This is a genomic window from Bradyrhizobium sp. NDS-1 (genome assembly GCF_032918005.1).
Classification (GTDB): domain Bacteria; phylum Pseudomonadota; class Alphaproteobacteria; order Rhizobiales; family Xanthobacteraceae; genus Bradyrhizobium; species Bradyrhizobium tunisiense.
In genome coordinates, this window is the sequence record NZ_CP136628.1 from 1 (window position 1) to 57,671 (window position 57,671).

Annotated in this window: 48 protein-coding genes (1 of these 48 running past the window's edge); 40 read left to right on the forward strand and 8 right to left on the reverse strand. The window is 65.3% G+C overall.

Annotation, left to right across the window (positions count from 1 at the left end):
• The 10 genes from dnaA to RX330_RS00050 all read left to right on the forward strand — a co-directional run bounded on the left by dnaA (window position 1) and on the right by RX330_RS00050 (window position 14,450).
• A complete protein-coding gene (gene dnaA / locus RX330_RS00005; RefSeq protein ID WP_317241633.1) occupies window positions 1-1,410 on the forward strand; it encodes a chromosomal replication initiator protein DnaA in 1,410 nt (469 codons plus the stop codon).
• Window positions 1,411-1,671: 261 nt separating this feature from the next.
• Window positions 1,672-2,790, forward strand: a complete 1,119-nt coding sequence (dnaN, locus tag RX330_RS00010) for a DNA polymerase III subunit beta (protein WP_212083518.1) — start codon at window positions 1,672-1,674, stop codon at window positions 2,788-2,790.
• Between the two features lie 198 nt (window positions 2,791-2,988).
• Complete coding sequence (gene recF / locus RX330_RS00015; RefSeq protein WP_317241634.1) at window positions 2,989-4,125, forward strand: DNA replication/repair protein RecF; 1,137 nt, start codon at window positions 2,989-2,991, stop codon at window positions 4,123-4,125.
• Between the two features lie 108 nt (window positions 4,126-4,233).
• A complete protein-coding gene (locus RX330_RS00020) occupies window positions 4,234-4,968 on the forward strand; it encodes a hypothetical protein (RefSeq protein ID WP_317241635.1) in 735 nt (244 codons plus the stop codon).
• Between the two features lie 158 nt (window positions 4,969-5,126).
• Window positions 5,127-7,292: a hypothetical protein gene (locus tag RX330_RS00025; RefSeq protein WP_317241636.1), complete on the forward strand. Its 2,166-nt coding sequence runs from the start codon at window positions 5,127-5,129 to the stop codon at window positions 7,290-7,292.
• A 318-nt stretch (window positions 7,293-7,610) separates the two neighbouring features.
• A complete protein-coding gene (gene gyrB, locus RX330_RS00030) occupies window positions 7,611-10,046 on the forward strand; it encodes a DNA topoisomerase (ATP-hydrolyzing) subunit B (RefSeq protein ID WP_212083504.1) in 2,436 nt (811 codons plus the stop codon).
• Between the two features lie 295 nt (window positions 10,047-10,341).
• A complete protein-coding gene (locus tag RX330_RS00035; RefSeq protein ID WP_317241637.1) occupies window positions 10,342-10,809 on the forward strand; it encodes a hypothetical protein in 468 nt (155 codons plus the stop codon).
• A 252-nt stretch (window positions 10,810-11,061) separates the two neighbouring features.
• Entirely contained in the window at window positions 11,062-12,357 is a 1,296-nt protein-coding gene (gene murA / locus RX330_RS00040; protein ID WP_317241638.1) for a UDP-N-acetylglucosamine 1-carboxyvinyltransferase, read from the forward strand.
• Between the two features lie 213 nt (window positions 12,358-12,570).
• Entirely contained in the window at window positions 12,571-13,965 is a 1,395-nt protein-coding gene (locus tag RX330_RS00045) for an MATE family efflux transporter (RefSeq protein ID WP_317241639.1), read from the forward strand.
• Complete coding sequence (locus RX330_RS00050; RefSeq protein ID WP_212083496.1) at window positions 13,962-14,450, forward strand: DUF2867 domain-containing protein; 489 nt, start codon at window positions 13,962-13,964, stop codon at window positions 14,448-14,450. The genes RX330_RS00045 and RX330_RS00050 overlap by 4 nt, the downstream gene beginning before the upstream one ends.
• A gap of 1 nt (window position 14,451) precedes the next feature.
• Here RX330_RS00050 and RX330_RS00055 read toward each other — a convergent pair whose 3' ends face one another.
• Window positions 14,452-15,567 carry an FUSC family protein gene (locus tag RX330_RS00055; RefSeq protein ID WP_212083487.1) on the reverse strand — a complete coding sequence of 372 codons (1,116 nt, stop codon included), beginning with the start codon at window positions 15,565-15,567 and terminating at the stop codon, window positions 14,452-14,454.
• A gap of 117 nt (window positions 15,568-15,684) precedes the next feature.
• Here RX330_RS00055 and RX330_RS00060 point away from each other — a divergent pair, with 117 nt between their 5' ends.
• On the forward strand, window positions 15,685-17,052 hold the full coding sequence (locus RX330_RS00060; protein ID WP_317241642.1) for an MmgE/PrpD family protein: 1,368 nt from the start codon (window positions 15,685-15,687) through the stop codon (window positions 17,050-17,052).
• 202 nt (window positions 17,053-17,254) lie between these two features.
• Here the strand turns inward: RX330_RS00060 and RX330_RS00065 are convergent, their stop codons facing one another.
• The 3 genes from RX330_RS00065 to RX330_RS00075 all read right to left on the reverse strand — a co-directional run bounded on the left by RX330_RS00065 (window position 17,255) and on the right by RX330_RS00075 (window position 20,115).
• Window positions 17,255-18,685, reverse strand: a complete 1,431-nt coding sequence (locus tag RX330_RS00065; RefSeq protein ID WP_317241643.1) for a serine hydrolase domain-containing protein — start codon at window positions 18,683-18,685, stop codon at window positions 17,255-17,257.
• A 141-nt stretch (window positions 18,686-18,826) separates the two neighbouring features.
• Complete coding sequence (locus RX330_RS00070; RefSeq protein ID WP_317241644.1) at window positions 18,827-19,888, reverse strand: helix-turn-helix domain-containing protein; 1,062 nt, start codon at window positions 19,886-19,888, stop codon at window positions 18,827-18,829.
• On the reverse strand, window positions 19,885-20,115 hold the full coding sequence (locus tag RX330_RS00075) for a hypothetical protein (protein WP_317241645.1): 231 nt from the start codon (window positions 20,113-20,115) through the stop codon (window positions 19,885-19,887). The genes RX330_RS00070 and RX330_RS00075 overlap by 4 nt, the downstream gene beginning before the upstream one ends.
• Between RX330_RS00075 and RX330_RS00080 the strand changes: the two genes are divergently transcribed.
• From RX330_RS00080 to RX330_RS00090, 3 genes are all read left to right on the forward strand, one after another.
• Window positions 20,114-21,031 (forward strand): pirin family protein, encoded by a 918-nt coding sequence (locus RX330_RS00080; RefSeq protein WP_212083478.1) that lies wholly within the window; start codon window positions 20,114-20,116, stop codon window positions 21,029-21,031. The genes RX330_RS00075 and RX330_RS00080 overlap by 2 nt on opposite strands.
• 63 nt (window positions 21,032-21,094) lie before the next feature.
• Window positions 21,095-22,009: a phosphoribosylaminoimidazolesuccinocarboxamide synthase gene (locus RX330_RS00085; RefSeq protein ID WP_317241646.1), complete on the forward strand. Its 915-nt coding sequence runs from the start codon at window positions 21,095-21,097 to the stop codon at window positions 22,007-22,009.
• Window positions 22,010-22,187: 178 nt separating this feature from the next.
• A complete protein-coding gene (locus RX330_RS00090) occupies window positions 22,188-24,404 on the forward strand; it encodes a SulP family inorganic anion transporter (protein ID WP_317241647.1) in 2,217 nt (738 codons plus the stop codon).
• Between the two features lie 111 nt (window positions 24,405-24,515).
• Here the strand turns inward: RX330_RS00090 and RX330_RS00095 are convergent, their stop codons facing one another.
• Window positions 24,516-26,009 (reverse strand): NAD-dependent succinate-semialdehyde dehydrogenase, encoded by a 1,494-nt coding sequence (locus RX330_RS00095; RefSeq protein WP_317241648.1) that lies wholly within the window; start codon window positions 26,007-26,009, stop codon window positions 24,516-24,518.
• A 106-nt stretch (window positions 26,010-26,115) separates the two neighbouring features.
• Window positions 26,116-26,436, reverse strand: a complete 321-nt coding sequence (locus RX330_RS00100) for a hypothetical protein (protein ID WP_212083469.1) — start codon at window positions 26,434-26,436, stop codon at window positions 26,116-26,118.
• A gap of 346 nt (window positions 26,437-26,782) precedes the next feature.
• Between RX330_RS00100 and RX330_RS00105 the strand changes: the two genes are divergently transcribed.
• Together RX330_RS00105 and RX330_RS00110 are read left to right on the forward strand one after the other, a co-directional pair.
• Entirely contained in the window at window positions 26,783-27,979 is a 1,197-nt protein-coding gene (locus RX330_RS00105; protein ID WP_317241649.1) for a serine hydrolase domain-containing protein, read from the forward strand.
• 115 nt (window positions 27,980-28,094) lie between these two features.
• Window positions 28,095-29,789 (forward strand): AMP-binding protein, encoded by a 1,695-nt coding sequence (locus tag RX330_RS00110; protein ID WP_317241650.1) that lies wholly within the window; start codon window positions 28,095-28,097, stop codon window positions 29,787-29,789.
• Window positions 29,790-29,915: 126 nt separating this feature from the next.
• Here RX330_RS00110 and RX330_RS00115 read toward each other — a convergent pair whose 3' ends face one another.
• On the reverse strand, window positions 29,916-30,917 hold the full coding sequence (locus RX330_RS00115; RefSeq protein WP_212083462.1) for an adenosine kinase: 1,002 nt from the start codon (window positions 30,915-30,917) through the stop codon (window positions 29,916-29,918).
• A gap of 124 nt (window positions 30,918-31,041) precedes the next feature.
• On the opposite strand from RX330_RS00115, the gene murJ reads away from it, so the two are divergent.
• The 16 genes from murJ (at window position 31,042) to trmB (ending at window position 46,072) form a co-directional block, all read left to right on the forward strand.
• Window positions 31,042-32,574: a murein biosynthesis integral membrane protein MurJ gene (murJ, locus tag RX330_RS00120; RefSeq protein WP_317241651.1), complete on the forward strand. Its 1,533-nt coding sequence runs from the start codon at window positions 31,042-31,044 to the stop codon at window positions 32,572-32,574.
• An 82-nt stretch (window positions 32,575-32,656) separates the two neighbouring features.
• Window positions 32,657-33,709 (forward strand): tryptophan--tRNA ligase, encoded by a 1,053-nt coding sequence (gene trpS / locus RX330_RS00125; RefSeq protein ID WP_317241652.1) that lies wholly within the window; start codon window positions 32,657-32,659, stop codon window positions 33,707-33,709.
• A 92-nt stretch (window positions 33,710-33,801) separates the two neighbouring features.
• Window positions 33,802-34,296, forward strand: a complete 495-nt coding sequence (locus RX330_RS00130; protein WP_212083450.1) for a universal stress protein — start codon at window positions 33,802-33,804, stop codon at window positions 34,294-34,296.
• A gap of 163 nt (window positions 34,297-34,459) precedes the next feature.
• Window positions 34,460-35,029: a NifU family protein gene (locus RX330_RS00135; protein WP_212083448.1), complete on the forward strand. Its 570-nt coding sequence runs from the start codon at window positions 34,460-34,462 to the stop codon at window positions 35,027-35,029.
• 156 nt (window positions 35,030-35,185) lie between these two features.
• Window positions 35,186-35,881 carry a tRNA (adenosine(37)-N6)-threonylcarbamoyltransferase complex dimerization subunit type 1 TsaB gene (gene tsaB, locus RX330_RS00140; protein WP_317241653.1) on the forward strand — a complete coding sequence of 232 codons (696 nt, stop codon included), beginning with the start codon at window positions 35,186-35,188 and terminating at the stop codon, window positions 35,879-35,881.
• Window positions 35,878-36,363, forward strand: a complete 486-nt coding sequence (rimI, locus tag RX330_RS00145; RefSeq protein WP_317241654.1) for a ribosomal protein S18-alanine N-acetyltransferase — start codon at window positions 35,878-35,880, stop codon at window positions 36,361-36,363. Before tsaB ends, rimI begins: the two co-directional genes overlap by 4 nt.
• 38 nt (window positions 36,364-36,401) lie before the next feature.
• Window positions 36,402-36,857: a Fur family transcriptional regulator gene (locus RX330_RS00150; RefSeq protein ID WP_008540193.1), complete on the forward strand. Its 456-nt coding sequence runs from the start codon at window positions 36,402-36,404 to the stop codon at window positions 36,855-36,857.
• Between the two features lie 4 nt (window positions 36,858-36,861).
• The gene (locus RX330_RS00155; protein ID WP_212083442.1) at window positions 36,862-37,542 is read left to right on the forward strand and encodes an HAD family hydrolase; all 681 of its coding nucleotides are present in this window, start codon (window positions 36,862-36,864) and stop codon (window positions 37,540-37,542) included.
• 191 nt (window positions 37,543-37,733) lie between these two features.
• On the forward strand, window positions 37,734-39,128 hold the full coding sequence (miaB, locus tag RX330_RS00160) for a tRNA (N6-isopentenyl adenosine(37)-C2)-methylthiotransferase MiaB (RefSeq protein ID WP_212083440.1): 1,395 nt from the start codon (window positions 37,734-37,736) through the stop codon (window positions 39,126-39,128).
• Window positions 39,129-39,192: 64 nt separating this feature from the next.
• Complete coding sequence (locus RX330_RS00165) at window positions 39,193-40,188, forward strand: PhoH family protein (RefSeq protein WP_212083438.1); 996 nt, start codon at window positions 39,193-39,195, stop codon at window positions 40,186-40,188.
• 61 nt (window positions 40,189-40,249) lie between these two features.
• The gene (gene ybeY / locus RX330_RS00170) at window positions 40,250-40,759 is read left to right on the forward strand and encodes an rRNA maturation RNase YbeY (protein ID WP_212083436.1); all 510 of its coding nucleotides are present in this window, start codon (window positions 40,250-40,252) and stop codon (window positions 40,757-40,759) included.
• A gap of 1 nt (window position 40,760) precedes the next feature.
• Window positions 40,761-41,879, forward strand: a complete 1,119-nt coding sequence (locus RX330_RS00175; protein WP_249153196.1) for a hemolysin family protein — start codon at window positions 40,761-40,763, stop codon at window positions 41,877-41,879.
• On the forward strand, window positions 41,876-43,489 hold the full coding sequence (gene lnt, locus RX330_RS00180; RefSeq protein WP_317241656.1) for an apolipoprotein N-acyltransferase: 1,614 nt from the start codon (window positions 41,876-41,878) through the stop codon (window positions 43,487-43,489). The genes RX330_RS00175 and lnt overlap by 4 nt, the downstream gene beginning before the upstream one ends.
• A 220-nt stretch (window positions 43,490-43,709) precedes the next feature.
• A complete protein-coding gene (locus RX330_RS00185; RefSeq protein WP_028139513.1) occupies window positions 43,710-44,123 on the forward strand; it encodes a helix-turn-helix domain-containing protein in 414 nt (137 codons plus the stop codon).
• Window positions 44,124-44,207: 84 nt separating this feature from the next.
• The gene (locus RX330_RS00190; RefSeq protein ID WP_317241658.1) at window positions 44,208-45,365 is read left to right on the forward strand and encodes a M20 family metallopeptidase; all 1,158 of its coding nucleotides are present in this window, start codon (window positions 44,208-44,210) and stop codon (window positions 45,363-45,365) included.
• Entirely contained in the window at window positions 45,362-46,072 is a 711-nt protein-coding gene (gene trmB / locus RX330_RS00195; protein WP_317241659.1) for a tRNA (guanosine(46)-N7)-methyltransferase TrmB, read from the forward strand. Before RX330_RS00190 ends, trmB begins: the two co-directional genes overlap by 4 nt.
• 74 nt (window positions 46,073-46,146) lie before the next feature.
• On the opposite strand, the gene RX330_RS00200 is transcribed toward trmB, so the two are convergent.
• Window positions 46,147-47,229 (reverse strand): DUF2336 domain-containing protein, encoded by a 1,083-nt coding sequence (locus RX330_RS00200; protein ID WP_317241660.1) that lies wholly within the window; start codon window positions 47,227-47,229, stop codon window positions 46,147-46,149.
• Between the two features lie 360 nt (window positions 47,230-47,589).
• On the opposite strand from RX330_RS00200, the gene rimP reads away from it, so the two are divergent.
• The 8 genes from rimP to pnp all read left to right on the forward strand — a co-directional run.
• Window positions 47,590-48,345 (forward strand): ribosome maturation factor RimP, encoded by a 756-nt coding sequence (rimP, locus tag RX330_RS00205; RefSeq protein ID WP_212083420.1) that lies wholly within the window; start codon window positions 47,590-47,592, stop codon window positions 48,343-48,345.
• Window positions 48,346-48,347: 2 nt separating this feature from the next.
• Window positions 48,348-49,958 carry a transcription termination factor NusA gene (nusA, locus tag RX330_RS00210; RefSeq protein ID WP_018319418.1) on the forward strand — a complete coding sequence of 537 codons (1,611 nt, stop codon included), beginning with the start codon at window positions 48,348-48,350 and terminating at the stop codon, window positions 49,956-49,958.
• Window positions 49,959-49,981: 23 nt separating this feature from the next.
• Entirely contained in the window at window positions 49,982-50,665 is a 684-nt protein-coding gene (locus tag RX330_RS00215; protein WP_317241662.1) for an RNA-binding protein, read from the forward strand.
• Window positions 50,666-50,735: 70 nt separating this feature from the next.
• Window positions 50,736-53,441: a translation initiation factor IF-2 gene (infB, locus tag RX330_RS00220; protein WP_317241663.1), complete on the forward strand. Its 2,706-nt coding sequence runs from the start codon at window positions 50,736-50,738 to the stop codon at window positions 53,439-53,441.
• A gap of 156 nt (window positions 53,442-53,597) precedes the next feature.
• A complete protein-coding gene (rbfA, locus tag RX330_RS00225) occupies window positions 53,598-54,032 on the forward strand; it encodes a 30S ribosome-binding factor RbfA (RefSeq protein WP_212083414.1) in 435 nt (144 codons plus the stop codon).
• On the forward strand, window positions 54,029-55,165 hold the full coding sequence (gene truB / locus RX330_RS00230; RefSeq protein WP_212083412.1) for a tRNA pseudouridine(55) synthase TruB: 1,137 nt from the start codon (window positions 54,029-54,031) through the stop codon (window positions 55,163-55,165). The genes rbfA and truB overlap by 4 nt, the downstream gene beginning before the upstream one ends.
• A gap of 2 nt (window positions 55,166-55,167) precedes the next feature.
• Window positions 55,168-55,437 carry a 30S ribosomal protein S15 gene (rpsO, locus tag RX330_RS00235; protein ID WP_008131787.1) on the forward strand — a complete coding sequence of 90 codons (270 nt, stop codon included), beginning with the start codon at window positions 55,168-55,170 and terminating at the stop codon, window positions 55,435-55,437.
• 379 nt (window positions 55,438-55,816) lie between these two features.
• Window positions 55,817-57,671, forward strand: the 5' portion of a protein-coding gene (gene pnp / locus RX330_RS00240; protein ID WP_317241664.1) for a polyribonucleotide nucleotidyltransferase. Its footprint extends 302 nt past the window's final position; only the first 1,855 of its 2,157 coding nucleotides appear in the window; the start codon lies at window positions 55,817-55,819; its stop codon lies off the right edge, out of view.

Below are 57,671 nucleotides of genomic sequence, written 5' to 3' on the forward strand. Positions count from 1 at the left end.
ATGACAATGGAACAGGATCGCTGGTCACGCGTGAAGGGTCGGCTGCGCTCGAGCGTTGGCGAGGACGTTTACACGAGCTGGTTTGCGCGCATGGATCTGGAAGGCGTGCAGGACGAGAGCGTGCGGCTCTCGGTGCCGACCCGCTTCCTGAAGAGCTGGATCCAGGCCCATTATGCCGAGCGCGTGCTGTCGTGCTGGCAGGCCGAGATGCCGGAAGTGCATCGTATCGACCTCACGGTGCGTTCGGCCGTGCGCCCGCTGGCGCAGCCGAAGGAAGCCCCGGTGCCGGCCGAGACGCGCCGGGCACCCACGCCGGAGCTGCGCTCCACCGCGACTGCGCCGGTCTCGGCCAATCACGACGCGCTCGGCGGCTCGCCGCTCGATCCGCGCCTGACCTTCGCGAGCTTCGTCGTCGGCCGCTCCAACACGCTGGCACTCGCCGCCGCTCGCCAAGTTGCCGAGGGGCGTCGCGGCGACCCCGTGATGTTCAACCCGCTCTACATCCATGCCGGTGTCGGGCTCGGCAAGACGCACCTGCTCCAGGCGGTGACCTGGGCCGGCAATTCCGGCAACGAGCGCAAGGTGCTCTATCTCACGGCGGAAAAATTCATGTACGGCTTCGTCGCCGCGCTGAAGACGCAGACGGCGCTTGCCTTCAAGGAAGCGCTGCGCGGCATCGACGTGCTGGTCATCGACGACCTCCAGTTCCTGCAGGGCAAGTCCACCCAGGCCGAGTTTTGTCACACGCTGAACGCGCTGATCGATGCCGGCCGCCAGGTCGTGGTCGCGGCCGACCGGCCGCCCTCCGATCTGGAAAGCCTGGACGACCGCGTGCGCTCGCGGCTCGCCGGCGGCCTCGTGGTCGAGATGGGCTCGCTCGGCGAGGAGCTGCGCCACGGCATTCTCAAGTCGCGCGTCGCGGCGGCCCGTGCCCATCATGCGACGTTCGAGGTGCCCGAGGAGGTGCTGCTCTATCTGGCGCGCACCATCACCCACAATGGCCGCGACCTCGAAGGCGCGATCAACCGTCTGCTCGCGCACTCGAAACTCAACAACCGGCCCGTGACGCTGGAGATGGCCGAGCACGAGGTGCGCGACCTGGTCCGGCCGCAGGAGCCGAAGCGGATCAAGATCGAGGACATCCAGCGCGTGGTGGCGCGGCAGTATAATGTCAGCCGCTCCGACCTCCTGTCCTCGCGGCGCACCGCCAACGTGGTCCGCCCGCGCCAGGTGGCGATGTATCTCGCCAAGACGCTGACCCTGCGCTCGCTGCCGGAGATCGGCCGCCGCTTCGGCGGGCGCGACCACACCACGGTGCTGCACGCCGTGCGCAAGATCGAGGCCCTGGTCTCCAAGGACACCGCGCTGTCGGAGGAAGTGGAGTCGCTGAAGCGCCAGCTTCAGGAATAAACGCCTAAGGCGCTCCCGCCATTCTGCCGCCGCCCCGGCCTCGCCTGGGCGGCGGCTTCGTTTTAAGCTGTAAATCGTGGGGAACTAGGCCCCCAATCCCTTGAATCGGATGGCTTTCCGCGCCACCTTGCGCGACCCTGGCGGCTTTGGTCATATCGGTTGGATGACCCTGGCTTGACGGGGTCTTCGGTGCCGCGGCGGCTTTTCGACCGCCGGGCTTCTTCAACGTGATGTTTCCTTGGGGATCGGGCGAGTAGTGCAATGAAGGTTACGGTCGAACGCGCGCAACTCCTGAAGTCGCTGGGCCACGTCCACCGCGTGGTCGAACGCCGCAACACGATTCCGATCCTCGGCAACGTGCTGGTCCGCGCCGAGAACGCGAAATTGTCGCTGAAGGCGACCGACCTCGATCTCGAGGTGACGGAGACGCTGCCGGCGGAAACCGCGACCGCGGGCTCCACCACCGTGCCGGCGCACATGTTCTACGACATCGTGCGCAAGCTGCCGGATGGTTCGCAGATCGTGCTGGAGGCCGACGGCGACCGCGCCGTGCTGGCGATCCGTGCCGGCCGCTCGCGCTTCACGCTGCAGACCCTGCCCGAGAATGACTTCCCGGATCTGGCCGCCGGCGACATGTCGCATTCCTTCTCGCTCGCCGCCAAGGACGTCAAGCGGCTGATCGACCGCACCCAGTTCGCGATCTCCACCGAGGAGACGCGCTATTACCTCAACGGCATCTATCTGCATGTCGCCGGCACGCCCAAGGCCGCCACCCTGCGCGGCGTCGCCACCGACGGTCACCGTCTCGCCCAGCTCGATCTGGTGCAGCCCAAGGGCGCCGAGGGCATGCCGGGCGTGATCGTGCCGCGCAAGACCGTCGGCGAGGTGCAGCGCCTGATCGAGGACACCGACGCCGAGATGACGATCGAGCTGTCGCAGGCCAAAATCCGCTTTACGATCGGTAACGTCGTGCTGACCTCGAAGCTGATCGACGGCACCTTCCCCGACTACGGCCGCGTCATCCCGCAAGGCAACGACAAGGAGCTCGTCGTCGACAAGAAGGACTTTGAGAACGCGGTCGACCGCGTTTCCACCATCTCCAGCGAACGCGGGCGCGCGGTAAAACTGTCGCTGGCACCGGGCAAGCTGGTGCTGTCCGTGACCAATCCGGATTCCGGCAGCGCGACCGAAGAGCTGGAAGTCGAATACGCCTCCGACGCTCTCGATATCGGCTTCAACTCCCGCTATCTGCTCGACATCGCCGCCCAGATCGAAGGCGACGTCGCAACGCTCAGGCTCGCCGACCCGGGCTCGCCCACCCTGGTGCAGGACCGCGACGACAAGAGCGCGCTGTACGTGCTGATGCCGATGCGGGTGTGACGGGCGTTCTCTCGACCATCCATCGGAGCCGTAGGGTGGGCAAAGCTTGCGCTGTAGCTCGAAGAGCGAAGGCGAAAGCGTGCCCACCGTGCAGCGGCCCGGATCGCAGCGAAGCGTGGGCACGGCGCGCTCAGAGCGCGCCTTTACCCACCCTAAGGCATGCTCCCGAAGGGAGAGCGCGCCCATGACGAATAGCCCATGATTCCCTCCCGCATTCATCGCCTGACGCTGACGCATTTTCGCAATTATCGGGCGGCGGGGCTCGAGACGGCGGCTGACATGGTGGCGCTGGTCGGGCCGAACGGGGCGGGCAAGACCAATTGCATCGAGGCGATCTCGTTTCTGTCGCCGGGACGCGGCCTGCGGCGCGCGACGCTGGAAGACGTCGCCGATAACCAGGGCGACGGCTCCTGGGCGGTGTCGGCGCAAGTCGAGGGTGCGCTGGGATTGGCGACGCTCGGCACCGGCATCGATGCGCCCAAGCTCGACAACGCGGTGAGCCGGCGCTGCCGCATCGACCGGGAGCCGGTCAATTCGGCGACAGCTTTCGGCGACCACATCCGCATGGTCTGGCTGACGCCGGCGATGGACGGGCTGTTCATGGGCGCGGCATCCGAGCGGCGGCGCTTCTTCGACCGCCTGGTGCTCGCCATCGACAGCGATCATTCCAGCCGCATCTCCGCGCTGGAACGTTCGCTGCGCTCGCGCAACCGCCTGCTCGAAACTCGCAATTACGACGACCATTGGTGTGATGCGATCGAACGCGAGACCGCGGAGCTCGCGGTCGCGGTCGCCGCAACGCGCGGCCAGACCGCAGCAAAGCTGACCGGGATGCTGAATGCGCGCGCGCAGGCCTCCGCCTTTCCCTCGGCGCAAATCGCGCTCGACGGCTGGATGGAGAATGCGCTGCTCCAGGAGACCGCGACGTCGGTCGAGGACCGCTACCGTCAGATCCTGCGCGACAACCGTCCGCGCGACGCCATCGCCGGCCGCACCACCGACGGTCCGCATCTCACCGACCTTCAGGTGATCTATGCGCCCAAGAGCATGCCGGCGCGCGACGCCTCCACCGGCGAGCAGAAAGCGCTGCTGATCGGCCTCGTGCTGGCGCATGCGACGCTGGTGGCGGAAATGACCGGCATCGTCCCGCTGCTGCTGCTCGACGAGGTCGTCGCCCATCTCGATCCGAACCGCCGCGCCGCGCTGTTCGACGAGCTGAAGAGGCTCGGTGCGCAAGTCTGGCTGACGGGCGCGGACCCGGCGGCGTTCGCCGAGATCGGCGCCGGAGGCGAAGTCTTCGACGTCGAGAGCGGACAGGTCTCGGCCCGAAGGTAGACCGACGGGTTGAACCCGCCCAGTTTCATCAGCGACTAGCTGCTTGAGGCCGCGAGCAGCGGCCATCGCGCCGAATTCGGACACGCGCGATATTCTTGGAGCATGAGCATGACGACGGTGAGGCATGGGGTGCGAGCCCCGGCACGATGGCGGGTGTTTGCATACGGCCTCGTCCTGCTTGCGATGTGCCTGCTCGCGGCCAGCGCCGGCGCCTCGCTGCCGCATCTGTTTCCGACGACGCTCACGCTGGATTCGGATGCCAAGCTGCCCGCACCGACGCGCTACACTTATAGAGGAATCCACACCACGCTGATGCGGGGCGCCGAAGCGCCGCTCCGCGTCAGGCTGGACGCCACCGTGCCCGCAGGGCTCGGCGACGTCCTCGCCTTCTATCGCACCGAGCTTGAAAGGCTCGGCTGGCAGGAACAGCGTGATGACGCGGTGATCGGCGCCGACGACGTGCAGCTCGCCTTCGTCTCGCCGCTCGGGCCGGCAGCATTGAAACTCGCCCGCAAGGATTCCGGCACCTCGGTCCATCTCGTGCAGAAGAACGCGGCGACGGCGGCCAAAGCGAACGTCCTGCCGGAGCCCGGTCAGGCGAAGCTGGTGTTCAGCAACATCGGCGACAAGGAAGCCGTGCTCGAGATCAACGAGCAAACCATCCCGCGCCGGGCCGGGGCGAACGCGGTCGCGCTTGACCTCGTGCCCGGCAAATATCCCTACAGGCTGGGCGTGCCGGGCTATCCGGCCACCACGAACATCCTCACGGTCGCGGCCGGCGATACCTGGGAGCTCACGGTCGGGCGCGATGGTGACGCGTGGCCGCCGCTGCAGCTGTACTGAGCACTGCGTCCGTCGCAGCCATGGCGCCGGCCGGGCGCGCTTGTTGAACCTCTTCGGTTCCCACCGCGACTTCTCGTCTGAGGCCGCGCGCCGACGGCGACGCGGCCTGCCAACGCGCGAGGGCAGGACGACCCGCGCGACATCCAGGAGTTTTGACGATGCCGATGATCCGGCGCGGGGCGCAAGTCCCGGCAAAATGGCTGCTGCTTGCCTGCGGCATTCTCGTCATGGCGAGCACCTCGCGTCCGGCGGGCGCCGCAGACGAAGGCATCGTGGAGGTCCACACCCTGCCGCGGCTCGAGGGCGCGGTCGAGGACACCTCGCGCCCCGACAACCATCGCGTGATCTACACCGTGCCCATCGCACCGGCCGCCACATCGGACGCCACCAGGAAGCTGCTGAGCGCCGAGGGCTGGGTGCCCTATGTGTATCCGCTGGACGAGAAGAGCAGCACGCTGAGCTTCAAGAAGGGACGGCAGGGGCTGCGTGTCTCCTTCACGCAGGCGCGCGGGCGGCCCGACCAGTCCGCCGTATCCTACACGCCGAACCGGATCTATTCCAACGTGCCCTTCCCGGACGGCGCGACCGACCTCGTGTTCGACGAGACCCGGCCCTATCTCGGCTGCATCGTGCCCGGCGCGCTCGACGCCACCTCGGAGTTCTTTGCGAAGGAGATGGCAGCGATGGGGTGGCGCAAGCTCACGCCAGAGACCGCTTCGCGCTGGCCGAATGCGGATCTCGGCGAGGCCGTCCCGAACGGCATGCGCGTCTTCTACGATCATCCCGGCGGTGACACGACGCAGTTCTACAAGCAGAAACCGGTGATGCTCACCCTGACGCGCCGCGACGACGGCCGCACCAATGTCGAGATCAGGGTGGCGCCGTTCGCACTGCCCCAGGAGCTCGAGGCCGACGACGATATGGCCGGCCTGCCGCGCCCCAAGCCGACCAAGTCGGCGCGAGGCCTTGGTAGTGCGAGCTCCAACAAACGCGAGATGTCGGCCGCCGCGATGGCCGAGATGCCCGCCGTGCTCGCCTTCTATCGTCGCGAGCTCGCCGCGCGCGGCTGGCAGGAGGACGGTAACGCACCGCTCGCGCCCGGCGACGAGGTCGCGATCAGAATCTCGTCGGCGGAGGAAACCGGCGTGCTGCGGCTCGGCCGCAGATATGATTTCACCATGATCAGCCTGACTGCGCAGGTGAAGGAATCGGCGCTCGCGGCCCGCGCCAAGGCGAAGAAGGAGGCCGACGCGAGGTTCTTGGGCGATGCCTTGGGTGCGGCTCAGCAGCTCATCGCGGCGGATGAGGCCCGGCGCAAGTCGCAGGCGGCCTCGCTGTCGGACGCCCCGCTCACTCCGCTCGCCGACAGCAAGACGCCGGTGCCGCTACCCGAGAATGCGGAAGGCGTGAAGTTCGAAGGCGGCGACGGCCGGCTGGAATTCTCCTCGGCGTCGAGCGTGAAGGCGCTCAGCAGCTTCTATCGCACGGCGCTGAAGGGCTCGGGCTGGAAGGAGCAGCCCTCCGTCATCAACCAGCCCAACATGGCGGTGATGGCGTTCTCCAAGGGCGGCAAGTCGATCTCGATGACCGTGCTGCAGATGGGCCCGAAGGTGAGTGTCCGCGCCGACGGTTCGGGCCTGGTGACGGAAGCGGCCAAGCCTGCGGCCAGCACGGAGATGGAGGTGCAGGCCAAATCCTCCGAGCCGCTCAAGCCCGATTCTGAGTCCCAACTGCCCGTGCCGACGCAGCGTTCGTCGAAATCGTTTGCCACCACAAAGGTACCCGGCGGCGAGGGGCCGCTCCGCCAGGAGCTGACAGCCAGCATCCCCGCGCCGCTCCAGGACGTCCTCGCCTTCTACCGTGCCGAATTGTCCAAGCTCGGCTGGCAGGAGAAGGCCGACGGCGCGACCGTGTCGGCAGAACGCGCGCAGCTCCACTTCACCTCGCCGCAAGGCCCGGCTCTTCTCGTGCTCGGGCGCACCAAGGGCGAGACCACCGTCAGCCTGGCGCAGAAGAATGCGGATGTCGCTGCTAAGGCCGACATCATGCCGAAGGCGGGACAAGCGAGGCTCATGCTTGGCAACATGGGAGCAGCCGAGGCCTCGCTGACGATCAACAAGCAGACGGTGAAGATCGCGGCCGGTGCCGGTGGCCCGCGATCGCCGAAAGGCCCCATGCTCGATCTACCGCCAGGCAAGTATCCGTACGCGGTGCGCCTGCCCGGGCAGCCCGCCCGCACCGAGACCTTGACCGTTGCGGCCGGCGAGGCCTGGGGTCTACTGGTGGGCCCGGGCGGAGACGTGCTGCCGCTGCAGATGTATTGAGGCGCCATCGTCATGGCCGGGCATGTCCCGGCCATGACGACCTCTGATCAAGCCGCGCCAAGTTTGCCCGGGAACCAGCCTTCCCAAACCCGCAGAATCCACGCCTTTCGAGACCCGAAGCGGGCCTTCGAATCGGCCTTTTCGCAGGCCCTGGAATCGGCTTTCAAAAGCCTTGAAAACTCGCCCAAAAACCCTATCTGCTCAATGGGTTGCCAGAGGATACTTTGCGCTAGGCGCAATCCGTCTTTCGTGGCACAAATAACCTGCAAATCAGCGCCTTTTGCGCCGCTGATTCGGGCGACATCTCGAAGGCCTCTCATGACAGAACCTGCTCGGCAGCAAGCTGCCGAAAACGAGCCCTCCAACGCGAGCGAATACGGCGCGGAATCGATCCGCGTGCTCAAGGGTCTCGACGCCGTCCGCAAGCGCCCGGGCATGTATATCGGCGACACCGACGACGGCTCGGGCCTGCACCACATGGTGTACGAGGTCGTCGACAACGCAATCGACGAAGCCCTCGCGGGCCACGCCACGCGCGTCGACGTGATCCTCAATGCCGATAATTCCGTCACCGTGCGCGACGACGGCCGTGGCATCCCCGTCGACATCCACAAGGGCGAAGGGATCTCGGCGGCCGAGGTCATCATGACCCAGCTCCATGCCGGCGGAAAATTCGACCAGAACTCCTACAAGGTCTCCGGCGGCCTGCATGGCGTCGGCGTCTCCGTCGTCAACGCGCTGTCGAGCAAGCTCGGCTTGCGCATCTGGCGCGACCACAAGGAGCACTATATCGAGTTCGCCCATGGCGATGCCGTAGCGCCGCTCAAGGTCATCGGCGATGCGCCGGGCAAGCGCGGCACCGAGGTCACGTTCCTGGCCTCGAGCGAGACCTTCAAGAACATCGAATATGATTTCGCCACGCTCGAGCATCGCCTGCGCGAGCTCGCCTTCCTCAATTCCGGCGTCAACATCGCCCTCTCCGACATGCGTCACGCGGTCGAGAAGCGCGAGGAGATGCACTATTCCGGCGGCGTCGAGGAATTCGTCAAATATCTCGACCGCAACAAGAAGGCGATCGTGCCGGCGCCGATCATGGTGCGCGCGGAAGCCAACGGGATCGGCGTCGAGGCGGCTTTGTGGTGGAACGACAGCTACCATGAGAACGTGCTGTGCTTCACCAACAACATCCCGCAGCGTGACGGCGGCACCCACCTGGCCGGCTTCCGCGGCGCGCTGACGCGGCAGGTCAACGGCTATGCCGAGGCCAACGCGAAAAAGGAAAAGATCGCGCTGACCGGCGACGATTGCCGCGAAGGCCTCACCGCCGTTCTCTCGGTGAAGGTGCCCGATCCGAAATTCTCGTCGCAGACCAAGGACAAGCTGGTGTCCTCGGAGGTGCGCCCCGTTGTCGAGAACGTCCTCAACGAGGCGCTGCAGGCCTGGTTCGAGGAACACCCGAGCGAAGCCAAGATGATCGTCGGCAAGGTGATCCAGGCCGCGGCCGCCCGCGAAGCCGCGCGAAAAGCGCGCGAGCTGACGCGCAAGAGCCCGCTCTCGGTCTCCTCGCTGCCCGGCAAGCTCGCCGACTGCCAGGAGAAGGATCCGGCCAAGTCCGAACTCTTCATCGTCGAGGGCGACTCGGCAGGCGGCAGCGCCAAGCAGGGCCGCAACCGCGAATTCCAGGCCGTGCTGCCGCTGCGCGGCAAGATCTTGAACGTCGAACGCGTCCGCCCCGACAAGATGCTGTCGAGCGAGCAGATCGGCACGCTGATCACCGCGCTCGGCACCGGCATCAGCGACGAGTTCTCGATCGAGAAGCTGCGCTATCACAAGATCATCGTGATGACGGACGCCGACGTCGACGGCGCCCACATCCGCACGCTGCTGCTGACCTTCTTCTACCGGCAGATGCGCGACATCATCGACGGCGGCTATCTCTATATAGCCCAGCCGCCGCTGTATAAGGTCAACCGCGGCAAATCCGAGCAGTACCTCAAGGACGAGAGGGCGCTGGAGGATTATCTGATCGATACCGGGCTCGACGACTGCGTCTACATTCCAGGCTCCGGCGGCGATCGCACCGGGCGCGATCTGCGTTCGCTGATCGACGACGCCCGCGCCGTCCGCGGCATCCTGCGCAGCCTGCACAACCGCTACAATCGCAAGGTGATCGAGCAGGCCGCCATCACAGGCGTGCTGAACAAGGCGATCTACGGCGACCCGGAGAAAGCCGCCGCGGCCGCGCAATACATCGCCGCCCGCCTCGACACGCTCGCCGACGAGGTCGAACGCGGCTGGGTCGGCCAGTACGTCGAAGGCCAGGGATTCCAGTTCGAGCGCACCGTGCGCGGCGTCAAGGAAGCCGCAGTGATCGACGATGCCTTCCTGGGCTCGGCCGAAGCCCGCAAGCTCGACGAATACACCGTGAAGCTCCAGGACGTTTATGCTCGCCCCGGCAAGCTGCGGCGCAAGGACGTCGAGCACATGGTCTACGGCCCGGTCGACCTGTTCGAAGCGGTCACCGACGCCGGCCGCAAGGGCGTCACGCTGCAGCGCTACAAAGGTCTGGGCGAGATGAACCCGGAGCAGCTCTGGGAGACGACGCTGGACACCAATGCGCGCTCGCTGCTGCAGGTGAAGGTCAAGGAGGTCGACGAGGCCGACGACATCTTCACCAAGCTGATGGGCGACGTGGTCGAGCCGCGCCGCGACTTCATCCAGGAACATTCGCTCAGCGCGACGATCGATATCTGATCGCCCCTCAAGCTCGTCGCCCGGTCTCAGCCAAGCACTCGCTGCACCTGTCCCGCTTGCGGGAGAGGTCGACACGCTCGCAGAGCGTGGCGGGTGAGGGCTTTTTCCACATGGGGATTGTCCCATTGCGGACACACCCTCTCCCCCGCCCTCCCCCGCAAGCGGGGAAGGGCGCACATCGCCGTCCCGGCCACGAGCCCCATTGCACTCCAGGACACCCCTGAACCTCCCCCCTCGCGACCGCGACGAAGTGGCATGAACCCGTCGGCCATTCCGGCCGGGAAGCCCTCACGCCATGATCGCCTCCGCAACGACCAGTTCCACCGTGCCATCCCGCCGCCTCGGCATCATCGGCAGCATCGTCGGCGTGCTGGCGCTGATAGCGGCGGTGTTGCCGCATTGGGTCGTGCCGATCGTGTTTCCGCCGCCGCCGGCGGACAAGGTGATCGTCGACACCGGACAACGCCTCAAGGACCGCGTCATCGCCAAGGTGAAGGGCGTGGAGTATCAGGCTCCGAAGGTCGAAAAATCCACGGGGCGAAGCTGGAGCGAAACCGCGTCGGTCACCGCGATCTCGCTCGGCCTGCTTGCCATCCTGCTCTCGGTCCTTTCGCTGATCTTCAGGGAAGACCGGCTCCTCGCCGCCGTCGCCGCCACGCTCGGCACCGGCGCCATCGCGATCGAGATCTCCTTCTTCATGATCGGCGCGCTGATCCTGATCGCGATCCTCTATGTGGTGGGGAACATCATCGGGTTGCTCTAAAGGCCCCTTGATACAAGCTCCTGTCCTCATCCTGAGGAGCCCGCAAGGCGGGCGTCTCGAAGGATGGCCGCAGGCGATATAGGGGCCTGCATGGTTCGAGACGCGCGTTCCGCGCTCCTCACCATGAGGGACTAGCAGCCTGGCCGCAGCTCACGCACCGGCCACGAACCACCGCGAGCGCAATTGCTCCCGCGCTCGATTCTCTGTAGTTTCCGCCCCGAAACAGCCCACCAACAGGACAGCGAGAACCAAGTGGCGCCCATCCAATATATCGTCGAGGGCGGTCACCGGCTCTCGGGCTCGATCGAGCCGTCCGGCAACAAGAATTCGGCGCTGCCGATCATCGCCGCCGCGCTGCTCACCGAGCATCCGGTGACCCTGGAGAACGTGCCGCGGATCCGCGACACCGAAACGCTGGTCGAGCTGATCCGCTCGGTCGGCGCGTCGGCGGAATGGACCGCCCGCAATACGCTGCACATCCACGCCAAGAGCATCCGCGCCGCCGACCTCGACCCGGAGCTGTGCGTGCGCATCCGCGCCTCGATCCTGCTCGCGGGCCCGCTGCTCGCGCGCTGCGGCGAAGTGATGCTGCCGCCGCCCGGCGGCGACGTCATCGGCCGCCGCAGGCTGGACACGCATGTGCTGGCGCTGGAGCAATTGGGCGCAAAAGTCACGGCGACCGACCGGCTCGAATTCCGCGCGCCCAAACTCGCTGGTGCCGACGTGTTCCTGGACGAGCCGAGCGTCACCGCGACCGAGAACGCGCTGGTCGCGGCGGTCGCCGCGGACGGCGTCACCCATTTGCGCAACGCGGCCTCCGAGCCGCACGTGCAGGATCTCGCCAACTTCCTGGTCGCGCTCGGTGCGAAGATCGAGGGCATCGGCACCAACACCATGATCGTGCATGGGCCGGCAACGCTGGGGGAAGCGACCTATCGGATCCAGCCCGACCACATCGAGGTCGGCTCGCTGATCGGGCTCGCCGCCGTGACGCGCTCGCCGCTGCGCATCACGCGCGCCGGTGTCGAGCACCTGCGCTCGATCCGCATGGGGTTCGAGCGGCTCGGCATCGTCTGCCGCGTCGAGGGCGACGACCTCATCGTGCCGTCGAACCAGACGCTGAAAATCCAGGACGATTTCGGCGGCCACGTGCCGAAGCTGGAAGACCAGCCCTGGCCGGCCTTTCCCGCCGATTTGATGTCGATTGCGATCGTCACCGCCACGCAATGCGAGGGCGTGATCCTGATGTTCGAGAAAATGTTCGAATCGCGGATGTTCTTCGTCGACAAGCTGATCGCGATGGGTGCGCGCATCGTGCTGTGCGACCCGCACCGTGCGATCATCGCAGGGCCCAGCCGCCTGCACGGCGCGACCATGACCTCGCCCGATATCCGCGCCGGCATGGCCATGCTGCTGGCCGCCGTGTGCGCCCAGGGCACCTCCACCATCAACAACGCCGACCAGATCGAGCGAGGCTACGAGCGGATCGAGGAACGGCTCAATGTACTGGGTGCGAAGATCAAGCGCGTGCCGGAGCGAAAGGGCTGAGGTCCTGTTGAGGCAGAGGCGGCGAGGCGCACAGTATCGTAGGGTGGGCAAAGCGCAGCGTGCCCACGCATCTCTTGCAATATGAGATAGGTGGTGGGCACGGCGCTTGCGCGCCTTTGCCCACCCTACGGTACCGATCTAGCGGATAGATCCCCTCACCGTCTTGCGCTTGGGGCCATGTTTTCGTCGCGCGGCCGTGCTATTGAGCCCGCCATGCTCGACACCGTCCAACATCATTCGCAGCCGCAAGCCGGCGTGCCGCAAAACCATCTCGCGCAGGAGTTCGTCGAGACGCTGCGGCTGGCCGTGCCGCTGATGCTGACGCAGCTCGGGCAGATCGCGATGATTACGACCGATCTTGCCATGATCGGGCACCTCGGCGAGAGCGCGGTGGCCGCGGCGGCGCTGGCGCATACGGTCTATTTCGTCAACTTCACCTTCGGGCTGGGATTGATGTCGGCGGTGTCGCCGCTCGCCGCGCAGGCCTTTGGAGCTGGCGACGTCAAGCTGATCCGCCGCTCCTTGCGGGTCGGGCTGTGGGTCGCCTTGCTGATGTCGCTGCCGATGATGGCCTCGCCGCTCTATGGCGAGACAATCCTGCTCGCGCTGGGTCAGGTGCCGCAATCGGCCGCGCTCGCCCAGCGCTACCTGAATGGCCTCGCCTGGGGCATCGCGCCGGCGCTGGGCTTTATCGCGCTCCGCAGCATGATGAGCGCGGTGAACCGGCCGCAGGCGCCCCTGTGGATCACGGTCGCGGCGATCCCGATCAATGCCGTCCTCGTCTACGTCCTGATCCACGGTCTGTTCGGGCTCCCGGAGCTCGGCCTGTTCGGCGCGGGGCTTGCGACCACGCTGGTCAATCTCGGCACCTTCCTCGCCGCACTCGCCATTGCCGCCTGGCGCAAGCCGTTTTCGGACTATCATCCGCTCGCCCGTCTCTGGCGGATCGATTGGCCCTTGATGCGCCAGCTGATCGCGATCGGCGCACCGATCTCGTTCTCGCTGCTGATGGAATACGGCCTCTTCTCATCGGCAGCGCTGCTGATGGGACTGATCTCGACGACGGCGCTCGCGGCGCATCAGATCGCGCTGCAGGTCACGGCGGTGCTGTTCATGGTTCCGCTCGGCATCGGCATGGCCGCGACCGTGCGCGTCGGCCACGCCTTCGGCCGGGGCGAACCGGCGGCGGTGAGGCGCGCCGGGCTGGTCGCGACCGTGCTCGGAATCGCGCTGGTCTCCGCACTGACGATCGCGATCATTCTCGGCCGCTACCAGCTCGGCCGGCTGTTCTTCGGCAGCAGTGAGGCCGCCGCGGCAACCGTCGAGCTGACCGCGACATTGCTGGTGGTCGGCGCGACCTTCTTCATCGCCGACGGGCTCCAGACCATCGTTGGCGGCGCGCTGCGCGGCATCAACGACACCAAGATGACACTCGTGTTCGCGGCGATCGGCTATTGGTGCATCGCCTTTCCCATCGCCTGGGTGTTGGCTTTCCACACCGGACTGGGCGCGATCGGCGTCTGGGTCGGATTCTCGGTCGGGACATTTGTCTATGCCGGTCTTCTGATCTTGCGCTTCCGGATGCTGACGCGCAGATTGGCGGGATGATCGGAATTGCCCGCGAAGTCACACCTGAGGTCGACACCAATGCGCTGCTATCAGGCGCGCAGTTCGCCGACGCGTTTCGCGTCGAGATCGGCGCAGCGCACGTGAATGCCCGCGAGGCCTGCACCCGGATGGTGCTGCACGGACCGCGCTGGATCGATGCGCTGCTGCGCCTGCGCCATATTCTGGTGTCGCCGTTCGGCCTGAAGACATCCGGTGAAGGTGCGCCGGCACCGGGCGGATTGATCGGCCTGTTTCCGGTGCTGAGCGAAACGCCCGAGCGGCTGGTCGCCGGATTCGACGATTCTCACCTGGATTTTCGCATTGTCGTCGACGTGACGGGCGATGCGGCGAGCCGCCGGGTGACCTCGACCACGCTGGTGCGGACGCATAATCTCCTCGGCCGGACCTACCTCACCCTCATCATGCCCTTCCACAAGCTCGTGGTCCGCAGCATGATGGGACGGATCGTCGAGCCCGCGCGCTAGCTCATTCGGCGACCCGCGCCGGCTTGTCCGCCGCTGCCTCCGACCATTCGCCGACGACGCGGTCGAGATCGCAGAGATTCTGGTGCATCTGCTCCAGCGAGAAACCGAGCGCGAAAAAGCGTTCGGCGGTGTCGCTGGGCTGGCCGCGGATCAGGCCATCGTGACGGACGGCGGCGACGGCCTCGGCATAGTGCTGGAGCGCGACATGGACGGGATGGATCGGCGGCGCGCCGGCGCCTTCGCGCAAGGCGCTGGCGGCCGAACGCAGGAAGCGCGCGATCACCATCGAAACCTCGGTCAGCGGACCTGCGAGCCGCGTCTGCACGTTGGCCGGCAGCGGCACCACGGTGGCGCGGCCGATCATCACGACGTCATGGCGCAGCCTCAGGATGGTTCGCAGCAAGGGGCCAGTATCCGGACCGCTCGACAGGCGCGCGGCGCGCTCGCGCTCGGCTTCGGAGCCGATCGCATTGAGGTTGACCATGGCGCTGCCGATGCCGTCCTGGATCCGGTGCAGCGCATCGTTGTCGCGGCCGCGGGTGAGGCCCGCGAGCAGCTCGGTGAAGGCATCGGCGATCAGCTCGAGCAGTTTCGCCGCGCTGGCGCGGATCTGCCGCACCGCGCGTGACGGCAGCACCAGGAAGGAGACGACGAGGCCGGTGATGGCGCCGACCGCGACCTCGCTGACGCGGTCGATTGCCGACGTCAGGGGATCGGAGTGATGCATGGTCGGAACCAGCAGCACGATCACGGCGGTCACGGTGGCCGCACTCAGGCTCGGATTGATCGCAGCGATGAAAGCGAGCGGGGCGACCGACAGCACCAGCAATCCCAGTAGCCCGGCTTCGCTGGAATAAGGGATCAGGATCGCGATGGCACCGCCATAGATCGCGCCGCCGATGGTGCCGAGCATGTAGTCACGCGTCGCCTTCAGCGAGCGGCCGACGCTCATCTGGGTCACGATCAGCGAGGTCAGGACCGCCCAGAGCGGCAACAGCAGATGCAGCGCGGTGGCGAGCGCATAGGCCGCGACAGCCGCAACCGTGACCCGGATCGCCAATCCGAGTTGCGTCCGCCGCGACCTGATCCGGTCGAACATCTGCCTTGCGCGCGTCATGCGGAATATCCCGATCCTCTTGAGCCGGGCAAAAGCATGGCTGATGCCCACGGCCGCAAGGCCGCTTGAAAGGCCAAATCAGCCCGCCTAACTTGCGCGCCAAAACGAGGAAACACGATGGCTCACGAAACCGCAACGCTTGCCGCCTATGTCTTCAACCTGAAGTACCAGGATATTCCGGCAGAGGTCTTGGATCGCGCAAAAGTGCTGACGCTGGACTTCCTCGGCAGCGCGATCCGGGCAAGGCGCGAGGCGGAATCGACCCCGTCGATGCTGAAAATGCTGGAAGCGCTGGCCCTCGACACCAAGGGTGAATCCACCGTGTTCGGCGATGCCAAGACCTGGACGCCGGCGGTCGCCGCGCTGCTCAACGGCGCGCTCGGCCATTCGCTCGATTTCGACGATACCCACGCCGATTCCTCGCTGCATCCGAGTGCACCGGTGGTTCCGGCCGCCTTCGCCGTCGGCGAGATGGTCGGCGCCTCCGGACGCGATGTCTTGACCGCGATCGTGGCGGGTTACGAGGTCTGCTGCCGGCTCGGCAATGCGCTCGATCCCACTTCGCATTATGCGCGCGGCTTCCACCCGACCGCGACCGCCGGCACCTATGGCGCGGCAGCCGCCGCCGGAAAGCTGTTCGGCCTCTCCGAGCAGCAGCTCATCGCCGCCTTTGGCGTCTCCGGCAGCCAGGCGGCAGGCTCGCTGCAATTCCTGGTCAACGGCGCCTGGAACAAGCGTTACCAGGTCGGCGCCGCCGCGATGAACGGGGTGATCGCCGCGACGCTCGCCCGTAACGATTTCGTCGGCTCTGCGGAATCGGTCGAGGGCAAGCACGGCCTGCTCGCCGGCTATACCGACGACGCGCATCCGGACAAGGCCGTCGCCGAGCTCGGCAAGACCTACGAGACCATGAAGATCGGCGTAAAGCCCTATCCGAGCTGCCGCTACACGCACGCCGCCATCGACGCGCTGATCGCGATGCGGCGCGAGCACAATCTGACACCCGACCAGGTCAAGCGCGTCGAGATCGGGCTGCACCGCAACGGCATCACCCTGACCGGCGATGCCGCCACCAAGCGGCATCCGACCTCGATCGTCGGCGGCCAGTTCTCGATGTTCTTCACCGGCGCTCTCGCGCTCGACCAGGGCTCGTTCGGCTGGGACGATTACAGCCGCCTTGGTGACAGCGCGATCGACGCGCTCGCCGACAAGTTCGACGTGGTGCAGGACGACCGGCTCGAGATCGGCCGCACCCATCCGTTCGGCGCGCGCGTCAGCATCATCACGGAGGACGGCGTGCATGAGCGGCTCTATGCCGATCCCTCCGGTGAGCCCAATTCGTTCCCGGATGCTCAGGCGATGCAGCAGAAATTCCTGACCTTGGCACGGCCGGTGCTGAACGCGCGCGCGGAGAAATTCGCGGATGCGATCATGGCACTGGAGCGGTTCGAGCGCGTGGCGCAGGCGACGGAATTGGGAAGGTAATTGGATTCCAGCCGCGCAGGCGGTGCACCCTCGCCCCTTGTGGAATAGGGTGGATGCGCGAAGCGCAGCCGGGTGAGGGGTTCTCTCCGCGAATCCGACTCTCATTTGGATGCGCGGAGAGATACCCCTCATCCGGCGCTTCGCGCCACCTTTTCCCACAAGGGGAGAAGGGAAGAAGAGGCGGCGCTGCGCCTCGCTGCAATCAATTCACTCCCGCTATCTTTCCCTTCCCGCGCGTTGCCGCCACCACGTCGCGCACGAGATCGAACACGCCGTCGGCCTGCGGCGGTCCGTTCGGCGAGCGTCCCATCCGCACGATCACCAGCTTCTCCGAGGGGATGACGATGGTGTATTGCCCGATCGTACCCTTGGCGAAGAAGGCATCGCGCGGCCAGCCGTGCTCCACGCGAAATGACGCGCCAAAACTGTCGCCCTGGTTGGTCCAGAAACCGGCGCCGATGCCGACCCACGCGTTCGGTGTCGGCGAGGCCGTGTAGTTCACCCATCCCTCGGGCAGGATGCGCTTGCCGCCGGCGACGCCGTCGTCGAGATAGAGCTGGCCGAAGCGCGCCCAGTCGCGCGCCGATGCCAGCATTTCGCTCGAGCCCTCGATCGTGCCCGAACCATCGAGCTGAAGCGTGACATGGCGCATGCCGAGCGGGGCGAACAATTCGCGGCGCGCGAAGCGGAGCGCATCCGCGGGATTTCCGCCGGCAGCATCGCGGATCAGACGCGAGAGGATGAGGGTGTTGCCGTCATGATAATTCCACGCCGTGCCGGGCGCGGTCTTGAGCGGGGTGCTCGCGGCATAGGCCGCCATGTCAGCCTCCACGAACTTCATCCGGTTGACTGGCTCGAAGACCGAGCCAAGCGAGGCCTCCAATGAACTGCCGAGCGCAAGGCCCGCGGTGTGCCGCAACAATTGATCGACGGTGATGGCATGACGTGGATCATCCGGATTTGCCCAAGCCGCGACCGGCGCGGGCCCGTCGAGCTTGAGTCTGCCCTGGCGCACCAGCACACCTGTCAGCGCCGAAATCACCGATTTCGTCATGGAGAAGCCGAGCAACTGTGTCTCCGGTCCGATGCCGTCGGCGTAGCGCTCGGCGATGACGCGGCCGGCCTTCATCACGACGATGGCGCGGGTGCGGCGGTGAGGCGGCTGTGCGGATTCGGTGAAGGCCTTTTCGAGCGCGACAGCCAGCTCCCGGGTTTGCGCCGACACGATCGCAGGACCGGCGATTTCGGGCAGCAATGCCGGCGGCCTGTCGTCGGCGGGCGACACCGCCACATCGGCAAGTGCCGCGCCATGGTCGAGCGTGCAGCCGAGACCTTCGCGATAGACGGCATGGCTGCGGCCAATGCCGAACAGCGTCACCGTGACGTCCTTGCGGACGCGGTCGACCCGGTAGTCCATCGCCCAGGTAATCAGACCGGTCCCGGGCATGGCATCGGTGGTCTCGACAAAGTTGCGCCGGGGGTCGAGGCCGGAGACGAACGTTTCCGAGCACAGGATGCCGGCGACGAAGCCGGTGGCGACCCTGGGCACATCGCGGGCCCGGGCGGCGCCGAGCGCAAGGCCGGCGCAGACGATGGTGGTGGCGAGGAGGACGATCTTGCGGCGGCGGGTCACGGGCTTTCTCCGGCTGGGAACATGGCGGGAGGAAGCGGCACGCGGACGGTGGATGCTCACCGGATTTGGAAATCGGCCTGCCTGAAACCGCAGCGCGCTGGCCGATTCCAAAATATTGCTGCGGTTACAGAGGTTTAAAACCTAGGCTGCGTTCACCTTGAGGCGCCGGTACTCGGTCGGCGTCACGCCGGTCACGGCCTTGAAGGCGCGGTTGAACGGCCCCAGCGACTGGAAGCCCGCATCCATCGCGATGGTGATGACGGGGACCTCCGCCTGGACGGGATCGGCCAGCGCGGCCTTGGCCTCCTCGATCCGGTGGTTGTTCAGGAACACATTGAAGTTGCGGTAGCCGAGCCGCTGGTTGATCAGCCGGCGCAGGCGATATTCCGGGATTTTCAGCCGGCCAGCGAGCACCCCGATGGTGATGTTCTCGTGGCGATAGATCCGCTCGTCCGCCATCAAGCGCATCAGGGCGTCGATAAGCTTTTGGTCGGCGGCATCCTCGGTCGCAGGTTGACTGGAAACAATCGGTGGTGCGGGCTCCGCTGTGGCCGGAAACAGGTCCGCTCCGTCCACGCGCATCATGGCATAGACGATCGCCGCAACGGTACAGGTGAGCGCGCCCGCATTGACGGTTTCGGCGACATCGCCGACGTGGTAGCCGGCGGCAGCGATCTGGAGCACAGCGTTCAGCCCGCCATAGAGCGCGATGGCGCAGACGATGAAGACGCGAGCGCTGCGGCGGCGCTCGACCAGGTCGGCCGGCCAGGAGGCGATCATCTTCCCGACCGCAAGCGCGATGAAACCGAGCACGATCAGATTGACCACCGTCACCGAGAATCGCACATGGCCGCTGGGCGCAATCCAGACGCAGCCTGCGAAGCTGAATGCCGTCACCAGCGCCCAGATGCATCCGTGCCACCAGCGAAGGCGAAACTCGTCGTCGAACAGGGATCGTGTGAACAGCCAGAACACCACGATGGTGCCGGTCGACAACGCGACCAGCGGTGCGTGCAGGATCGGGATCGGTGACGTGACATCCACCGAATAGCTCGCCGCATGCGCGGCCGAACCGAGGGCAAAGGCGATGGCGAGACGGGCCGCCAGCACGTTGCGGAAATCGGAGACCAGCGACGCAGCCAGCATCAGCAGCAACGCCACGCTGGCGGCGCGGAAGGCGAGCTCTGTTGCCGCAAGGGTCATCGGGTGATGCGATCGGTCGCGGTTGACATCAACCGAACATCCTTCGTCAGACGGCGCTTTTCAAGATGGATCCATATCAGAGAAACCATCACCCGCCCCTGTTTCCGGATTTGGTCTCGCCGATATCGCGCGATGACGGCAAATAGACCGTCGCGGCGTTGCGGCGGCGTCGCGACGGGGCCGTCAAATCCCGTTAAGATCGCCGCAATAGAGAAGGAATTCACCATGAGCTGGCAGCCCTCGAACGATCCCGTGCTCGGCGATCCCATGTCCTGCGATGCGCTCGATCTCGTCATCGTGCCGCGCACGCGCGATCTCGGCGACGGATTCGCGGTGCGGCGCGCGCTGCCGCATGGCAAGCGGCAGATGGTCGGGCCGTTCATCTTCTTCGACCATTTCGGACCGGTGCAGTTCGTCTCCGGCAAGGGCATGGACGTGCGGCCGCATCCGCATATCGGGCTCGCCACCGTGACCTATCTGTTCGACGGCGCGATCATGCATCGCGACAGCGAAGGCAATGTCCAGGAGATCGCGCCGGGCGCGATGAATTTGATGACCGCCGGACGCGGCATCGCCCATTCCGAGCGCACGCCGGAGGCGCAGCGCGCCTCGGGCCAGAAGATGCTTGGCCTGCAGAGCTGGATCGCGCTGCCGGCCGGATCGGAGGAGATCGCACCATCATTCCAGCATTACGGCGCGGGCGATTTACCGATGATCTCCGAGCGCGATTTTACCGCGCGGGTGATCGCGGGTTCGACATTCGGCATCACCTCGCCTGTCACCATGGTGTCGCCCTGGTTCTACACCGAGGTTACGGCGGTGGCGGGTGCGAGCGTGCCGCTCGACCCCGACCATGAGGAGCGCGCGATCTACATCGTCGACGGCGAGGTCGAGATCGCGAACGAGCGCTACGAAGCGCCGCGCCTCTTGATCTTCCGGCCCGGCGATCGCATCACCGTGAAGGCGCTCAAGGCGACGCGGATGATGTTTCTCGGCGGCGATGCGCTGGAAGGGCCCCGCCACGTGTGGTGGAATTTCGTCTCTTCCAGCAAGGAACGGATCGAGCAGGCCAAGCAGGACTGGAAAACCGGCCGCTTCGCGGCAGTTCCGCAGGAACATGAGTTCATTCCGCTGCCGGAATAGGCTAATCCGGCTTCCGGCGGCGTCATCCGACGCGGCCGGATGTCCCGCGCGAAGGCTTTGCCGATGACCACCATGCTCTCCAGCGACCTGCCCCTGACCAAGATCGGACGCGGCAAGGTGCGCGATATCTACGACGTGGATGGCGACCGCCTGCTGCTCGTCACCACCGACCGCATCAGCGCTTTCGACGTCGTGATGGGCGAGACCATTCCGATGAAGGGCGCGGTGCTGACTCAAATGAGCGCCTGGTGGTTCAACGAGCTCGAAGGCGTGGTGCCGCATCACATGATCAGCGCCGATACCGACGCGATCATCGCGGCCGTGCCGGCCTTGAAGCCGCACCGCGCCGAGATTCTCGGCCGCGCCATGCTGTGCAAGCGTACCACGGTCTTCCCGATCGAATGCGTGATCCGCGGCTATCTCTCGGGCTCGGCCTGGAAGGAGTACGCCGCGAGCGGCACGCTGGCCGGCGAGACGTTGAAGGCCGGTCTCGTCGAGAGCGAGAAGCTCGAGCCTGCCATCTTCAGCCCGGCGACCAAGGCCGAGAGCGGCCATGACGAGAACATCACCATCGCGAAAATGCGCACCGTCGTCGGCGACGAGGTCGCCTACACGCTGGAGAGCATGACGCGCGCGATCTATACACTCGGCGAGGAGCTGGCCCGCGAGCAGGGCATCATCATCGCCGACACCAAGTTCGAGTTCGGCCGCGACAAGGACGGCCGCATCATCCTGATCGACGAGGTGATGACCCCGGATTCCTCGCGCTTCTGGGCAGTCGACGCCTACAAGCCCGGCCAGCCGCAAGCGAGCTTCGACAAGCAGCCCCTGCGCGACTATCTCGACGCCGAGCGCCGCGCCGGCCGCTGGAACGGCGACGCCCCGCCGCCCCCGCTGCCGGCGAGCGTAGTGGACGCGACCAGCAAGCGATACCTCGAAGCTTACAGGCGCGTGACGGGGAAAGAGCTGAAGATTTAGGCTCGGCTATCGGGTCTCACGTCCTCATTGCCGTCCTGGCTCGATACGTCACCAAGGTCCTCCCGGCGCAAGCCGGGACCTGCGGCAGAATTGTCAGCTATCTCATAGTTTCAAGAATCCTGTTGCGTTAAGCCGGTAGTCGTCTACGACGGTATTTTCATGGGGCGAGCGCAACGGCGTGAACGATCCAGCAATTGTTTTCAGCCCGGCTCCCAGATTCAATCCGGCCTTCAAGCGTGCGTTGAATGACATATTGGGCGGAAGCGCCGCCAGCGTCCTGACCATCACGTTCGGACTGTCCTACTCGCTGCTGATTTTTACCGGCCCCCTGTCGCCGTATCTGTCTTACGGAATTGCGGCGACCTTCATCGGTTCCGCCGTGCTCGCAGCCGTCATCGCGCTCGGCAGTTCCCTGCCCTTCGCGGTTGCCGCTCCCGACAGCTCGATCGCCGCGGTGACGGGAATTTTGATCGCCTCGCTGGTCGAACGCATGGCGGCGGCCGATCCGTCGGCGCCGCTGCTCTCGCCCGTCCTGATCACGCTGTGCCTGTCGACCGTGCTGACCGGCGTTGTCTTGTGCGGATTGGGCCTGACTCGCATGGGTCGCGCCATTCGCTACGTGCCCTATCCTGTGGTCGGCGGTTTCCTCGGCGCCACCGGGCTCCTGATCGTCATGGGCGCGATCCGTGTCATCGCCGATCATCCCGTGGATTTCGCCTCGCTGCCGCGCTTGGCAGACGGGGTCGCGCTATGGGGCCTGGGCGCGGCCTGCTGCATGGCCCTGGTGCTGTATCTGACTTGGCACCGCTCGCGTAGCCCGTTCGGACTGCCGATCATCCTGGTGGGAGGCGTGCTCGCGGCGCATCTGGCGTTTTGGATCTCTGGCGTCCCGCTCACTGAAGTCCGCGCGCTCGGCTGGACCTTCCAGCCACCGCCGGCGGCGTCCTTCGTGGTGCCCTGGCATGCCGACGGCTTCAGGCAATATCCCTGGTTCGCGGTCCCGGACCTGCTCGGCAATCTCGTCGCCGTCGTCTTCGTCACGGCGTCCAGCACGCTGTTCAACACCACGGGGATCGAAGTGGCCGTGCATCGGGAGGCCGATCTGGAACGCGAGCTGAACGTCACCGGCGCGGCCAACATGCTGACCGGCGTGCTCGGCGGCTATCCCGGATGCATCTCGGTCAGCCGCTCGCTCCTCAACTTCTCGAGCGGCGGCCGCGGCCGGCTGTCCGGCCTCACCGTCGCGGTGATGTCGGTGCTGATGCTCGCGATCGCGCCCGAACTACTCGGTTACATCCCGAAATTCGTGCTCGGCGGATTGCTGCTCTATCTCGGCGCCGACCAGCTGCACAAATGGATCATCGAATCGCGCAGGCGCCTTTCGAATCTCGAATATCTCTCGCTGCTTGCCATCATCGTCATCATTATGACCTGGGGCTTCGTACCGGGCATCCTGATCGGCGTAATCATCGGCTGCGCGACTTTCGCGTTCAGCGCGGCGCGGGTGGAGTCCATCAAGTACAGTTTCGACGGCTCGGAATACCGCTCCTCGCTCGATCGCTCGCGCGACGACCAGCAAGTGCTGCTGGCCCATGGCGGCAATATCCAGGGACTCAATCTGCAGAGCTACCTGTTCTTCGGCTCCGCAAACCGCCTCTTTCAGCACGTCAAGCGCCTGCTCCAGGAGCGGCCGCAGTGCCGTTACCTGCTGTTCGACTTCAAGCTCGTCACGGGCGTTGATTCGTCAGCGGCCTACAGCTTTGCACAGATCAAGCGCAGCGCGGCCGAACTCGGCGTCGAGTTGATCCTCGTGCACCTGCCGCCGGCAGCCGAGAAGGTGCTGCGCTCCAGCGGCTTCATGGGCGAGGGCGTCACCATCGTTCCGGAGCTCGATCACGCACTGGAATGGTGCGAAAACGAGATCATCGCGCAACATCAGGGACGGGCCCAGGAAGAGGCCAGCCTGCGCGAGTGGTTCACGCGCATTCTCGGCAGCGAGGACGACGCCGACGCGCTGATCCACCGCTGCCAGCGCATCGAGGTCGAGGCCGGCGAAGTCATCGTGCAGGCCGGCGACCCCGCCGATTCCATGCATTTCATCCTGGACGGCCGCGTCGGCATCATGGTGCCCGCCGACGAAGACCGCACTACCCGCGTGCGCAGCCTCGGCCGCTACACCACGATCGGCGAGATGGGTCTGGTGTCGAACACGCCGCGCAGCGCAACGATCCAGGCCGAGGTCGACAGCGTGCTCTACGTCCTCAATACGCACCAGTTCGACGCGATTAGGAGCGAAGACCCCGCACTCAGCCACAAGCTGCTGACGTATTTCGTGTCGGTGATGGCGGAGCGGTTGACGTTCGCGAATAGAACGATCGCGGTGCTGAGGCGGTAGGACGGCTCGCACCGTCATTGCGAGGAGCCCGCGACGAAGCAAACCAGACTGCCTCCATGGAAGACTCCGGATTGCTTCGCTCCGCTCGCAATGACGTGGAGAGACGAACCCCTAAACCCCCGCCATCATCACGTATTTGATCTCGACATATTCTTCCATGCCGTGACGCGAGCCTTCGCGTCCGAGCCCGCTCTCCTTGACGCCGCCGAAGGGGGCGACCTCGGTGGTGATCAGGCCGGTGTTGACCCCGACCATGCCTGATTCCAGCGCCTCGGCGACGCGCCAGACGCGGCCGAGATCACGGGAATAGAAGTAGGAGGCAAGACCGAACGGCGAGGCGTTGCACATCGCAATGACGTCGGCCTCGTCCTTGAAGCGGATGACCGGCGCGAGCGGGCCGAAGGTTTCCTCCTGCGACACTAGCGAGTCCGACTTGACGTCGGCCAGCACGGTGGGCTCGAAGAACGAGCGTCCAAGCTCGCTGCGCTTGCCACCGGTGACGATTTTAGCGCCGCGCTTGACGGCGTCCGCAATGTGGCGCTCGACCTTGTCGACCGCCTTCATGTTGATCAGGGGCCCTTGCGTGACGCCGCTCTCGGTGCCGTCGCCGATCTTCATCGTCGCGACTTTCTTCGACAGCTTCTGCACGAATTCGTCGTAGATCTTGTCCTGGGCGTAGAGGCGGTTGGCGCAGACGCAGGTCTGGCCCATGTTGCGGTATTTCGAGACGATGGCGCCTTCGACCGCGGCGTCGATGTCGGCGTCGTCGAACACCACGAAGGGCGCATTGCCGCCAAGCTCGAGGCCAAGCCGCTTCACCCCGACGGAGGCCTGCTGGTAGAGGATCTTGCCGACCGCGGTCGAGCCGGTGAAGCCGACGAAGCGCACCGCCGGATGCTCGCACAGCACCTTGCCGATCGGCGGCGCGTCACCCGTAACGATGTTGAGCACGCCCTTGGGGATGCCGGCCTTCTCGGCGAGTACCGCCAGCGCCAGCGCCGACAGCGGCGTTTCATTGGCGGGCTTGAGCACCACGGTGCAGCCGGCGGCGAGCGCCGGCGACACCTTTCGGGTGATCATGGAGTTCGGGAAATTCCACGGCGTGATGGCGCCGCAGACGCCGATCGGCTGCTTGATCGCGAGCAGCCGCGCGTCAGGCCGCTGCGTCGGAATGGTCTCGCCATAGACGCGCCGGGCCTCTTCGGCGAAGAACTCGATATAGGCGGCGCCGATGTCGACCTCGCCGAGCGCCTCGGTGAGCGGCTTGCCCTGCTCGGAGGTGAGGATCAGTGCGAGGTCCTCGCGGTTGGCCGTGATCAGCTCGAACCATTTGCGAAGGATGTTGGAGCGCTGCTTGGCGGTGTGCTTGGCCCAGCCCGGAAAGGCGCGCTCGGCGGCTTCGACCGCCTTGGTCGTATCATCGGCACCAAGCTGCGGAACTTTTGCGAGCTCGACACCGCTCGCGGGATTGTTGACCGCGAAGACCGGGGTGCCGACCCAGGCGCCGTCGATGTAGCAGGCCTCCTTCAGGAGCGAAGGGTCCTTCAACCGGTCGCGCAGGGTGGCGGTGGCTTGCGGGGCGCGTGCGGCGGCGGTCGGTGTCATGGCGTTACTCCCAGGGGCGATCGGATCGGCCGGAATATAGGGGCAAGCGGTGCCCAATGCACCGCCCCGCAACGCACATCTGCCTGTAGCTTGGAAGAGGGCGGCCTTACGCCGCGCCGCTCATATAGGTTTCGCGGCGGCCAATCATGCGCTCGGCCGCGGCCTTGGCGTCGGCCTTCGACGACGTTGCGCACGTCCGGTATTCGAGATCGGGAACGTCGGACGGGTTACGGCGGCCGAACCAGTTTTTCGAGCCGATCGGCAGCAGCGCCAGGGATTGCGCCAGATTGTCGACCGCACCGAAGGAATAGAGCGCGCCGGTGCCGGCGATGCGCACCTCGTAGATGCCGGGCGAAATCGGCGCCTCCAAATTCTCGCCCCGTCCGGGACGGGGATAGCGCTTCCATTCGCTCCAGGTCGAAATCATCTGAGGTCCCCCTCGCGGCCGCTCAGCAGCCGCCAATTTGCATCAAGTCTTACTGTCGCCGGCCGATTGGCCGCGTGCTGAAACGCCGCAACGCACAAAATGTTTCAAGTGATTCAAACACCCGAAACATACCGGCGGCGCCATCCAAGGTCACGGCGGGCCACAGTCATCCACCGCAGATTGTGACGGAGTGTTGCAGTTCAGCCGTCCTGTCGTCCTGCGCCGGGTGCGGCCCGTCAAGTCACGACATCGCGACCGCCGCAGGCATCTGGACACGCTTGCCGCGCGGGGCGCGGGGGAGGACAATCGATCACTTCCAACAATAATCAAACCGGAGGAAACACGCATGCAGAGCAAAGCCGAGATCGACGAGATTCTGCGCCAGAAGAGCGATGCCAGGGAAATCCCCGGCGTCGTGGCGATCGCTGCCAGCGGTAACGACGTGCTGTACCAGGGCGCGTTCGGCAAGCGCGACCTGTCGAAGCCCGATGCGATGACGGCGGACAGCGTGTTCTGGATCGCATCGATGACGAAGGCCGTGACGTCGGCGGGCGCGATGCAGCTGGTCGAGCAGGGCAAGCTGTCGCTGGACGCGCCGATCGGCGATGTATTGCCCGATCTCGCCAAGCCGCAGGTGCTCGAAGGATTCGATGCCAAGGGCGAAGCGAAGCTGCGGCCGGCCAAGGGGCCGATCACGCTGCGCCAACTCATGACCCACACCGCCGGCTTCTGCTACAACATGTGGAACGGTGATCTTGCGCTCTATCTGGACAAGAACGGCATTCCCGCCATCACCACCTGCCAGAATGCGGCGCTGAAGACGCCTATCATGACCGACCCTGGCACGCGCTGGGAGTACGGCACCAACATCGATTTCGTCGGCAAGGCCGTGGAGGCCGCCAGCGGCAAACGGCTCGATGTTTACCTGCGCGACAATCTGTTCAGCCCGCTCGGCATGAGCGATACGGCTTTCAAGATCACCGAGGACATGCGCAAGCGCCTCGTCGGCATGCACGCGCGCGGCGAGGACGGCCAGCTCGCATCGATCCCGTTCGAGCTCGAGCAGGAGCCGGAATTCCACATGGGCGGCGGCGGCCTCTACTCGACGGCGGCCGACTACATCAAGTTCACCCGGATGATCCTCAACAAGGGCCGCGGCAACGGCAACCAGGTGCTGAAGGCCGAGACGGTCGCCACGATGGGACAGAACCACATCGGCGATCTCGCCATGGGCAAGATGACCACGGCGGCACCGATGTACACCAACGACGTCGATCTCTATCCGGAGCAGGTGAAGAAGTGGGGCCTCAGCTTCATGATCAACACCGCCAAGACCGCGGAAGGACGCAGCGCAGGCAGCCTCGCCTGGGCAGGCCTCGCCAACACCTATTACTGGATCGACCCGGCCCGCGACGTCACCGGCGTGATCCTGATGCAGCTGCTGCCGTTCGCCGACGCGAAATGCCTGGAAGCGTTCGCGGGATTTGAGCGCGGGGTCTATGCCGGGCTCGATGCTGCCGGGAGCGGGCAGAAGGCAGCCTAGCCCCTTAGCATGAGGCGCGACTTGTCGCGCGCTCACGACACAATGGATACTCTCGTGCCCGGTGAGGCACCCGGTCCGGGCACGGGAGACAAGGCTTAGGCTGGAGGACATCAACTTGACGGACAAGGGCGACAGCTACGTTTGCGGCATCTCGGACGCGCCGCTGCTCGGCGACACGATCGGCCGCAGCCTCGATCAGGCCGCGCAGCGCTGGGGAAACCGCGAAGCGCTGGTCTCGCCCAGCCATGGCGTCAGATGGACCTGGCGGGAATTCGCCGAGCGGGTCGATGCGCTCGCCGCCGGTTTTCTCGCACTCGGTCTCGAGCGGGGGGCACGGATCGGAATCTGGTCACTGAACCGGCCGGAATGGACGCTGACCCAGTTCGCCGCCGCCAAGGCCGGTCTCATCCTGGTGACGATCAATCCCGCGTATCGCTTGAGCGAGCTGGAGTTTGCGCTGAAGAAGGTCGGCTGCGCGGCGATCGTCACCGCCACGGCGTTCAAGTCCAGCAATTACATGGAGATGCTCAACACGCTGTTGCCGGAGCTGTCAGGCGCCGAGCCAGGGCAGTTGCAATCGGCACGGCTGCCGGCCCTGCGGATCGTGATCCAGATCGGCGGCCCCGCCGCTGCCGGCACGATTCCCTTCGACGAGGTCGCGCGCATTGGCGGCGACCAGCATCGCCAGCAGCTCGTTGCGCTCGGCCGAGAGCTGCAGTTCGACGACCCCGTCAACATCCAGTTCACCAGCGGCACGACGGGATCGCCCAAGGGGGTGACGCTGACCCATCACAACATCCTCAACAACGGCTATTTCACGGGACGGGCGATGCGCCTCACCGAGCAGGATCGCATCTGCATTCCGGTGCCGCTCTATCATTGCTTCGGCATGGTGATGGGGAATCTTGCCTCCGTCACCCTCGGCACGACCATGGTTTATCCGGGCGAAGGATTCGATCCGCTCATGACGCTGCGTACGATCGAACAGGAGAAATGCACGGCGCTCTACGGCGTGCCGACCATGTTCATCGCCGAGCTCGATCATCCCGAATTCGCGACTTTCAATCTCAAGTCACTGCGCACCGGCATCATGGCCGGCGCGCCTTGCCCGATCGAGGTGATGAAGCGGGTCAACACCGAGATGAACATGCGCGAAGTCACGATCGCCTACGGCATGACCGAGACCAGCCCGGTCAGCTTCCAGAGCGCGACGGACGATCCGCTCGAGCGGCGTGTCTCCACGGTCGGACGGATCCATCCGCATGTCGAGGTCAAGGTCATCGACCTCGAGGGCAGGATCGTCAAGCGCGGCGAACGGGGCGAGCTGTGCACCCGCGGCTACAGCATCATGCTTGGCTATTGGGACGAAAAGGAAAAGACGGCCGACGTGCTCGACGCCAACGGCTGGATGCACACCGGCGACCTCGCCGTCATCGACGACGAGGGCTATTGCAATATCGTCGGCCGCATCAAGGACATGGTGATCCGCGGCGGCGAAAATCTCTATCCGCGCGAGATCGAAGAGTTTCTCTACCGTCACCCCAAGATCCAGGACGTGCAGATCTTCGGCGTTGCCGATACCCGCTATGGCGAAGAGCTCTGTGCCTGGGTCCGCGTCAGATCGGGCGAGACGCTGACCGCAGAGGAGGTCCGCGCCTTCTGCGAGGGCCAGATCGCCCACAACAAGATCCCGCGCTACGTGGAATTCGTCGACGAATTCCCGATGACGGTGACGGGAAAGATCCAGAAGTTCCTGATGCGTGACGCCGTTGAGCAGCGGCTGGGACTGAAGGCGGCGAAGACGGCGTGACGGCCGAGAACCTGCATCCACACCGTCATTGCGAGCGTAGCGAAGCAATCCAGTCTGTCCCCGCGGAGGGGTTCTGGATTGCTTCGTCACAAGAGCTCCTCGCAATGTCGGGGAGAGAGCGGGGACCTACGCCGTCAGCCCGCGCTGCTGGGCAAGCTCCTTCAGCGACACTTGCGGCCGCGCGCCGATGTGCTGGATCACTTCGGCGGCCGCGAGCGCGCCGAGCTCGCCGCACTGCTTGTACGCAAGATTGCGCGCCAGGCCGAACAGGAAGCCTGCGGCGAAGAGGTCGCCGGCGCCGGTGGTGTCGACCACCTTGTTGACCGGGAAGGCCGGCGCCGCGACGGCGTCTTCGGACGACACGACCATGCAGCCCTTCTCGCTGCGGGTAACGATTCCGAGATTGGCGTCATTGCGCAGCTGCTTCAGCGCGGTATCGAAATCCGACGTCATGTAGAGCGAGTGCAGCTCGGACTCGTTGGCGAACACAATGTCGACGGTACCGTTGCGCATCAAGGAAAGGAACTCGTCGCGATAGCGGTCGACGCAGAACGAATCCGACAATGTCAGCGCCACCTTGCGCCTGGCATCATGGGCAATCTTGGCCGCCTTGACGAAGGCGTCCTTGGCGTTCTTGGGATCCCAGAGATAGCCTTCGAGATAGACGATGCCGGCGCCGGCGATTTCCGCCGGGTCGATATCGGCTGGCGACAGATCCTGTGCCGCGCCGAGATAGGTATTCATGGTGCGCTCGCCGTCATCCGTGACCAGGATGTAGGAGCAACCGGTGGCGGGACCGTCCGTCGCGGCGGGCGTGTTGAAGGCAACGCCGGCAGCGCGGATATCGTGGACGTAGAGCTTGCCGATCTGGTCGTCCTTGACCTTGCCGACATAGGCCGCCCGTGCCCCCAGGCTGCCGATGCCGACGATGGTGTTGGCGGCGGAGCCGCCCGAGACTTCCGTGGCCGGACCCATGTCCTTGTAAATGGCCGCCGCACGCCCCTCGTCGATCAGGGACATGCTGCCCTTGGCCATGCCGTGCCTGGCCAGAAAGGCCTCGTCGGTCCTGACCAGCACGTCGAACAGCGCGTTGCCGATGCCGAGAACGTCATATTTCACGTCAGCCATTCACCTTGATCCTGTTTGGCGGATTGCGATCCCAGCGGAAATCCGCTTCCTGTCGGCCTGAAATCCGGCTCGCGGCCTATCACGACCGGGCCTGCACGGGCAAGCAACGGTATTATTAAAGAGCATGATCCGCTCCTTCCTGACCGTCTCGACGGGAACGCTGGCCTCGCGGCTGCTGGGCTTTGCCCGCGATTCCCTGATCGCGGCGCTGCTCGGCACCGGCGCCGTGGCGGACGCATTTCTGGCGGCGTTCCAGCTCGTCAATGTGGCGCGCCGTCTGCTCAGCGAGGGGGCGCTCAATGCGGCGCTGATCCCGGCCTGGCTGCGGGCGCGCGACCGCGATGGCGAGATGGCCGCTTCGGCATTTGCGGGACGCGTGCTCGGCGCGGTCAGCGCGGCCCTGGTCGCGATCTCGATCGGCATCGCGCTTCTGATGCCGCTGATCATCACGGTGATCGCGCCGGGATTTGTCGGCAGTGCGACGCTCGATCTTGCCATCGCGAACGCGCGGCTGATGCTGCCGTATCTCGCCTTCGCCGGCCCGGTCACCGTGCTGATGGGCCTGCTGAATGCGCAAGGACGCTTTGCGCTCACGGCGTTCTCGCCGCTGCTGTTCAACATCGCCTTGATCGCCGCAATCGCGATGCTCCTGGTCTGGCGCGCCGATGCCGCTTTTGCGGCGTGGATGCTGGCGGCGACCGTTGGCATCGCCGGCCTGCTGCAACTCCTGATGTTGCTGTCGCAGCAAAGTGCGCGACTTGCCGCCCCGCTGCGCGTGAGTTTCGACAAGGAGATGCGCGACTTCTTCGCCAAGGCCATTCCCGGCATGATCGCAAGCTCCGGCCCGCAATGGCTGATGGTGGCCGGCGCAATCATCGCCTCGGCCACGCCGTCCGCGGTGTCCTGGCTCTATTTCGCCAACCGGCTGATCGAGCTGCCGCTCGGCATCGTCGGCGTCGCCATGGGCACCGTGCTGGTGCCGGAGCTGACGCGCGCCATCGCCAGCTCCGACCGGGAGGCGGTGGCGCATGCGGAATCCCGTGCGCTGGAGCTTGCGACCGGGCTGGCGCTGCCCGCCACGCTCGGCCTGATCGTGCTGGCCGAGCCGATCGTGCGGCTGCTGTTCGAGCATGGCGCCTTCGGCGCGAATGACAGCACGGCAACCGCGCATGCGCTGACGTGGCTGGCACTTGGCCTGCCCGCCCACGTGCTGATCAAGGCGCTGTCGCCGGCGTTCTATGCCCGCGGCGACACGATGACGCCGCTGCTCGCCACAGCCAAAGGCTTCGTGGTAACGGTCGCGCTCGCGGTTCTGCTCGGTCATGTCTTCGGCACGAGCGGAATCGCGGCCAGCATCGCGCTTGGTGCCTGGAGCAGCGCGCTCTCGCTGCTCCGTAAGGGCACGGCCGAGTTCGGCTTCTCGGTCGATGCCACCGCCCGCAAGCGGCTGCCGCGGATCGTGCTCGCCGCAGCCGCCATGGGCGCCCTGCTCTGGCTCACTGTGGACCTCGTGCCTGCCGAGACCCATGGCTTCATCAAGTTCATCGTGCTGGGCGTGCAGATCGCGGCCGGGATAGCCGTCTACGGCCTGCTCCTGCAAATCCTCGGCGCAGCCTCCTGGCGCGAGGCGGTTAACGCGTTGAAACGGCCGGCCTAAACCGCGAGCCCGGCGAAATACCCTTGACGGGGCAGCGCCGCTGTTGGAAACGACGGCCCGAATACCTATGGGAAAGCTGACCATGCCATTCGTTGAACGGGTTTTTTCGGGCGTCCAGCCGACGGGCAATCTGCATCTCGGCAATTACCTCGGCGCGATCGTCAACTTCGTGAAGATGCAGGAAACCCACAACTGCATCTATTGCGTCGTCGACATGCACGCGATCACGCAAGGCATCGACGTCTGGGGCGGCCCGGCCGAGCTCACGCGCAACACCCGCGAGGTCACCGCGGCGTTCATCGCCGCCGGCATCGATCCCAACAAGCACATCGTGTTCAACCAGAGCCAGGTCTCGGGCCATGCCGAGCTCGCCTGGATCTTCAACTGCGTCGCGCGCATGGGCTGGCTCGGCCGCATGACCCAGTTCAAGGAGAAGGCCGGCAAGGACCGCGAGAACGCCTCGGTCGGGCTGTTCGACTATCCCGTGCTGATGGCGGCCGACATCCTCTTGTACCGGGCCACGCACGTGCCGGTCGGCGAGGACCAGAAGCAGCATCTCGAGCTCTCGCGCGACATCGCGCAGAAGTTCAACAACGATTTCGGCGGTTCCATTCGCGCCCAGGGAAACAATGACGGCCTGTTCTTCCCGCTGCCGGAACCCCTGATCACGGGGCCGGCGACGCGGGTGATGAGCTTGCGCGACGGCACCAAGAAGATGTCGAAATCCGATGCGTCGGACAATTCGCGCATCAATTTGACTGACGACGCCGACACCATCGCGCAGAAGATCCGCAAGGCGAAGACCGATCCGGAACCGCTGCCGTCAGAGGAGAAGGGGCTGGAAGCCCGTCCCGAGGCCGACAATCTCGTCGGCATCTTCGCAGCGCTCTCTGGCCGCGCCAAGGCGGATGTGCTGCGCGAATTCGGCGGCGGCCAGTTCTCCAGCTTCAAGAACGCGCTGGCGGAGCTGTGCGTGACAAAACTCGCGCCGATCGCGGGCGAAATGAAGCGCCTCGTCGCCGACCCCGGCCATATCGACGCGATCCTGAACGACGGATCCGACCGGGCCCGCGCCATCGCCGACGAGACGATGAAGCTCTCCAAGGATATCGTCGGCTTCATCTACCGGCGCTAAAGACGGCCGGCGCTGACGCACCGGCCGCATCTGCTCTCCCCAACGCTGCGGGAGTGTGGCAGCATGCTGTGCCTGCAGATTCCGGGAGATGCATGACCAGCAAGCGACTTTGCTACGAGCCGGGTCACAAGCCCAAATGCCTCGTCATCGTCGATGACACCGCCGAATGGGATCGCGCGGTCTACTATGCCAGCCGCTGGGCGATCCGCGTCGGCGGCGGCGTGGTGATGCTGCGTATCATCGAGCCCAATCAGCAGAGCCAGGAATGGCTGGGGGTCGCCGACATCATGCGCGCGGAGGCGCAGGAAGCGGCGGAGGCCGCGCTCGACCGCGCCGCCGGCCGCGCCAACGGCATCGCCGCGATCACCCCGGAGCGGGTGATCCGCGAGGGCACGCCGATGGAACAACTGCTCGCCGTGATCGACGAGGACCCCGACATCGCCATGCTGGTGCTCGCCGCCAATCCCGGCGCGGAAGGGCCGGGCCCCCTGGTCGCCCTGCTCGCGCACGAGGTGGGCACGTTCCCGATCCCGATGACGATCATTTCCGGCGCGCTGAGCGACGAAAGCGTGGATTCGCTGTCGTAGGACGCCTCTCACCCTCTCCCCTCCAGGGAAGGTAAGAACGCACTTAACCCGCTGATATAACAACAGAACGTCGTTCTGGCCCCTTGATCGTGCGTTCGCCGTCGCCATCTGCTAGGGATTAGGGCACGCGCCGGCCTTGAACCGGCGACGTCTGGAGAGAGCCATGTTCATTCAAACCGAAGCCACCCCCAATCCCGCCACGCTGAAGTTCATCCCCGGCCGCGTCGTGGTCGATGGCGGCCCGATGGAATTTTCGAGCCGCGAAGCCGCCACGCGCTCCCCGCTCGCCGAAAAGCTGTTCGAGGTGCCCGGCGTCACCGGCGTGTTCTACGGATCGGACTTCATCACCGTGACCAAGGCGGACGGTGAATGGCAGCAGCTCAAGCCCGCGATCCTCGGTGCCATCATGGAGCACTACATGTCCGGCGCACCGCTGCTCGCCGACGGGGCGGCTCAAGATGATACTGATCTCGACGACGAGGACGAGTTCTTCGACGAGTCCGATGCCGAAACGGTCGACATGATCAAGGACCTGATCGAGACGCGCGTGCGGCCGGCGGTCGCCAATGACGGCGGCGACATCACCTTCCGCGGCTTCAAGGACGGCATCGTCTATCTCAACATGAAGGGCTCCTGCGCCGGCTGCCCGTCATCGACCGCGACGCTGCAACACGGCATCCAGAACCTGCTCAAGCACTTCGTGCCCGACGTGGTCGAAGTCCGGCCGATGTGAATTGCAGAGTCTGCGCACTGATTTCACTCCGTCTGCCCGGGCTTGTCCCGGGCATCCACGTTCTTGGGGCCGCAAAGTCGTGGATTGCCAGGTCAAGCCCGGCCATGACGGCGAGAACCTTGGCCATCATCCAGTTGCCAATGCTATGATCAGGCCATGCTGATCCTCGCCATCGATACTGCGCTCGACGCCTGCTCCGTCGCCGTGCTGGACACCGACGCCGGCGAGCTCCTCGCGCAGGAGCAGCTTCTCATGAAGCGCGGCCACGCCGAGGCCCTGATGCCGATGATCGCGCGCGTCATGCAATCGGCCAGTCTCGCCTTCGCCTCGCTCGACCGCATCGCGGTCACCGTCGGTCCCGGCAGCTTCACCGGCCTGCGCGTCGGCATTTCGGCGGCGCGCGGCCTTGCGCTCGCAGCCGAGCGGCCGGCGATCGGCCTCACCACCTTGTCGGCCTATGCCGCCGCAATCGTCGGCCAGAGCAAATCAGCGCCCGTGATCTCGGCGATCGACGCGCGGCACGATCACGTCTATTTCCAGATCGTCGCCGGCGATGGCAGCCAGCTGGTGCGACCGAAGGTCGCCAGTATCGACGAGGCGATCGCGGCCTCGCAATTCGGTGCGCCGCATTTGGTCGGCAATGCCGCAGGGATCCTCGCCGAGCGCTGGCCGAAGGATAGTCCGCAGCCGGTCGCGGTCGATGCGCAGGCCGCGCCCGACATCAGCTGGGTCGCATGGCTCGGCGCCGCAGCCAATCCCGAGACAACGCCGGCACGCCCGTTCTATTTGAAGGCACCCGACGCCAAGCCGCCGGCGCAGCCGCCATTTGCAGCACAAGCCGCAACCTCATGATGAGATGGCTGTCGCAATGGTGGCGCGGCGGCACGGCCGCCGTCGAGCCCGCATCCGCGCGCGATGCCGCGCGGCTGGCGCAGCTTCACGGCGCCTCTTTCGCGCGCGGCTGGGGCGAAGGCGAGTTCGAGGGCATGCTCAGCGAGCGCAACACGTTGGTGCATCGGTTGCGTCTCGGCCGCAAGACGATCGGCTTTGCGGTGTCGCGGATCGGCGCTGACGAGGCGGAAATCCTCTCGATCGCGGTGGATGAGGCCCATCGTGGCCGCGGCCTCTCCCGCGCGCTGCTGATGACCCATCTCGGCCATCTCGCGGGGCGCGGCGTGCGCACAATATTTCTCGAAGTCGAGGAAAATAACCAGCCGGCGCGGCGACTCTACGACAGGTGCGGATTCATGGTGGTCGGGCGCCGCGAACGCTACTATAAGCAGCCGGACGGGGAACAATTGAACGCCCTTCTGATGCGACGTGACTTGTCGTAATATCGATGGCAGAACGCGCCCCGTCAGGCAGACAACACATGACTGGACTTAAAGCTTCCGCCGCATCCAAGGCCTCCGGTATCGAGGCGCGCTGTGCCGCCACCGGCATGCGCATGACCGAGCAACGCCGCGTCATCGCGCGCGTGCTCGCGGAGGCCGTCGATCATCCCGATGTCGAGGAATTGTACCGGCGCTGCGTCGCCGTCGACGACAAGATCTCGATCTCGACCGTGTATCGGACTGTAAAACTGTTCGAGGATGCCGGCATCATCGAGCGTCATGATTTCCGCGAAGGCCGCGCGCGCTACGAGACGATGCGCGACAGCCATCACGACCACCTCATCAATCTGCGCGACGGCAAGGTGATCGAGTTCACCTCCGAGGAGATCGAGAAGCTGCAGGCGGAGATCGCCCGCAAGCTCGGCTACAAGCTGGTCGACCACCGGCTCGAGCTCTATTGCGTCCCGCTCGACGACGACAAGCCGACGTCCTGATTTAGTGCCCATCGATCTCATCATCTTCGATTGCGACGGTGTGCTCGTGGACAGCGAGGTGATCTCCTGTCGCGCCCATGCGGACGTGCTGACGCGGCACGGTTATCCGATCACATCCGAGCAGGTGCTGGTCCGTTTCCTCGGCGTATCCGAGAAGGACGCACGACTGATGGTCGAACAGGAGATCGGCCGCAGCCTCCCGGGTGACCTGGAGCAGCAGATCAGTGCGGCCACGCTGCAATTCTACGCCAGCGATCTCCAGCCGATCACCCATGTGGCGGCCGCGATCGCCGCGATTAATTTGCCCAAATGCGTCGCGTCGAGCGGCACACCGGAGAAGATCCTTCACGGCCTGACTTGTGCCGGGCTGTACGACCTGCTCGCTCCCAACATCTTTTCCGCAAGCCAGGTCGCTCGCGGCAAGCCTGCGCCCGATCTGTTTCTGTTTGCAGCCGCACAGATGAAAGTCGCGCCCGAGCGATGTCTCGTGATCGAGGACAGCGTCCCCGGAGTGACCGGCGCGCATGCGGCCGGGATGTCCGTGCTGGGCTTTCATGGTGGCAGCCACTGCCCGACCGGCCATGCCGAGAGGCTTCGTGCCGCCGGTGCCGGATTAACGTTCGACGATATGCGGCAATTGCCGGAGCTGGTTCGGCGGGTCGCGGCGGAGGCCTTGGCGGGCTGATCTTCGCTCTCTCGCCGTCATTCTGGGCACGCGCGAGGCGCGTGAACCCGGAATCCGGACATTTTGGCGCGAGATTCGGGGTTCACGCTGCACGCGCCCCGGAATGACGGCGCAAATGGCCTCGATTTGCTGGATTTTCCACCCTCCAGCCTATATCTGAGGGCCGTCCTCCACCTCCATTTTCGGGTTCCATGACGCCGCCGCGCAAGCTGCACATCAAATCATATGGCTGCCAGATGAACGTCTACGATGCCCAGCGCATGGTGGACACGCTGGCTCCGGAAGGATTCGTGGAGACGGCCAGCGCCGAGGAGGCCGACCTCGTCATCCTCAATACATGCCATATCCGCGAGAAGGCCTCGGAAAAAGTCTATTCCGAGCTCGGCCGCCTGCGCGTCGCCAAGGACGAGGCCGCACGCGGGGGCCGCACCATGCAGATCGCGGTCGCGGGCTGCGTGGCGCAGGCAGAGGGCGAGGAAATCGTGCGCCGCGCGCCTGTCGTGGACGTCGTGGTCGGACCGCAGAGCTACCATCATCTGCCCGAACTGTTGAAGCGCGCCGGCAACGAAGGCCGGGCGATCGAGACCGAGTTTCCGGCCGAGGACAAGTTCGGCTTCCTGGCCCAGCCAAAACCCGCAGCGATCCGCGCGCGCGGCATTTCCGCCTTCGTGACCGTGCAGGAAGGCTGCGACAAGTTCTGCACTTTCTGCGTGGTGCCCTATACGCGCGGCGCGGAAGTCTCGCGCCCCGTGGCGAGGATCATCGACGACGTGAGGCGGCTTGCCGACAACGGCGTGCGCGAGCTCACGCTGATCGGGCAGAACGTCAACGCCTATCATGGCGAGGGGCCGGACGGGAAAGCCTGGCCGCTCGGCAGACTGCTCGAGCATCTGGCGACGATTCCCGGCATTGCGCGGCTGCGCTATTCGACCAGCCATCCGCGCGACGTCGATGACAGTCTGATTGCTGCCCATCGCGATCTCGGTGCCCTGATGCCGTTCGTGCACCTGCCGGTGCAGTCGGGCTCGGACCGCATTCTGGCGGCCATGAACCGGAAACATACCGCCGATGATTACCGGCGGGTCATCGACCGTTTCCGCACCGCGCGCCAAGACATTGCTTTTTCATCAGATTTCATCGTCGGCTTCCCCGGGGAGAGCGAGCAAGATTTTCTCGCCACCCTCGCGCTTGTCACGCAAATCGGCTACGCTGCGGCTTATTCGTTCAAATACTCCGCCCGGCCGGGAACGCCGGCCGCGGATATGCAGGAGACGGTGTCCCCCGCCGAGATGGACCAGCGATTGGAGCGGCTCCAGGAACTGATCGACAGCCAGCAATCGGCCTTCAACAAGGCTGCGATTGGCTCAACGGTCGACGTGCTGTTCGAACGTCCGGCGCGCAAGGACGGCCAGATCGTCGGCCGTACCGCATTCCTGCAGCCCGCCCACGTGATGGCCTCGCCCGACATCATCGGACACATCCTGCCTGTGCGGATCGACAGCCTCGAGCGCTACAGCTTCCTCGGCGAGCTCGCCACACCGCGCCCCGCGCGTGAGCCCGCTTTATCGCAAGCCATTGGAGCCTGAACCCTTGCCAAAAAGCGCATCGGATTCGTCTTCTATCGCTCCCAGCCGCAAATTTGACCGCGACATGCAAGTTCCGCCCGAGACCCAGGTCGTCATCGACTTCGACGACAACCGTGCCGCATCCGCGCTGGTCGGCCCCTACGGCCAGCATCTGGCGCAGATCGAACGGCGGCTCGGTGTCGTCGTCGATTCCAAAGGCAACCACATCACGATCGGCGGCACGCGCGACGGCTGCGACGCCGCACGCCGCGTGCTGGAGGTGCTCTACGCCCAGGCCGTGAAGGGACAGGACCTCGACCAGGGCGAGGTCGAAGGCGCGATCCGCGCCGTCATCGCCCAGGGCTCGCTGTTCGAGTTCGACGCCAAATCGGCCAAATCGGCCTTCGACAGCATCAATCTGCGCAAGCGCCCGGTGCGCGCGCGCACGGCCGCTCAAGACTCCTACATCCGCGCGCTGAAGCGTCACGAGCTGGTGTTCGGCATCGGCCCCGCCGGCACCGGCAAGACCTGGCTTGCGGTCGCGCATGCCGCGCAACTGTTCGAGCGCAAGGAGGTCGACAAGATCATCCTGTCGCGTCCGGCGGTGGAAGCCGGCGAGAGGCTCGGCTTCCTGCCCGGCGATCTCCGCGAGAAGGTCGATCCATATCTTCGTCCCATCTACGACGCGCTCTATGACCTCATGGATGCACGCATCGTCGAGCGTGCGCTGCAGACCGGCGAGATCGAGATCGCGCCGCTCGCCTTCATGCGCGGCCGCACCCTCACCAACGCCGCCATCATCCTGGACGAGGCGCAGAACACCACGTCGATGCAGATGAAGATGTTCCTGACGCGCCTCGGCGAGAACAGCCGCATGATCGTGACAGGCGACCCCTCGCAGATCGACTTGCCGAACGGCCAGACCTCGGGCCTGGCCGAAGCGACCCGCCTCCTGGGCGGCGTCGAGGGAATTGCCCAGGTTCATTTCAAAGCCGAGGACGTGATCCGCCACGAGCTCGTGGCGCGGATCGTCGCCGCTTACGAAGGTTCGCCGCAGCGGCCGGTCGCCGGCCAATCCTGACGAGGCAACAGCGGGACCCCTGGGGGCGCGGACAATGCGCCCTTTCGTCCCAGACAGCACAATGTCCCATCCCAACCTTCCCATGACCGAAGTCCTCGTCGTCGCCGATTGCTGGCAGCGAGAGCCCGATTCCGAAGCCGTGATCCAGCGCGCCGTTGCGGCCGCCGCCGAGAGTGTCGACGAAGACGTTGCCGACGCGGAAGTGGCCGTGATGCTGACCGATGATGCCGGCATCCGCACCCTCAACAGCAACTGGCGCGGCATCGACAAGCCGACCAACGTGCTATCGTTTCCCGCGCTCCAGCCGGAGGGCGAGTGGAAGCCGGGTGATGCGCCGCGCATGCTCGGCGATATCGCGATCGCCTACGAGACCATGCGGCGCGAGGCCGACGAGGAACAAAAGCCGTTCGACCACCATTTGAGCCACCTCGCCGTACACGGCTTCCTGCATCTGATCGGCTACGATCACGAGAACGAGGACGACGCCGAGGAGATGGAAGCGCTGGAGACGCAGATCCTGGCTCACCTTGGAATTCCCGATCCCTATGCAGACCGCGCAGGGACGCACTGAGATGCCGGATTCCGACCCTATTCAGGACAACCCACGCAACACGGCCAATCTGCCCGCCGTCGTGACCCAGGGCGAGGTGATGCGCCCGACCGCGGAAGGATGGCTGCTGCGCGCCATCCGCACGCTGTTCGGCTGGAAGGCCGGATCGGTGCGCGAAGACCTCCAGGTCGTGCTCAACGCAACGACGCCCGACGACACCGGCTTTTCCGCGGTCGAGCGCACCATGCTGCGCAACATCCTGGGCCTGCACGAGCGCCGCATCGCCGACGTCATGGTGCATCGCGCCGACATCGTCGCGGTGAAGCGCGACATCCCGCTCGGCGAGTTAATGGACCGCTTCGAGAGCGCCGGTCATTCGCGCCTCGTCGTTTATAATGAGACGCTGGACGATCCCGTCGGCATCGTCCACATCCGCGACCTGCTCGCTTTCATGACCGCGCGGGCGCGCGTGTCCGAGGCCACCAAGACCAAGCGCAAGAAACCGCTGCCCGCCGGGCTCGATCTGAAGGCCGTGGACCTTGCGCTGCCGCTCGAGGACGCGCGTATCATCCGCAAGCTGCTCTACGTGCCGCCGTCGATGCGGGCGATCGACCTGCTCGCGCAGATGCAGGCCACGCGCATCCACCTCGCCCTGGTGGTCGACGAATATGGCGGCAGCGACGGCCTGGTTTCGCTCGAGGACATCGTCGAGCAGATCGTCGGTGAGATCGACGACGAGCACGACAGCGACGAGCCGCCCTCGATCGTGCGCCTGCCCGACAACGCCTTCATCGCCGATGCTCGCGCCAGCCTCGACGACGTCCGCTCGGTGATCGGCGAGGATTTCGTCACCGGTGAAGCCGGCGAGGAGGTGGAGACGCTGGGCGGCTATCTCGTCAGCTTCGTCGGGCGTCTGCCAGTGCGCGGCGAGGTGATCTCGGGCCCCGGCAATTACGAGGTCGAGGTGCTCGATGCCGATCCGCGCCGCGTCAAGCGGCTGCGCATCTCGACGCGCAAAGAACGTCCCGCCCCGCGCACCCAGCGCGAGAGCCGGCGTCGCGAAGCCGCGACGGACAGCGGTCAATCGCCCGCCAGCGACACGCCCAGCCCGCCGCCAAGCGACGGGACGGGCCAACAGTGAGTCCGTTCCAGCGACTTCGGCAGATTGCGCTTGCCATCATCCTCGCCTGGGGATGGAAGCGCGCCGTCATCGCGATGGCGGCTGGAGCATTGTCGGTGCTGGCACTGGCGCCGTTCAACCTCTTCCCGGTGCTGTTCATCACCTTCCCGGTGCTGGTCTGGCTGATCGACGGCACTGGCGCGGGACGCCATGGCGGCGTCCCGGCCGCGGCACTGACCGGCTACTGGTTCGGCCTCGGCTATTTCGTGCCCGGCCTCTACTGGATCGGCTACGCCTTTTTCGTCGATGCCGATGTGTTCGCCTGGCTGACGCCGTTCGCCGTGCTCGGCCTGCCGGCCTATCTGTCCGTCTTCACGGCCATTGGCTTTGCGCTGGCACGCCTGCTCTGGACCAAGGACGCCACGCGGGTGCTTGCGCTCGCAGCAAGCCTCACGTTGAGCGAATGGTTGCGCGGCCATGCCCTGACCGGCTTTCCCTGGAACGCGTTCGGCTATGCGCTCTCCGAGCCGTTGCCGCTGGCGCAGGCGGCGTCGCTGATCGGACTGTGGGGCATGACGTTCCTGACGGTTGCGATCTTCGCGAGCCCCGCGACCCTGATTGACCGCACGCCCGATCGCCGCCTGCCATGGCGCGTGCCGGCGGCGGCAATCGCACTCTTGATCGTCATGAGCATCTTCGGCGCGATCCGCCTGTCGCTGCATCCGACCACGATGGTATCGGGCGCCAAGCTGCGCCTGATGCAGCCGAATCTCCAGCAGAACGCCAAGTTCAACTACGCCGCCAAGGCGGAGGTGATGAAGAAATACCTGGCGTTGTCGGACCGCGCCTCGGGTCCGCAATCGACCGGCGTGCGCGATGCCACCATCCTGATCTGGCCGGAATCCGCCTTTCCGTTCTTCCTGACTCGCGAAGCCGACGCGATGGCTCAGATTGCAGACCTTCTGCCCAAGGGCACGGTACTGATCACGGGGTCAGTCCGCGCGCCCGACCTGCCCCGGAGCACGCCGATCACGCGTGCCTATAATTCGATCTACGTGATCGATCACGACGGCAGCGTGCTCGCAGTGTACGACAAGTTGCATTTGGTGCCGTTCGGCGAATTTCTTCCCTTCCAGGCACTGATGGAGAAGCTCGGTTTCGAGCAACTGACGCGTGTGCGCGGCGGCTTCATTCCCGGCACGGTACGACACGCGCTGCCGGTACCCGGTGCACCGCCCGCGCTGCCGCTGATCTGTTACGAAGCCATCTTTCCCGGCGAAGTGGCTGGACGCAACGAGCGTCCGGGCTGGATCGTGAACCTCACCAATGATGGTTGGTTCGGCATCTCGACCGGCCCCTATCAGCATCTGGAGCAGTCGCGGATGCGCGCGATCGAACTCGGATTGCCGCTGGTTCGCTCCGCCAATACCGGTATCTCCGCCGTGATCGATCCGGTGGGCCGCAACGTCGCCAGCCTCGGCCTCGGCATCGAAGGCATTTTGGATGCAAACCTGCCGGCCGCGATCCCGCCGACCGTCTACGCACGGGTGGGTGACGCGCCCGCAGCCATGCTCGTCGCGCTTGCGGTGATCCTGGCGGTCCGCCGACGCGTTACCAAGCTGCAGAGCTGATCGCACCGTCGCAGCGGAGGTAGCCGGAAACTTTTGACAACCGCAGTCCACGGTTGACAGACTGCACACGGGCTCCCCATTCTGCACCGACTGCAAAAGACAGTGGGCATTGCTAAATTTCTCCGCAATGTTTCCCAATAAGAGGGTTTGATTTGACGTTGCTTGCACCTGACGCACTCCGGTTGATTGCGCTGAAGGTGGTGTTTGGAGGACTGGGGAAATGTCGAAAGCGCCCAACCCTGTTGACAAATATGTCGGCAGTCGCGTGCGTATGCGCCGCATCATGTTGGGCATGAGTCAGGAAAAGCTCGGTGAAGCTTTGGGCCTGACTTTCCAGCAGATACAGAAGTACGAGAAGGGCACCAACCGGGTCGGCGCAAGCCGCATCCAGCAAATCGCCGAGATTCTGCAGGTCCCCGTGTCCTTCCTGTTCGAAGGCGGTCCGAGCGGCGTGCCGGGTCCGGACGGCTTCGCCGAAGGCGCCTCGCCCTCCTACGTGTCGGACTTTCTCGCGACCTCCGAAGGACTTGCCTTGACCAAGGCGTTCACGCGAATCACCGACTCGAAGATGCGCCGCTCGATCGTCGATCTCGTCGAGCAGATCGCGGCTCGCGAAGGGCCCGACAAGCGCTGATACGACCTCGATAGCGATTTGAGACCGCGTCAAATCTGGCCTATGTCGTCATTCAAGGCCGCGCTTTGACGCGCGTCCGCTTCGATGATGCGATTCAAAGGCACAGATGCGTCCATGGCCAACTCGAATTGGTTCGATTCTCAAACTATTCTCGATGGCATCCGCCGCTGGGTGGAGGTCGAGACGCCGACGGAAGCGCCTGAACAGGTCAACAAGCTGATCTCTGTGGTCGCGGACCAATACCGCGATCTGCCCGTCACGCTCGAGCGCGTCGCCGGCGTCGATGGCTGCGGCGATCATCTCATCGCGCGGTCGAACTGGGGCCATGACAGGCCGGGCATCCTGGTGCTGAGCCACCTCGATACCGTTCATCCCCTCGGATTCATCGAGCGCCTGCCGTTCAAGGTCGAAGGCGACGTCGCGTTCGGTCCCGGCATCTACGACATGAAGGGCGGTGCCTACATCGCCCTTCACGCCTTTCAGGCGCTCTGCGCGGGCGGCGATCGTTCGCCCCTCGGCATCACGCATTTGTTCACCTCCGACGAGGAGATCGGCAGCCCCACCTCGCGCGCACTCATCGAGCAGGAAGGACGCAGGGCCAAATACGTGCTGGTGACGGAGCCGGCACGTGACGGCGGCAAGATTGTCACCGGACGCAAGGGCGTCGGCCGCTTTCGCGTGTTCGTCAAGGGCGTACCGGCGCATGCCGGCACCCGGCCCGAAGACGGCCGCAGCGCCGTCCGCGAGCTCGCCAACGTCATCCTGGCGCTGGAAGGGATGAACGACCTGGAACGCGGCGTCACCGTCAATGTCGGAGTGGTGCGCGGCGGCACGCGCCCCAACGTCACGCCGGAAGAGGCCTATGCCGAGGTCGATTTGCGCGTGCTGAGCCTCAAGGATGCGGACGAGTTCGTCGGCAAGATCCTCGCGCTCACGTCGAAGACCGACGGCGTCACCGTCAAGGTCACGGGCGAGCTCAACCGACCGCCTTACGAGAAGAGCAACGCAGGCGCTTCGCTGTACGAGCATGCGAAGACGCTCGCCAGCGAGATCGGCTTCGAGCTGATCGACACCCACACCGGCGGCGGCTCGGACGGCAATTTCACCGCCGCCCACACCGCAACGCTCGACGGGCTCGGCGTCGACGGCAAGGGCGCGCACACCCATTATGAGCAGCTCTATATCTCGTCGCTCGCACCGCGCGCGCGGCTGCTCCATCGCCTGTATCAGACGCTGCGATGAGCGAGCGCAAATCAGACCCCGATCGCGAGGACCGCGAACGCGCCTTCTTCGGGCGCCGCAAGGGCCACAAGCTCAGGCAGCACCAGGCCGAGCTGGTCGATCATCTGCTGCCGCATCTTGCCCTCGACATCGAGGGTGAAACGCCGGCGGATGCCCGCGAGATCTTTGGCCTCGCGGCCGAAGACGTGCGGCTCGAGATCGGCTTCGGCGGCGGCGAGCATCTGGCGGCCGAGGCACAGAACTTCGCCACGACAGGCTTCATCGGCTGCGAGCCTTACGTCAACGGCATGGCAAAGATCCTCGCGCAGATCGAGGCCGCCAACGTCGGCAACATCCGCCTGTTCGCGGGCGATGCTGCCGAACTGCTGGCCTGGCTTCCGAAGGCATCACTATCCCGGATCGACCTGATCCATCCCGATCCCTGGCCGAAGCGGCGGCACTGGAAACGCCGCTTCGTCCAGGACAGGACGATCGCCGCGATGGCGCGCGTGCTGAAGCCGAACGGCGAATTCCGCTTCGTCTGCGACATCGACGATTACTGCGCGTGGACGCTGTCGCATCTTGCGCGTTCGCAGGATTTCGTCTGGCTTGCCGAACGTGCCGACGACTTCAGGAAACCATGGGCCGGATACACCATGACCCGCTACGGCCGGAAGGCAGCGCGCGAAGGACGCAAGGCGGCGTATCTGCGGTTCAGGCGGGTGTAGATCTTGTGCACGCCCTCCGCGATCGTCATGTCCGGGCTTGTCCCGGTTATGACGACGTAAGACATGGACCTGGATTAAATCGTCTGCCGGTTGCGCCAGAAGTTCACGACGCGCTCGGCGGTCGTCGGCATCAGGCGTGTGAAGTTGACGCGCGCGCCCTCGATGTCGGCATCGGCCGGCGTGCGGTGCGGACCGTACCAGAGCAGGATGAGCGCGCGCACCGTAGGCCAGCCCAGATTCAGCACCCGACCGATGATGAGGATCGGATCGTAGCGGTCGCCTGAAATCAGGCGGTCGAGAACCGAAAGGCGGACGCCGGACATCGCCGAGAGCGACGCGATCGATTCCTCGTATTTGTTCGCCTTGGCGAAGCCGAGCAGCGCGCTCTCGCCGAGATGGCCCTCGCGATGCAAGGTGAGTACCGTGCGCTGTGCCCCGGAGAAATCGCGCCGCGGACCCGGCGGCAGCGCGGCTTCCTCGATCGCCGCCATCGCGCGCTTGATCTCGAGCTGGCGCGCGGGGTTGACCACGCTGGAGAGGCGCCGGCGGATGACGTCGAGCGTCCCGTCGAGAAGCTCTTTCAGGTGCTCGCCCGAAAGATCGTTGCGCTGACCGATCCTGAGCGTCAAGACGCCGTCCTGTGCCGCGCGCTTGATCATCTCGGAATAGCTGCCCGGCGAGAACACTGCGCCGGCATTGCCGGCGGCGCGGCGCACCACGTCGCGATCGCCGCGCTCGACCAGCACGTCGGTGATCTCGGCCGACAATGCGGGCCGCTCGGTCATCGCCAGCAGATGGCCCTGGCCCTTCAGCCGCGCGATCTCGACCAGGGCTGCGTCATCGAGCACGGGCGAGCGGCGCAGCACGGGGGCCGCCACCATGATCTCGTTTTCGCGCGCGAGTTGATTGACCAGATGCGGCGGCGCGTTGTTCAGGTGCGAGAAGCGCTCGGCCAGGTCGATGCGCGAGGCGAGCTCGGCATGTGGGACGAGATCGATCAGGAGATTGTCGAAGAGATCGATGAGCTCGGGACGAAGATTGGCGGAATCCTGGAAGAACAATTCGGAGATGGCGCGCGCGATCTCGCCGCGTCGCCGCGGATCGCCGCGTTTGACGATGTCGTCCAGTCCGGTAATGAGCGACGTGGCAACGGTCATGAAAGCGCAACTCGATCAGGGCACGCCGCGGGTGCGCCCTGGTCCAAGCCGCCCCACAATCAGGGAATTTAGCCTTCCGAGGTGAAAGAAGCGTTAGGCCCGGGGAGGCCGCGAATCGGGCGCAAAAAGCCTCGTTTGGCCCGCGATGGGCCTTGTCCGGGGGGATCAAAAGCGCTATATCAACGCCAATTCATCTTCTCATACGATCCGCGTAGTGAGAGTGGGCCCGAAAGGACCCGCTCTTTTTTGTTACCTGAATGCGGCTTGGCGGAAGATGCGGCCCGACGCGTGTCGGGAGAGTTCCGAAGCGGGCTTTGAAATCTTAGTTAAGCCTTAACCATCGAGCGCCTGACCCTGGACATGACCGAACCGAACCCTGGTTCCACGGACGCCGAATTGCTGGCCGAGCCGAGACTCGTTGTCGAGCCGGGCGTGGCGGCACGGGTGTCCGCGGTCGCAGCACCGGTGCTCGAGGGCATGGGCTACCGCCTGGTGCGGATCCGCATTTCCGGAGAGGCCGGCTGCACCGTGCAGATCATGGCCGAGCGACCGGACGGCTCGATGCAGCTCGAGGATTGCGAGGCGATTTCGCGGGCGCTCTCGCCCGTGCTCGACGTCGCCGACCCGATCGATCGTGCCTATCGCCTGGAAATCTCCTCGCCGGGGATCGACCGGCCGCTGGTCCGCCGTTCCGATTTCGAGCGCTATTCCGGGCATCTGGTGAAGATCGAGATGGCGGTGGCCCATGAGGGGCGCAAGCGGTTCCGCGGCAGGATCGGTCCCGTCGAAGGCGATCGCGTGCATCTGCATCGCGACGACGTCAAGCCGGGCGACGAAGCCAACGTTCTCCTGACCATGGAAGATATCGGCGAGGCACGCCTGGTGCTGACCGACGAGTTGATCGCCGAATCCATGCGCCGCGGCAAGGCCGAGGAGCGCAAGATGCGCAGGGATCTCGGACTGGAGCCGCCGGCTGCACCGCACGCGGAGATCAGTGCGAAGATCACCAAGAACACCAAGCCGAAGAAGAAGCCGGCACCGACCAACACCAAGAAACATCGTCTTGCCGCCGACCGCGCGCGGCGCGGCGAGATCGATCCTGACCAAGGAGACTAGCCATGGCAGTCAGCGCCAATCGACTTGAATTGCTCCAGATCGCCGATGCCGTCGCGCGCGAGAAATCGATCGACCGCGGCATCGTGATCGCGGCGATGGAGGATGCCATCGCCAAGGCGGCGCGCGCGCGTTACGGCAGTGAGACTGACGTTCACGCCGAGATCGACCCGAAGAAGGGCGAGCTGCGGCTGTCTCGCCACATGCTGGTGGTCGAGAAGGTCGAAAACCATTCCAACCAGATCTCGCTGGTGGACGCGCAGCGCGCCAATCCCGGCGCCCAGGTCGGCGACACCATTGCCGACACGCTGCCGCCGCTGGAATATGGCCGTATCGCCGCGCAGTCGGCCAAGCAGGTCATCGTGCAGAAGGTCCGCGAGGCCGAGCGCGACCGGCAATATCAGGAATTCAAGGACCGCATCGGCGACATCGTCAACGGCGTCGTCAAGCGCGTCGAATATGGCAGCGTGATCGTCGACCTCGGCCGTGGCGAAGCCATCATCCGCCGCGACGAGATGCTGCCGCGCGAGGTGTTCCGCAACGGCGACCGTGTCCGCGCCTACATCTTCGACGTCCGCCGCGAGACCCGCGGTCCGCAGATCTTCCTCTCCCGCACCCATCCGCAGTTCATGGCGAAGCTGTTCGCGCAGGAAGTGCCGGAGATCTATGACGGCATCGTCGAGATCAAGGCGGTCGCTCGCGATCCCGGCTCGCGCGCCAAAATCGGCGTGATTTCGCGCGATTCCTCGGTCGATCCAGTCGGCGCCTGCGTCGGCATGCGCGGCTCGCGCGTGCAGGCCGTGGTGAACGAATTGCAGGGCGAGAAGATCGACATCATTCCCTGGTCGCCCGACATCGCGACCTTCGTGGTCAACGCGCTGGCGCCGGCCGAAGTGTCCAAGGTCGTCATCGACGAAGACCGCGAGCGCATCGAGGTCGTCGTTCCCGATACCAACAACCAGCTCTCGCTGGCGATCGGCCGCCGCGGCCAGAACGTGCGTCTGGCCTCGCAGCTCACCGGCTGGGACATCGACATCCTGACCGAGCAGGAGGAATCGGAGCGCCGCCAGGCCGACTTCGAGAACTCCACCCGCGTCTTCATGGAATCGCTCAACGTTGACGAAGTGGTCGGCCAGCTGCTGGCGTCGGAAGGCTTCACCTCGGTCGAGGAACTCGCCATGGTGGACCTCAAGGAACTCGCCGGCATCGAGGGTTTTGACGAGGAGACCGCGCAGGAACTCCAGAGCCGCGCTCGCGAATATCTCGAGCAGCAGGAAGCGGAGATCGAGGCCAGGCGCAAGGAGCTCGGTGTCGAGGACGCCGTCAAGGACGTGCCCGGCGTCACCTCCAAGATGCTGGTGAAGTTCGGCGAGAACGACATCAAGACGGTCGACGACCTCGCGGGCTGCGCCACCGACGATCTGGTCGGCTGGACCGAGCGCAAGGAAGGCGGCGAGCAGACCAAGTTCCCGGGCGCCCTCGACGGTATCGATATCTCCCGTGACGATGCCGAGGCGATGATCATGCAGGCCCGCGTCAAGGCCGGCTGGATCACCGAGGCCGATCTCGCCAAGCCCGCAGAAGAGGCTGAAGCGACCGAAGATCAGCCGGCTTAAGGGCGAAGGAGGATGTCGCCCGGATGCTCACCGATACTGACCTCGAACTCGACCATGGACCGCGGACCGAAAGGTCCGCGACCATGCGGATGTGCGCGGTCAGTCGGCAGGTCCGGCCGATCGACGAGCTGATCCGCTTCGTCATTTCGCCACAAGGCGACGTGGTTCCGGATCTCAAGCGCAAGCTGCCCGGACGCGGCATGTGGCTCACAGCCTCCCGCGGGGTGGTTGCGGAAGCCGTGCGGCGTCACCAATTTAGCAAGGCCTTCAAGCGCGAGCTGCGCATCCCTCAGACGCTTCCCGCCGACATCGAAGCGCTCCTGGTTCGGAGCGTGACGGAAGCCCTTGGGATCGCTGCCAAGGCCGGCCAGGTCGTGGCCGGCTTCGGCAAGGTCGAAAGCGCCCTCGGGGAAGGCACGGTCGAGGTCCTGATCCACGCCAGCGACGGGGCCGCGGACGGAATCCGCAAATTGGACATGCTGGCGCGTCAAAATGCCGGAAATCGCGGCGCCAAGCCGCAGATTCCCGTCATCACCGCACTGAAATCGATAGAATTGGATTTGGCACTGACCCGGTCAAATGTGATACATGCTGCCGTGCTCGCGGGCCCGGCGAGCAAGTCATTCCTGTCACGTAGCCAGATGCTGGTCCGATACCGGATGGCGGACGATGACAAGACTGCCGAAAAGCACGGCCAGGATTTCTGAGAGACAACGACGACCCAATTGGACGGTGCGGCAACGCACAACACTGATAAATCAGGATTAGGACTGCTGAATGGTTGATACCAAGACCCCTGACGACAAGAAGCTGAGCGTTCCGAGCAAGACGCTATCGCTCAAGCCGCGCGTCGAAACGGGCACTGTGCGCCAGAGCTTCAGCCATGGCCGCAGCAAGCAAGTCGTGGTCGAGAAGCGCGGCAAGCGCCGCATCGACGGCAGCCCCGAGCCGCAGGCTCCCACGGTTGTTGCGAAGCCGGCACCAGCCGCGCCTGCGCCCGCCCCCGCGCGCCCGGCTCCGCCGCGCAACGCCGGCTCCGGCGTCGTGCTGCGCACCCTGACCGAGGACGAACGTTCCGCCCGCGCCAGCGCCTTGGCCGATGCCAAGGTGCGCGAAGTCGAAGAGCGTCGCCAGGCCGAGGAAGAGGCCCAGCGCCGCGCTGTCCGCGAGGCTGCCGAACGCGCCGACCGCGAGGCCGCTGAATCCCGCCGCAAGGCCGAGGAAGAGCGCCACCGTCACGAGGACGAGGCCAAGCGCAAGGCCGAGACCGAGGCCAAGAAGCGCTTTGGCGAAGGCGAGCAGCCGCCATCGGCGCCGCGCCCCGCGGCGGCAGCCCCGGCCGCTTCCACGCCGCGCCCCGGCGCGCCCGCAGCGCGCCCCGGTGCCTCCACGACGGCACGCCCGGGAAGCACGACCGCCCGGCCCGGAACGACCACGGCGCGGCCGGCAGGCGGCCCGTTGGGTCGCGCTCCTGCGGTCGCGGCCGGACCGGATGAGGACGATGGTCCTCGCCAGATCCGTCGCGGTCCCGGCGGTGCCGCGCGTCCGGTGGTCGCCCCCAAGCCCACCCACAAGCCTGGCCCGCAGAAGGAGCGCGGCCGCCTGACGGTCGTTACCGCGCTGAATGCCGACGAGGTCCGCGAGCGCTCGATCGCCTCGTTCCGCCGCCGCACCCAGCGCCTGAAGGGCCACGCAGCGAACGAGCCGAAGGAAAAGCTCATCCGCGAGGTGGTCATTCCGGAAGCGATCACCATCCAGGAGCTCGCCAACCGCATGGCCGAGCGCGCGGTCGATGTCATCCGCATGCTGATGAAGCAGGGCGCGATGCACAAGATCACCGACGTGATCGATGCCGACACCGCGCAGCTGATCGCCGAAGAGCTGGGGCACACCGTCAAGCGCGTTGCCGCGTCCGACGTTGAAGAAGGCCTGTTCGACGCCATCGACGATTCCACCGACACCGAGACGCGTTCGCCGGTGGTGACCGTGATGGGTCACGTCGACCACGGCAAGACCTCGCTGCTCGACGCGCTCCGCCATGCCAACGTCGTCTCCGGCGAAGCCGGCGGCATCACCCAGCATATCGGTGCCTATCAGGTGCTGTCGCCCGAGAGCGGCAAGAAGATCACCTTCATCGACACGCCCGGTCACGCCGCGTTCACCGCGATGCGCGCCCGCGGCGCCAAGGTCACCGACATCGTCGTGCTGGTGGTTGCGGCCGATGACGGCGTCATGCCGCAGACCATCGAAGCCATCAACCACGCCAAGGCGGCGCGGGTGCCGATCATCGTTGCCATCAACAAGATCGACAAGCCCGACGCCAAGCCCGAGCGCGTGCGCACCGAGCTGCTCCAGCACGAGGTTCAGGTCGAATCGTTCGGCGGCGAAGTCGTCGACGTCGAGGTGTCCGCCAAGAACAAGACCAATCTCGACAAGCTGCTCGAGATGATCGCGCTCCAGGCCGACATCCTCGACCTCAAGACCAATTCGGAACGCCCGGCCGAAGGCACCGTGATCGAAGCCAAGCTCGACCGCGGCCGTGGTCCGGTCGCGACCGTGCTGGTCCAGCGCGGCACGCTCCGGGTCGGCGACATCATCGTCGCCGGCGCCGAGATGGGCCGCGTCCGCGCACTGATCTCGGATCAGGGCGAGACCGTGCAGGAAGCAGGTCCCTCGGTTCCGGTCGAGGTGCTCGGCTTCAACGGTCCGCCGGAAGCCGGCGATCGTCTCGCCGTGGTCGAGAACGAAGCCCGCGCCCGCCAGGTCACCAGCTATCGTGCGCACCAGAAGCGCGAGAACGCGGCTGCCTCGATCTCCGGCATGCGCGGCTCGCTCGAGCAGATGATGTCGCAATTGAAGACCGCGGGCCGCAAGGAATTCCCGCTGATCATCAAGGCCGACGTGCAGGGCTCGTTGGAAGCGATCCTCGGCTCGCTGGAGAAGCTCGGTACCGACGAAGTCGCAGCCCGCATCCTGCATGCCGGCGTCGGCGGCATCTCGGAATCCGACGTGACGCTGGCCGAAGGCTTCAACGCCGCGATCATCGGCTTCTCGGTTCGAGCCAACAAGGAGGCCGCTGCGGCCGCCAAGCGCAACGGCATCGAGATCCGCTATTACAACATCATCTACGATCTCGTGGACGACGTGAAGAAGGCGATGAGCGGCCTGCTCGCGCCGACCTTGCGCGAAACCATGCTCGGCAATGCCGCCATCCTGGAGATCTTCAACATCTCCAAGGTCGGCAAGGTCGCCGGCTGCCGCGTCACCGACGGCACCGTGGAACGCGGCGCCAATGTGCGCCTGATCCGCGACAACGTCGTCGTGCACGAGGGCAAGCTGTCGACGCTGAAGCGCTTCAAGGACGAAGTGAAGGAAGTCCAGTCCGGTCAGGAATGCGGCATGGCCTTCGAGAACTACCACGACATGCGCGCCGGTGACGTGATCGAGTGTTACCGCGTGGAGACGATCCAGCGCTCCCTGTAAGTCCAAATCTTACCGAAGCGGTCAGGATCTTTTTGAGCTGAAATTGCGGGAGTGCGATGGCCGGATTTTTTCCGGCCATCCACCCCTCTTCGTTTCAACAGGACAAATGACAATGCCCGTGTCCCAAACGCGGGCATGACGAGGTGATTTTCGAGAATGCCACGCCATCATCAGAAGAAGAGTTCCGCACCGGGCGGAGGCTCGCAACGTCAGTTGCGCGTCGGCGAGCAGGTTCGCCACGCGATGGCCGAGATTCTGGCGCAAGGCAATGTGCATGATGCGGACCTCGAAGGTCACATCATCACCGTGCCGGAGGTACGGATGTCGCCCGACCTGAAGCTCGCAACCGTCTATGTGATGCCGCTCGGTGGCCGCGACACCGGGATCGTCATCGCTGCGCTCGAACGCAACAAGAAGTTCTTGCGCGGCGAGGTCGCGCGTCGCGTTAACCTGAAATTTGCACCTGACCTTCGCTTCCGCGTCGACGAGCGATTCGACGAAGCGGAACGGATCGAGAAGCTTTTGAGAACACCTGCGGTGCAGAAGGATCTCGAACAGGATCCGGACACGGATCGGGAAGAAGAACGATGACGATGGACCCGGCTCACGACACGGTCAGCGGCGAACAGGCCGATCAGCGCGACGTGCAGAAGAAAAATTTTGCGGACGATAATTTTGCGAGCCCGGGCGGCGATTCGCAGCCGCATCAGGAGCCGCGCCGCGTCAACAACGATCCGCGTGCCAATACCAGGCAGAAGGGCAGCCAGATCCGCCGCGACCGGCGCGACGTCCACGGCTGGGTCGTGCTCGACAAGCCGATCGGCATGACTTCGACACAGGCGGTTGCGGTGCTCAAGCGCCTGTTCAACGCCAAGCGCGCCGGGCACGCCGGCACCCTCGATCCGCTCGCCTCGGGCGGGCTGCCGATCGCGCTGGGGGAAGCCACCAAGACCGTTCCCTTCGTCATGGACGGCCGCAAGCGCTACCAGTTCACGGTGTGCTGGGGCGAGGAGCGCGACACCGACGATATCGAGGGCCGGGTGACCGCGACCTCGGACCAGCGTCCGACCCGGGAGGCCATCCTGGCCCTCCTGCCCCGCTTCACCGGGGTGATCGAGCAGATCCCCCCGCGCTATTCCGCGATCAAGGTCCAGGGCGAGCGCGCCTACGACCTCGCCCGCGATGGCGAGGTCGTGGAGCTGGCGCCCCGTCCGGTCGAGATCCACCATTTAGCCCTTGTGGATCAACCGGATAACGACCGGGCCGTGTTCGAGGCCGAATGCGGCAAGGGCACCTATGTCCGGGCGCTAGCCCGCGATATGGGCCGGATTCTCGGCACTTTCGGCCACATCTGCGCCCTCAGGCGGACCTTGGTCGGCCCATTTGGCGAAAACGACATGATTCCGCTGGATCAGCTGGAGGCTTTGTGCGATAGAGCCGCGTCCGGCGAGGGTAGCCTCGCGGACGCGCTTATGCCCGTTGAGACCGCGCTGGACGACATCCCGGCACTGGCCGTCACTCGGGCTGATGCGGCAAGGCTCCATCGGGGCCAGGCCGTTTTGTTGCGCGGACGGGATGCGCCCACTTGTAGCGGCACAGTCTATGTCACGGTGGCAGGCCGGCTTCTCGCGCTTGCTGAAGTCGGCAATGGCGAAATCATCCCCAAGCGTGTGTTCAACCTGACCGGCTTGACTGCCTCAACTGGTCGCAACGAGAGAAATTGACGATGTCGATTGCCGCAGAACGCAAAGCGGAAGTCATCAAGACGAATGCCAACAAGGCCGGCGACACCGGCTCGCCGGAGGTTCAGGTCGCGATCCTGTCGGAACGCATCAACAACCTGACCAACCATTTCAAGACCCACGTGAAGGACAACCATTCGCGTCGCGGCCTCTTGAAGCTGGTCTCGACCCGCCGCTCGCTGCTCGACTACCTCAAGAAGCGGGACGAAGCGCGGTACAAGGCGCTGCTCGAGAAGCACAACATTCGTCGCTAACAGTTCTTACGCGCGCCAACGGCGCGCGTTTTCGCACGCGGCTTCGAACGAAAGCGTCTATTTTAGGCTTTTTGATCGAGGCTGCGCGCACGTCGGATGCGAGCCGTTGAAGGCTGGCATCCGGGGCACGATCGGCGGAGACCGAGGTTCGGTGTTCGCATTCGTGCCGACTGAAAGTCCAGCAGCAATCCGGCGGCTGGGCACAACGGGCAAGGCGCCCGTATGACCCGAAAGGATGGACGCCATCCGAAATCCAAAAACCATGGCAGGATCGCAGGACGCTGATCACCCGCTTCGATCAGCGCCCCGCAATCTTGCGCATGGTTTTTGTTTTTCGAGAGCCGTCCCTTCTTTCGAGAACCCATGAAAGAAGACATCTATGTTCAATAAGCATTCAGTCGAGATCGACTGGGGCGGACGCCCTCTCAAGCTGGAAACCGGCAAGATCGCCCGCCAGGCCGACGGCGCCGTCGTCGCCACCTATGGCGAGACCGTGGTGCTTGCCACCGTCGTCGCGGCGAAGGCCCCGCGTGAAGGCGTCGACTTCCTGCCGCTGACCGTCGACTACCAGGAAAAGACCTACGCTGCGGGCCGCATTCCCGGCGGCTATTTCAAGCGCGAGGGCCGTCCGACCGAGAAGGAGACGCTGGTCTCCCGCCTGATCGACCGTCCGATCCGTCCGCTGTTCGTCGACGGCTGGCGCAACGAGACCCAGGTGATCGTCACCGTTCTCTCGCATGACATGGAGAACGACCCGGACATCGTCGCGCTGGTGGCATCGTCGGCGGCGCTGACCCTGTCGGGCGCACCGTTCAAGGGCCCGATCGGCGCGGCTCGCGTCGGCTTCGCCAATGACGAGTTCATTCTCAACCCGACGCTCGACGAGATGGTCGACACCCAGCTCGACCTCGTCGTCGCCGGCACGGCCGACGCCGTCCTGATGGTGGAATCGGAAGCCAAGGAACTGAACGAAGACATCATGCTCGGCGCCGTGATGTTCGGTCACCGCCACTTCCAGCCGGTGATCAACGCGATCATCGAGCTCGCCGAGAAGGCCGCCAAGGAGCCGCGCGAAGTCACCACGATCGACAATTCCGCGCTCGAGAAGGAAATGCTCGGCCTCGTCGAGCAGGAACTGCGCGCCGCCTACGCCATTCCGGTCAAGCAGGATCGCTATGCCGCGGTCGGCAAGGTCAAGGAAAAGGTGATCGCCCACTACTTCCCCGAAGGGCAGGAGCCGAAATACGACAAGCTGCGCATCTCCGGCGTGTTCAAGGAGCTCGAGGCGAAGATCGTTCGCTGGAACATCCTGGACACGGGCAAGCGCATCGACGGCCGCGATTCCAAGACCGTGCGCAACATCATCGCCGAAGTCGGCGTGCTGCCCCGCGCGCACGGCTCGGCGCTGTTCACCCGCGGCGAGACCCAGGCGCTGGTCGTGACCACGCTCGGCACCGGCGAGGATGAGCAGTACATCGACGCGCTGTCGGGGACGTACAAAGAGACGTTCCTGCTGCACTACAACTTCCCTCCCTACTCGGTCGGTGAGACCGGTCGCCTCGGCGGCACCAAGCGCCGCGAGATCGGCCACGGCAAGCTGGCCTGGCGCGCGATCCACCCGGTGCTGCCGCCGCATCACGAATTCCCCTACACCACGCGCGTAGTGTCGGAGATCACCGAATCGAACGGCTCGTCCTCGATGGCTTCGGTCTGCGGCGCCTCGCTCGCGCTGATGGATGCCGGCGTGCCGCTGAAGCGGCCGACCGCGGGCATCGCAATGGGCCTGATCCTGGAAGACAAGCGCTTCGCGGTTCTCTCGGACATCCTCGGCGACGAGGACCATCTCGGAGACATGGACTTCAAGGTCGCCGGTACCGAGCAAGGCATCACCTCGCTCCAGATGGACATCAAGATCGAGGGCATCACCGAAGAGATCATGAAGGTGGCGCTCGCGCAGGCCAAGGATGGTCGTATCCACATCCTCGGCGAGATGGCCAAGGCGCTGACCAACGCCCGCGCAGAGCTCGGCGAATACGCGCCGCGCATCGAGACCTTCAAGATCGCCACGGACAAGATCCGCGAAGTGATCGGCACCGGCGGCAAGGTGATCCGCGAAATCGTCGAGAAGACCGGCGCCAAGGTCAACATCGAGGACGACGGCACCGTGAAGGTCGCCTCCTCTGATGGCGAGGCGATGAAGGCCGCGATCAAGTGGATCAAGTCGATCGCCTCCG

What these genes read in the sequence shown, in the direction of transcription:
- nusA (WP_018319418.1), top strand. Translation starts at nt 48,348, where the DNA reads ATGGCAGTCAGCGCCAATCGACTTGAATTGCTCCAGATCGCCGATGCC.
- rimI (WP_317241654.1), top strand. Translation starts at nt 35,878, where the DNA reads ATGATGAGATGGCTGTCGCAATGGTGGCGCGGCGGCACGGCCGCCGTC.
- RX330_RS00095 (WP_317241648.1), bottom strand. Translation starts at nt 26,009, where the DNA reads ATGACACCGACCGCCGCCGCACGCGCCCCGCAAGCCACCGCCACCCTG.
- RX330_RS00045 (WP_317241639.1), top strand. Translation starts at nt 12,571, where the DNA reads ATGCTCGACACCGTCCAACATCATTCGCAGCCGCAAGCCGGCGTGCCG.
- RX330_RS00085 (WP_317241646.1), top strand. Translation starts at nt 21,095, where the DNA reads ATGACCACCATGCTCTCCAGCGACCTGCCCCTGACCAAGATCGGACGC.
- RX330_RS00055 (WP_212083487.1), bottom strand. Translation starts at nt 15,567, where the DNA reads ATGACGCGCGCAAGGCAGATGTTCGACCGGATCAGGTCGCGGCGGACG.
- rimP (WP_212083420.1), top strand. Translation starts at nt 47,590, where the DNA reads ATGACCGAACCGAACCCTGGTTCCACGGACGCCGAATTGCTGGCCGAG.
- infB (WP_317241663.1), top strand. Translation starts at nt 50,736, where the DNA reads ATGGTTGATACCAAGACCCCTGACGACAAGAAGCTGAGCGTTCCGAGC.
- dnaA (WP_317241633.1), top strand. Translation starts at nt 1, where the DNA reads ATGACAATGGAACAGGATCGCTGGTCACGCGTGAAGGGTCGGCTGCGC.
- tsaB (WP_317241653.1), top strand. Translation starts at nt 35,186, where the DNA reads ATGCTGATCCTCGCCATCGATACTGCGCTCGACGCCTGCTCCGTCGCC.
- murJ (WP_317241651.1), top strand. Translation starts at nt 31,042, where the DNA reads ATGATCCGCTCCTTCCTGACCGTCTCGACGGGAACGCTGGCCTCGCGG.
- RX330_RS00165 (WP_212083438.1), top strand. Translation starts at nt 39,193, where the DNA reads ATGCAAGTTCCGCCCGAGACCCAGGTCGTCATCGACTTCGACGACAAC.
- rbfA (WP_212083414.1), top strand. Translation starts at nt 53,598, where the DNA reads ATGCCACGCCATCATCAGAAGAAGAGTTCCGCACCGGGCGGAGGCTCG.
- RX330_RS00175 (WP_249153196.1), top strand. Translation starts at nt 40,761, where the DNA reads ATGCCGGATTCCGACCCTATTCAGGACAACCCACGCAACACGGCCAAT.
- RX330_RS00215 (WP_317241662.1), top strand. Translation starts at nt 49,982, where the DNA reads ATGCTCACCGATACTGACCTCGAACTCGACCATGGACCGCGGACCGAA.
- RX330_RS00035 (WP_317241637.1), top strand. Translation starts at nt 10,342, where the DNA reads ATGATCGCCTCCGCAACGACCAGTTCCACCGTGCCATCCCGCCGCCTC.
- gyrB (WP_212083504.1), top strand. Translation starts at nt 7,611, where the DNA reads ATGACAGAACCTGCTCGGCAGCAAGCTGCCGAAAACGAGCCCTCCAAC.
- rpsO (WP_008131787.1), top strand. Translation starts at nt 55,168, where the DNA reads ATGTCGATTGCCGCAGAACGCAAAGCGGAAGTCATCAAGACGAATGCC.
- RX330_RS00100 (WP_212083469.1), bottom strand. Translation starts at nt 26,436, where the DNA reads ATGATTTCGACCTGGAGCGAATGGAAGCGCTATCCCCGTCCCGGACGG.
- RX330_RS00115 (WP_212083462.1), bottom strand. Translation starts at nt 30,917, where the DNA reads ATGGCTGACGTGAAATATGACGTTCTCGGCATCGGCAACGCGCTGTTC.
- RX330_RS00105 (WP_317241649.1), top strand. Translation starts at nt 26,783, where the DNA reads ATGCAGAGCAAAGCCGAGATCGACGAGATTCTGCGCCAGAAGAGCGAT.
- dnaN (WP_212083518.1), top strand. Translation starts at nt 1,672, where the DNA reads ATGAAGGTTACGGTCGAACGCGCGCAACTCCTGAAGTCGCTGGGCCAC.
- RX330_RS00080 (WP_212083478.1), top strand. Translation starts at nt 20,114, where the DNA reads ATGAGCTGGCAGCCCTCGAACGATCCCGTGCTCGGCGATCCCATGTCC.
- RX330_RS00060 (WP_317241642.1), top strand. Translation starts at nt 15,685, where the DNA reads ATGGCTCACGAAACCGCAACGCTTGCCGCCTATGTCTTCAACCTGAAG.
- RX330_RS00190 (WP_317241658.1), top strand. Translation starts at nt 44,208, where the DNA reads ATGATGCGATTCAAAGGCACAGATGCGTCCATGGCCAACTCGAATTGG.
- RX330_RS00150 (WP_008540193.1), top strand. Translation starts at nt 36,402, where the DNA reads ATGACTGGACTTAAAGCTTCCGCCGCATCCAAGGCCTCCGGTATCGAG.
- ybeY (WP_212083436.1), top strand. Translation starts at nt 40,250, where the DNA reads ATGTCCCATCCCAACCTTCCCATGACCGAAGTCCTCGTCGTCGCCGAT.
- miaB (WP_212083440.1), top strand. Translation starts at nt 37,734, where the DNA reads ATGACGCCGCCGCGCAAGCTGCACATCAAATCATATGGCTGCCAGATG.
- recF (WP_317241634.1), top strand. Translation starts at nt 2,989, where the DNA reads ATGATTCCCTCCCGCATTCATCGCCTGACGCTGACGCATTTTCGCAAT.
- RX330_RS00050 (WP_212083496.1), top strand. Translation starts at nt 13,962, where the DNA reads ATGATCGGAATTGCCCGCGAAGTCACACCTGAGGTCGACACCAATGCG.
- RX330_RS00070 (WP_317241644.1), bottom strand. Translation starts at nt 19,888, where the DNA reads ATGACCCTTGCGGCAACAGAGCTCGCCTTCCGCGCCGCCAGCGTGGCG.
- RX330_RS00200 (WP_317241660.1), bottom strand. Translation starts at nt 47,229, where the DNA reads ATGACCGTTGCCACGTCGCTCATTACCGGACTGGACGACATCGTCAAA.
- RX330_RS00135 (WP_212083448.1), top strand. Translation starts at nt 34,460, where the DNA reads ATGTTCATTCAAACCGAAGCCACCCCCAATCCCGCCACGCTGAAGTTC.
- trmB (WP_317241659.1), top strand. Translation starts at nt 45,362, where the DNA reads ATGAGCGAGCGCAAATCAGACCCCGATCGCGAGGACCGCGAACGCGCC.
- trpS (WP_317241652.1), top strand. Translation starts at nt 32,657, where the DNA reads ATGCCATTCGTTGAACGGGTTTTTTCGGGCGTCCAGCCGACGGGCAAT.
- RX330_RS00130 (WP_212083450.1), top strand. Translation starts at nt 33,802, where the DNA reads ATGACCAGCAAGCGACTTTGCTACGAGCCGGGTCACAAGCCCAAATGC.
- truB (WP_212083412.1), top strand. Translation starts at nt 54,029, where the DNA reads ATGACGATGGACCCGGCTCACGACACGGTCAGCGGCGAACAGGCCGAT.
- RX330_RS00075 (WP_317241645.1), bottom strand. Translation starts at nt 20,115, where the DNA reads ATGGTGAATTCCTTCTCTATTGCGGCGATCTTAACGGGATTTGACGGC.
- RX330_RS00020 (WP_317241635.1), top strand. Translation starts at nt 4,234, where the DNA reads ATGACGACGGTGAGGCATGGGGTGCGAGCCCCGGCACGATGGCGGGTG.
- RX330_RS00185 (WP_028139513.1), top strand. Translation starts at nt 43,710, where the DNA reads ATGTCGAAAGCGCCCAACCCTGTTGACAAATATGTCGGCAGTCGCGTG.
- RX330_RS00025 (WP_317241636.1), top strand. Translation starts at nt 5,127, where the DNA reads ATGCCGATGATCCGGCGCGGGGCGCAAGTCCCGGCAAAATGGCTGCTG.